This is a genomic window from Actinomycetospora chlora (genome assembly GCF_039542135.1).
Lineage (GTDB): Bacteria > Actinomycetota > Actinomycetes > Mycobacteriales > Pseudonocardiaceae > Actinomycetospora > Actinomycetospora chlora.
This window is the reverse complement of record NZ_BAABHO010000041.1, coordinates 1-55,488: the sequence shown is the minus strand read 5'-3', so window position 1 is coordinate 55,488 and position 55,488 is coordinate 1. Positions and strand designations below refer to the sequence as shown.

At 74.3% G+C, this 55,488-nt stretch carries 56 protein-coding genes, 2 tRNA genes and 1 other RNA gene (1 of these 59 only partly in view); 26 read left to right on the top strand and 33 right to left on the bottom strand.

All coding sequences use genetic code 11. The features are described 5' to 3' along the window. Positions 1–464: the 5' portion of an alcohol dehydrogenase gene (locus ABD994_RS22280; protein ID WP_345420329.1), read on the bottom strand. It extends 550 nt beyond the left edge of the window; the window shows 464 of its 1,014 coding nt (coding positions 1–464); the start codon lies at positions 462–464; the stop codon falls past the left edge of the window. Positions 465–602: 138 nt separating this feature from the next. Here ABD994_RS22280 and ABD994_RS22275 point away from each other — a divergent pair, with 138 nt between their 5' ends. After that, positions 603–2,993, top strand: coding sequence for a glycerol-3-phosphate 1-O-acyltransferase (locus ABD994_RS22275; RefSeq protein ID WP_345420303.1), 2,391 nt, complete (start codon positions 603–605; stop codon positions 2,991–2,993). Next, complete coding sequence (locus ABD994_RS22270) at positions 2,980–4,431, top strand: HAD-IB family hydrolase (protein WP_345420300.1); 1,452 nt, start codon at positions 2,980–2,982, stop codon at positions 4,429–4,431. Before ABD994_RS22275 ends, ABD994_RS22270 begins: the two co-directional genes overlap by 14 nt. A 48-nt stretch (positions 4,432–4,479) precedes the next feature. Here the strand turns inward: ABD994_RS22270 and ABD994_RS22265 are convergent, their stop codons facing one another. Beyond that, on the bottom strand, positions 4,480–5,133 hold the full coding sequence (locus ABD994_RS22265; protein WP_345420297.1) for a cysteine hydrolase family protein: 654 nt from the start codon (positions 5,131–5,133) through the stop codon (positions 4,480–4,482). A gap of 197 nt (positions 5,134–5,330) precedes the next feature. On the opposite strand from ABD994_RS22265, the gene ABD994_RS22260 reads away from it, so the two are divergent. Next, a complete protein-coding gene (locus tag ABD994_RS22260) occupies positions 5,331–6,026 on the top strand; it encodes a helix-turn-helix transcriptional regulator (RefSeq protein ID WP_345420294.1) in 696 nt (231 codons plus the stop codon). Here ABD994_RS22260 and ABD994_RS22255 read toward each other — a convergent pair. Genes ABD994_RS22255 through ABD994_RS22245 form a run of 3 tightly spaced genes read right to left on the bottom strand, consistent with a single transcriptional unit; the run spans position 6,021 to position 8,825 of the window. Beyond that, positions 6,021–7,262 carry a glycosyltransferase 87 family protein gene (locus tag ABD994_RS22255; RefSeq protein ID WP_345420291.1) on the bottom strand — a complete coding sequence of 414 codons (1,242 nt, stop codon included), beginning with the start codon at positions 7,260–7,262 and terminating at the stop codon, positions 6,021–6,023. The two genes, ABD994_RS22260 and ABD994_RS22255, sit on opposite strands and share 6 nt — an antisense overlap. 23 nt (positions 7,263–7,285) lie before the next feature. Beyond that, entirely contained in the window at positions 7,286–8,017 is a 732-nt protein-coding gene (locus ABD994_RS22250) for an enoyl-CoA hydratase (RefSeq protein WP_345420288.1), read from the bottom strand. Positions 8,018–8,024: 7 nt separating this feature from the next. Further along, complete coding sequence (locus tag ABD994_RS22245) at positions 8,025–8,825, bottom strand: SAM-dependent methyltransferase (RefSeq protein ID WP_345420285.1); 801 nt, start codon at positions 8,823–8,825, stop codon at positions 8,025–8,027. Positions 8,826–8,906: 81 nt separating this feature from the next. Between ABD994_RS22245 and ABD994_RS22240 the strand changes: the two genes are divergently transcribed. Further along, entirely contained in the window at positions 8,907–10,766 is a 1,860-nt protein-coding gene (locus ABD994_RS22240) for a S9 family peptidase (RefSeq protein ID WP_345420282.1), read from the top strand. Positions 10,767–10,877: 111 nt separating this feature from the next. Here ABD994_RS22240 and ABD994_RS22235 read toward each other — a convergent pair whose 3' ends face one another. The 6 genes from ABD994_RS22235 to ABD994_RS22210 form a co-directional block, all read right to left on the bottom strand. Next, positions 10,878–11,354 (bottom strand): Dps family protein, encoded by a 477-nt coding sequence (locus ABD994_RS22235; protein WP_345420279.1) that lies wholly within the window; start codon positions 11,352–11,354, stop codon positions 10,878–10,880. 120 nt (positions 11,355–11,474) lie between these two features. Beyond that, the gene (locus ABD994_RS22230) at positions 11,475–12,956 is read right to left on the bottom strand and encodes a catalase (protein ID WP_345420276.1); all 1,482 of its coding nucleotides are present in this window, start codon (positions 12,954–12,956) and stop codon (positions 11,475–11,477) included. 3 nt (positions 12,957–12,959) lie between these two features. Further along, a complete protein-coding gene (locus tag ABD994_RS22225; RefSeq protein ID WP_345420327.1) occupies positions 12,960–13,451 on the bottom strand; it encodes a Fur family transcriptional regulator in 492 nt (163 codons plus the stop codon). A gap of 124 nt (positions 13,452–13,575) precedes the next feature. Next, on the bottom strand, positions 13,576–14,628 hold the full coding sequence (locus ABD994_RS22220; RefSeq protein WP_345420273.1) for an aspartate-semialdehyde dehydrogenase: 1,053 nt from the start codon (positions 14,626–14,628) through the stop codon (positions 13,576–13,578). A 1-nt stretch (position 14,629) separates the two neighbouring features. Beyond that, positions 14,630–15,895: an aspartate kinase gene (locus tag ABD994_RS22215; RefSeq protein ID WP_345420270.1), complete on the bottom strand. Its 1,266-nt coding sequence runs from the start codon at positions 15,893–15,895 to the stop codon at positions 14,630–14,632. 91 nt (positions 15,896–15,986) lie between these two features. Beyond that, on the bottom strand, positions 15,987–16,346 hold the full coding sequence (locus ABD994_RS22210) for a hypothetical protein (protein WP_345420267.1): 360 nt from the start codon (positions 16,344–16,346) through the stop codon (positions 15,987–15,989). A gap of 313 nt (positions 16,347–16,659) precedes the next feature. On the opposite strand from ABD994_RS22210, the gene leuA reads away from it, so the two are divergent. Next, positions 16,660–18,471: a 2-isopropylmalate synthase gene (leuA, locus tag ABD994_RS22205; RefSeq protein WP_345420264.1), complete on the top strand. Its 1,812-nt coding sequence runs from the start codon at positions 16,660–16,662 to the stop codon at positions 18,469–18,471. A 302-nt stretch (positions 18,472–18,773) separates the two neighbouring features. Here leuA and ABD994_RS22200 read toward each other — a convergent pair whose 3' ends face one another. The 3 genes from ABD994_RS22200 to ABD994_RS22190 all read right to left on the bottom strand — a co-directional run bounded on the left by ABD994_RS22200 (position 18,774) and on the right by ABD994_RS22190 (position 20,295). Next, complete coding sequence (locus tag ABD994_RS22200) at positions 18,774–18,974, bottom strand: DUF397 domain-containing protein (RefSeq protein ID WP_345420261.1); 201 nt, start codon at positions 18,972–18,974, stop codon at positions 18,774–18,776. A 56-nt stretch (positions 18,975–19,030) separates the two neighbouring features. Further along, on the bottom strand, positions 19,031–19,216 hold the full coding sequence (locus ABD994_RS22195) for a DUF397 domain-containing protein (protein ID WP_345420324.1): 186 nt from the start codon (positions 19,214–19,216) through the stop codon (positions 19,031–19,033). A gap of 116 nt (positions 19,217–19,332) precedes the next feature. Continuing rightward, positions 19,333–20,295 carry a helix-turn-helix domain-containing protein gene (locus ABD994_RS22190; RefSeq protein ID WP_345420258.1) on the bottom strand — a complete coding sequence of 321 codons (963 nt, stop codon included), beginning with the start codon at positions 20,293–20,295 and terminating at the stop codon, positions 19,333–19,335. 179 nt (positions 20,296–20,474) lie between these two features. On the opposite strand from ABD994_RS22190, the gene ABD994_RS22185 reads away from it, so the two are divergent. Next, positions 20,475–20,669 (top strand): hypothetical protein, encoded by a 195-nt coding sequence (locus ABD994_RS22185; protein WP_345420255.1) that lies wholly within the window; start codon positions 20,475–20,477, stop codon positions 20,667–20,669. Here the strand turns inward: ABD994_RS22185 and recR are convergent. Together recR and ABD994_RS22175 are read right to left on the bottom strand one after the other, a co-directional pair. Next, positions 20,666–21,274, bottom strand: coding sequence for a recombination mediator RecR (gene recR / locus ABD994_RS22180; protein ID WP_345420252.1), 609 nt, complete (start codon positions 21,272–21,274; stop codon positions 20,666–20,668). The two genes, ABD994_RS22185 and recR, sit on opposite strands and share 4 nt — an antisense overlap. Before the next feature lie 6 nt (positions 21,275–21,280). Beyond that, on the bottom strand, positions 21,281–21,634 hold the full coding sequence (locus tag ABD994_RS22175; protein WP_345420249.1) for a YbaB/EbfC family nucleoid-associated protein: 354 nt from the start codon (positions 21,632–21,634) through the stop codon (positions 21,281–21,283). A 52-nt stretch (positions 21,635–21,686) separates the two neighbouring features. On the opposite strand from ABD994_RS22175, the gene ABD994_RS22170 reads away from it, so the two are divergent. Beyond that, on the top strand, positions 21,687–23,495 hold the full coding sequence (locus tag ABD994_RS22170) for an alpha/beta fold hydrolase (RefSeq protein WP_345420246.1): 1,809 nt from the start codon (positions 21,687–21,689) through the stop codon (positions 23,493–23,495). Positions 23,496–23,501: 6 nt separating this feature from the next. On the opposite strand, the gene ABD994_RS22165 is transcribed toward ABD994_RS22170, so the two are convergent. Continuing rightward, on the bottom strand, positions 23,502–25,559 hold the full coding sequence (locus ABD994_RS22165) for a DNA polymerase III subunit gamma and tau (RefSeq protein WP_345420243.1): 2,058 nt from the start codon (positions 25,557–25,559) through the stop codon (positions 23,502–23,504). A gap of 78 nt (positions 25,560–25,637) precedes the next feature. Next, positions 25,638–25,732, bottom strand: an RNA gene (ffs, locus tag ABD994_RS22160) — signal recognition particle sRNA small type. A gap of 74 nt (positions 25,733–25,806) precedes the next feature. Between ffs and ABD994_RS22155 the strand changes: the two genes are divergently transcribed. Next, positions 25,807–25,891: transfer RNA gene (locus ABD994_RS22155), tRNA-Ser, on the top strand. A gap of 82 nt (positions 25,892–25,973) precedes the next feature. On the opposite strand, the gene ABD994_RS22150 is transcribed toward ABD994_RS22155, so the two are convergent. Continuing rightward, positions 25,974–26,630, bottom strand: a complete 657-nt coding sequence (locus ABD994_RS22150; RefSeq protein WP_345420240.1) for a hypothetical protein — start codon at positions 26,628–26,630, stop codon at positions 25,974–25,976. Between the two features lie 237 nt (positions 26,631–26,867). On the opposite strand from ABD994_RS22150, the gene ABD994_RS22145 reads away from it, so the two are divergent. From ABD994_RS22145 to ABD994_RS22135, 3 genes are read left to right on the top strand one after another with little or no spacing between them, the layout of a single operon-like run. Continuing rightward, positions 26,868–27,680: an LmeA family phospholipid-binding protein gene (locus ABD994_RS22145; protein WP_345420237.1), complete on the top strand. Its 813-nt coding sequence runs from the start codon at positions 26,868–26,870 to the stop codon at positions 27,678–27,680. A 25-nt stretch (positions 27,681–27,705) separates the two neighbouring features. Further along, positions 27,706–28,719 carry a Gfo/Idh/MocA family protein gene (locus tag ABD994_RS22140; protein WP_345420235.1) on the top strand — a complete coding sequence of 338 codons (1,014 nt, stop codon included), beginning with the start codon at positions 27,706–27,708 and terminating at the stop codon, positions 28,717–28,719. 40 nt (positions 28,720–28,759) lie between these two features. Next, positions 28,760–29,881 carry an ROK family transcriptional regulator gene (locus ABD994_RS22135; protein WP_345420232.1) on the top strand — a complete coding sequence of 374 codons (1,122 nt, stop codon included), beginning with the start codon at positions 28,760–28,762 and terminating at the stop codon, positions 29,879–29,881. Here the strand turns inward: ABD994_RS22135 and ABD994_RS22130 are convergent. Further along, positions 29,878–30,744, bottom strand: coding sequence for a TIGR03619 family F420-dependent LLM class oxidoreductase (locus tag ABD994_RS22130; protein ID WP_345420229.1), 867 nt, complete (start codon positions 30,742–30,744; stop codon positions 29,878–29,880). The two genes, ABD994_RS22135 and ABD994_RS22130, sit on opposite strands and share 4 nt — an antisense overlap. Then, positions 30,741–32,009, bottom strand: coding sequence for a Gfo/Idh/MocA family protein (locus ABD994_RS22125; protein WP_345420226.1), 1,269 nt, complete (start codon positions 32,007–32,009; stop codon positions 30,741–30,743). The genes ABD994_RS22130 and ABD994_RS22125 overlap by 4 nt, the downstream gene beginning before the upstream one ends. A gap of 226 nt (positions 32,010–32,235) precedes the next feature. Here ABD994_RS22125 and ABD994_RS22120 point away from each other — a divergent pair, with 226 nt between their 5' ends. The 5 genes from ABD994_RS22120 to tatB are packed head-to-tail and all read left to right on the top strand — an operon-like array spanning position 32,236 to position 36,677. Then, positions 32,236–34,719: a molybdopterin cofactor-binding domain-containing protein gene (locus ABD994_RS22120; RefSeq protein ID WP_345420223.1), complete on the top strand. Its 2,484-nt coding sequence runs from the start codon at positions 32,236–32,238 to the stop codon at positions 34,717–34,719. Positions 34,720–34,727: 8 nt separating this feature from the next. Continuing rightward, positions 34,728–35,204: a (2Fe-2S)-binding protein gene (locus ABD994_RS22115; protein ID WP_345420220.1), complete on the top strand. Its 477-nt coding sequence runs from the start codon at positions 34,728–34,730 to the stop codon at positions 35,202–35,204. 41 nt (positions 35,205–35,245) lie between these two features. Continuing rightward, positions 35,246–35,491, top strand: a complete 246-nt coding sequence (tatA, locus tag ABD994_RS22110; RefSeq protein ID WP_345420217.1) for a Sec-independent protein translocase subunit TatA — start codon at positions 35,246–35,248, stop codon at positions 35,489–35,491. Continuing rightward, a complete protein-coding gene (gene tatC / locus ABD994_RS22105; RefSeq protein WP_345420214.1) occupies positions 35,484–36,389 on the top strand; it encodes a twin-arginine translocase subunit TatC in 906 nt (301 codons plus the stop codon). Before tatA ends, tatC begins: the two co-directional genes overlap by 8 nt. Before the next feature lie 3 nt (positions 36,390–36,392). Beyond that, positions 36,393–36,677 carry a Sec-independent protein translocase protein TatB gene (gene tatB / locus ABD994_RS22100; RefSeq protein WP_345420211.1) on the top strand — a complete coding sequence of 95 codons (285 nt, stop codon included), beginning with the start codon at positions 36,393–36,395 and terminating at the stop codon, positions 36,675–36,677. A 4-nt stretch (positions 36,678–36,681) separates the two neighbouring features. Here the strand turns inward: tatB and ABD994_RS22095 are convergent, their stop codons facing one another. After that, a complete protein-coding gene (locus tag ABD994_RS22095; protein WP_345420208.1) occupies positions 36,682–37,461 on the bottom strand; it encodes a hypothetical protein in 780 nt (259 codons plus the stop codon). Positions 37,462–37,681: 220 nt separating this feature from the next. Here ABD994_RS22095 and ABD994_RS22090 point away from each other — a divergent pair, with 220 nt between their 5' ends. Beyond that, a complete protein-coding gene (locus ABD994_RS22090; protein WP_345420205.1) occupies positions 37,682–37,993 on the top strand; it encodes a hypothetical protein in 312 nt (103 codons plus the stop codon). A 37-nt stretch (positions 37,994–38,030) separates the two neighbouring features. Here ABD994_RS22090 and ABD994_RS22085 read toward each other — a convergent pair whose 3' ends face one another. The 4 genes from ABD994_RS22085 to ABD994_RS22070 form a co-directional block, all read right to left on the bottom strand. Next, positions 38,031–39,809 carry an ATP-dependent DNA ligase gene (locus ABD994_RS22085; protein WP_345420202.1) on the bottom strand — a complete coding sequence of 593 codons (1,779 nt, stop codon included), beginning with the start codon at positions 39,807–39,809 and terminating at the stop codon, positions 38,031–38,033. Positions 39,810–40,003: 194 nt separating this feature from the next. Continuing rightward, positions 40,004–40,837 carry an anti-sigma factor domain-containing protein gene (locus ABD994_RS22080; RefSeq protein ID WP_345420199.1) on the bottom strand — a complete coding sequence of 278 codons (834 nt, stop codon included), beginning with the start codon at positions 40,835–40,837 and terminating at the stop codon, positions 40,004–40,006. Then, positions 40,834–41,511 (bottom strand): RNA polymerase sigma factor, encoded by a 678-nt coding sequence (locus tag ABD994_RS22075; protein ID WP_345420321.1) that lies wholly within the window; start codon positions 41,509–41,511, stop codon positions 40,834–40,836. The genes ABD994_RS22080 and ABD994_RS22075 overlap by 4 nt, the downstream gene beginning before the upstream one ends. An 88-nt stretch (positions 41,512–41,599) precedes the next feature. Continuing rightward, complete coding sequence (locus ABD994_RS22070) at positions 41,600–41,839, bottom strand: hypothetical protein (RefSeq protein ID WP_345420196.1); 240 nt, start codon at positions 41,837–41,839, stop codon at positions 41,600–41,602. Between the two features lie 128 nt (positions 41,840–41,967). Here ABD994_RS22070 and ABD994_RS22065 point away from each other — a divergent pair, with 128 nt between their 5' ends. The 3 genes from ABD994_RS22065 (at position 41,968) to ABD994_RS22055 (ending at position 45,521) form a co-directional block, all read left to right on the top strand. Then, positions 41,968–43,038, top strand: a complete 1,071-nt coding sequence (locus tag ABD994_RS22065; RefSeq protein ID WP_345420193.1) for a LacI family DNA-binding transcriptional regulator — start codon at positions 41,968–41,970, stop codon at positions 43,036–43,038. Positions 43,039–43,151: 113 nt separating this feature from the next. Beyond that, entirely contained in the window at positions 43,152–44,324 is a 1,173-nt protein-coding gene (mftD, locus tag ABD994_RS22060) for a pre-mycofactocin synthase MftD (RefSeq protein ID WP_345420190.1), read from the top strand. Between the two features lie 93 nt (positions 44,325–44,417). Beyond that, the gene (locus ABD994_RS22055; RefSeq protein ID WP_345420187.1) at positions 44,418–45,521 is read left to right on the top strand and encodes a class II histone deacetylase; all 1,104 of its coding nucleotides are present in this window, start codon (positions 44,418–44,420) and stop codon (positions 45,519–45,521) included. Positions 45,522–45,596: 75 nt separating this feature from the next. Here the strand turns inward: ABD994_RS22055 and ABD994_RS22050 are convergent. From ABD994_RS22050 to ABD994_RS22040, 3 genes are all read right to left on the bottom strand, one after another. Next, positions 45,597–45,682: transfer RNA gene (locus ABD994_RS22050), tRNA-Ser, on the bottom strand. A 10-nt stretch (positions 45,683–45,692) separates the two neighbouring features. Continuing rightward, entirely contained in the window at positions 45,693–46,139 is a 447-nt protein-coding gene (locus ABD994_RS22045; protein WP_425550101.1) for a nucleoside deaminase, read from the bottom strand. 7 nt (positions 46,140–46,146) lie between these two features. Continuing rightward, a complete protein-coding gene (locus ABD994_RS22040) occupies positions 46,147–46,686 on the bottom strand; it encodes a tRNA adenosine deaminase-associated protein (RefSeq protein WP_345420184.1) in 540 nt (179 codons plus the stop codon). 165 nt (positions 46,687–46,851) lie between these two features. Between ABD994_RS22040 and ABD994_RS22035 the strand changes: the two genes are divergently transcribed. Both ABD994_RS22035 and ABD994_RS22030 read left to right on the top strand, forming a co-directional pair. Beyond that, positions 46,852–48,105: a M20 metallopeptidase family protein gene (locus ABD994_RS22035; RefSeq protein WP_425550100.1), complete on the top strand. Its 1,254-nt coding sequence runs from the start codon at positions 46,852–46,854 to the stop codon at positions 48,103–48,105. Positions 48,106–48,172: 67 nt separating this feature from the next. Then, the gene (locus ABD994_RS22030) at positions 48,173–49,198 is read left to right on the top strand and encodes a prephenate dehydrogenase (protein ID WP_345420181.1); all 1,026 of its coding nucleotides are present in this window, start codon (positions 48,173–48,175) and stop codon (positions 49,196–49,198) included. A gap of 26 nt (positions 49,199–49,224) precedes the next feature. Here ABD994_RS22030 and ABD994_RS22025 read toward each other — a convergent pair whose 3' ends face one another. After that, complete coding sequence (locus ABD994_RS22025) at positions 49,225–49,491, bottom strand: helix-turn-helix domain-containing protein (RefSeq protein ID WP_345420177.1); 267 nt, start codon at positions 49,489–49,491, stop codon at positions 49,225–49,227. A 50-nt stretch (positions 49,492–49,541) separates the two neighbouring features. Between ABD994_RS22025 and map the strand changes: the two genes are divergently transcribed. Beyond that, positions 49,542–50,342, top strand: a complete 801-nt coding sequence (gene map, locus ABD994_RS22020; RefSeq protein ID WP_345420172.1) for a type I methionyl aminopeptidase — start codon at positions 49,542–49,544, stop codon at positions 50,340–50,342. Between the two features lie 8 nt (positions 50,343–50,350). Here map and ABD994_RS22015 read toward each other — a convergent pair whose 3' ends face one another. Continuing rightward, positions 50,351–51,043, bottom strand: coding sequence for an ATP-dependent DNA ligase (locus ABD994_RS22015; RefSeq protein WP_345420312.1), 693 nt, complete (start codon positions 51,041–51,043; stop codon positions 50,351–50,353). Positions 51,044–51,196: 153 nt separating this feature from the next. On the opposite strand from ABD994_RS22015, the gene ku reads away from it, so the two are divergent. Beyond that, positions 51,197–52,198, top strand: a complete 1,002-nt coding sequence (ku, locus tag ABD994_RS22010) for a non-homologous end joining protein Ku (RefSeq protein ID WP_345420169.1) — start codon at positions 51,197–51,199, stop codon at positions 52,196–52,198. Here ku and ABD994_RS22005 read toward each other — a convergent pair. Next, a complete protein-coding gene (locus tag ABD994_RS22005; protein WP_345420166.1) occupies positions 52,195–52,416 on the bottom strand; it encodes a copper ion binding protein in 222 nt (73 codons plus the stop codon). The genes ku and ABD994_RS22005 overlap by 4 nt on opposite strands. A gap of 125 nt (positions 52,417–52,541) precedes the next feature. On the opposite strand from ABD994_RS22005, the gene ABD994_RS22000 reads away from it, so the two are divergent. Both ABD994_RS22000 and ABD994_RS21995 read left to right on the top strand, forming a co-directional pair. Next, positions 52,542–53,129 carry a type 1 glutamine amidotransferase domain-containing protein gene (locus ABD994_RS22000; protein ID WP_345420163.1) on the top strand — a complete coding sequence of 196 codons (588 nt, stop codon included), beginning with the start codon at positions 52,542–52,544 and terminating at the stop codon, positions 53,127–53,129. A gap of 83 nt (positions 53,130–53,212) precedes the next feature. Next, positions 53,213–54,331 (top strand): YncE family protein, encoded by a 1,119-nt coding sequence (locus ABD994_RS21995; RefSeq protein WP_345420161.1) that lies wholly within the window; start codon positions 53,213–53,215, stop codon positions 54,329–54,331. Position 54,332: 1 nt separating this feature from the next. Here ABD994_RS21995 and ABD994_RS21990 read toward each other — a convergent pair. After that, a partial coding sequence (locus ABD994_RS21990; protein WP_345420158.1) for an LCP family protein occupies positions 54,333–55,488 on the bottom strand: 1,156 nt, incomplete at its 5' end.

The window sequence follows — 55,488 nt, the reverse complement described above, 5'->3', positions numbered from 1 at the left end:
TGGTAGGTCGTGACGCCGGCGCACATCAGGGGCGCCGCCTCCTCGGCCGACAGCTCGTCGGGCACGTGGGCCAGCGCGTCGGCGGGCACGACGACGGCGTCGGCGTAGCCGCCGTCGAACGTCACGCCGGGGATGCGCCCGTTCTCGCACGTGATGAAGTCCCCGCGGCGGCAGGGGCCGCAGTGGTGGCAGGCGCCGCCGAACCAGCCGACGCCGACACGATCGCCGGTGTCCCAGCCGCCCAGTACGTCGGGGCCGACCTCGTCGACCAGCCCGACGATCTCGTGGCCCGGGACGATGGGGAACGGCGTCGCCGGCATGACGCCTTCCTTGGCGAACATGTCGCTGTGGCAGACCCCGCAGGCCTGGACCCGGACGCGGACCTCGCCGCGGCCGGGGGTCGGCAGGTCGCGGTCGACCAGTTCGAAGTCGCCCCCGGCCCGGGGGACCTGGACGGCGCGCATGGTGGGCACGGTGCGTGCTCCTCGATCTTTCGACGATCAACTGTCGTCGGGTGCGTACCCCGTTCACCGGCGATCGTCGTGCCACACCACCGGGTAGTGTCCGGGGCCACGCGGTCGGGACGGGCGGGGAGGTGCGGCGTGACCACGCAGGCCGACACTCCGAGCCTCCCCGACGCCGGTGACCGACCGCTGGTCGTGCTCGTCGACGCGCCCTCGAACGTCGAGCGCCGGCTGGTCGACCGCTGGCTCGCCGCCGCCCGCAACGGCGCCTCGACGGGCGGGCGGGGCCTGGAGGTGCTCCCCGCCGAGGGGCAGCAGCTCGCGGGCCGCCTGACCCGCGGCGACAACCCGCTGCTCGTGCCCGTGCGGGTCGTCTGGTCCGCCGACCCGGAGCCCGACCGCACGCTCGCCCGCCTCGCGGACGTCCTCACCCGCGGGTGGGCCCTGCGGGCGCGCGCCCGGGCGGCCCGCCGCACGCCGCCGCAGCACCGCGTGGTCGTCGGGCGCCCGGCGACGGTCCGCGAGCTGATGCGCCGCCACCGCCAGGAGCGCGAGTGGTCGGGCAACGCCGACTTCGTGCGCTTCGTCGCGCGCCAGGCCAAGCTCGCCCTCGACCGCGCCGAGCGCACCCTGACCGGCAACCGCTTCAAGGTGCCGCGCGAGGTCGCCGGGCAGATCGTGGGCTCGGCGCACTTCGGCCGGGAGCTCCGGCGGCTGGCCGCCGAGACCGGCCGCCCCGAGGACGAGGTGGCCGACGAGGCCGCCGCCGACCTCGAGAGCATCGTCGCGTCGCTGGACCCCAGCGCGGTCGACCTGTTCTCCGGCGTGCTGCGCCCGATGCACGACAAGGCGTGGACGGTGCACGCCGACACCGCCGGTCTCGCCCCGCTGCGCGAGCTCAACGCCGAGCACGCCCTGGTCTTCCTGCCCTCGCACCGCAGCTACACCGACCCGTTCGTGCTCGCCGACGTGCTGCGCAGCAACGACTTCCCGCGCAACCACGTGCTGGGCGGCGACAACCTGCGCATCCTCGGCCTGGAGGCCCTCGCCCGGCGCAGCGGCATCATCTTCATCCGCCGCAGCTTCGGCGGGGACCCGGTCTACAAGTCGGTGGTGCGCGAGTACTTCTCGTGGCTCGTCGCGAAGCGCTTCAACCTCGAGTGGTACATGGAGGGCGGTCGCACCCGCACCGGCAAGCTGCGTCCGCCGAAGTACGGGCTGCTCGCCGACGTGGCCAGCGCCGTGGAGACGCGTCGCACCGAGGACGTCTACCTCGTCCCGGTGTCGATCATCCACGACCAGCTGCAGGAGGTGCACCAGATGGCGGCCGAGCAGACCGGGGCCGCCAAGACGCCGGAGGGCCTGCGCTGGCTGATGGGCTACGCCCGGGCGCAGCGCCGGCCGGTCGGCGGGGTGCACGTGAGCTTCGGCGAGCCCCTGTCGCTGCGGGGCGCTCTCTCGGCCGCCAACGACCCCGCCCTCGACGTCCGGCCCGAGTCGCGCAGCGACGACGAGGACATCGCCGTCGAGGACTCCGCGGCCCGGCGCCTGGCGCTGCAGAAGACGGCGTTCGAGGTCTTCGTGCGGATCAACCGCGTGACGCCGGTGACGCCGATCGCGCTCGCCGCGCTGGCCCTGCTCGGCGTGCGCGACCGCGCGCTGACGCTCTCGCAGGTCCGGCGCGTGGTCGAGCCGGTGCTCGACTACGTCGACGCCCGCGGCCTGCCGCACACCGGCATCGCTGCGCTGCGCACCAACGGCGGCGTCGCCGACGCGCTGCTCTCGCTGCGGCGGGAGAAGGTGGTCAGCGCCTACACCGAGGGCTCCGAGCCGGTGTTCTCGATCGAGCCCGGCCACCACATCGTCGCGGCGTTCTACCGCAACTCCGCGATCCACCACTTCGTCACCCGCGCGATCGTCGAGCTCGCGATCCTCGAGGTCGGTGACGCCACCGGCCGCGCGGCGCTGGCCACGGGCTTCCAGGCGGCGCTCGACCTGCGCGACCTGCTGAAGTACGAGTTCTTCTTCCCCGACAAGGAGACGTTCCGCGACGAGCTGATCTCCGAGCTCACCCTCATCGACCCGGACTGGCGCTCCGCCGACGGCGACACGGCCCGCACCCGCAAGATGCTGCGCCAGAGCCGGTTCCTCTGCGCGCACCGCGTGCTGCGCTCGTTCGTCGACGCGCAGTGGGTGGTGGCCGAGCGCCTCGCGCAGCACGACCCCGCGACGCCGGTCGACGAGGACGAGCTGCTGGAGCGCTGCGCGGCCGTCGGGCAGCAGCTGCTGCTGCAGGGCAAGCTGCACGGGCCCGAGTCGCTGTCGCGCGAGCTCTTCGCGTCGGCGCTGCGCCTCGCCTCCAACCGCGGTCTGCTCGCCCCCGACTCCGCCGCCCGGGAGGGTGAGCCCGACCTCGCGACGCGGCGGCGTGCGTTCGCCGCGGAGGTCCGCGGGGTAGTGGAACGGGTCGTGGCCATCGACGAGACCGACGCGACCAACCGACAGGAGTCCGCGGGTGTCCGACCTTGAGACGTTCGACGACCTCATGGAGGCCGTCGAGCACGCGCCGGACGGGCCCGAGGTCGGTGCGTTCTTCGACTTCGACGGCACGGTGATCGCCGGCTACTCCGTGACGGCCTTCATGCGCCACCACGTCAAGAACCTCGACCTGCACCCGCGCACCACCCTGGAGACGCTCGCGAGCGGCTGGCAGGGGCTGAACGGCGAGGAGGACTTCCGGAAGTTCCTCGGGATCACGCTGCGCACCTGGGCCGGGCGCACGCCCGAGGAGCTCGAGAAGATCGGCAACCGGCTCTTCCGCGACGAGATCGGGCCGAGTGTCTACCCGGAGGCGTGGCGGCTGGTCCACGCCCACCTGGAGAAGGGCCACACCGTCGTGCTGGCCAGCTCGGCCACCCGGTTCCAGGTGGAGCCGGCGGCCAAGGCCCTCGGCGTCGAGCACACGATCTACACCGCGGTGGAGGTCGGCGAGGACGGGACGCTCACCGGCCGGCCCGACGGGCGCTCACCGTACGGCGAGGGCAAGGCGGCGGCGGTCAAGGAGTTCGCCGCGGCCCACGACGTCGACCTCGACGCGAGCTTCGCCTACTCCAACGGCGGCGAGGACGTGCCGTTCCTCGCGACCGTCGCCCACCCGCGCGCGGTGAACCCGTCCGCGGGGCTGCGCCGCGCCGCCGCCGAGCGCGGCTGGCCGGCGCTCGACTTCACCGGCCGCCCCTGGACGACGCCGGTGGAGATCGCCCGCACCGCGGCGACGTTCGTCGGGATGATGGGCGGCTTCGCCACCGGGCTCGGGCTGGGCCTGCTCGGCGGGTCCCGGCGTGCCGGGCTCAACCTGGGCATCGGCCTGGGCGGCGACCTCTCGCTGATGGCGTCGGGCGTCGCGCTGGACGTGCACGGCGCCCGGCACATCTGGGAGGCCCAGCCGGCGGTCTTCCTGTTCAACCACCAGAGCCAGCTCGACGTGCTGGTGCTCGGCGGCCTGCTGCGCGGCAACTTCGCGCCGGTGGCGAAGAAGGAGCTGGCCAACGACCCGCTGTTCGGCGGGCTGATGCGCCTGCTCGAGACGGCGTTCATCGACCGCGCCGACAACGCCCAGGCCCGCAAGGCCCTCGAGCCGGCGGTCGAGCGCCTCCGCGCGGGCACGTCGATCGTCATCGCGCCCGAGGGCACCCGCTCCCCCACCCCGACGCCCGGGACGTTCAAGAAGGGCGCCTTCCACCTCGCCATGCAGGCCGGGGTGCCGATCGTCCCGCTGGTGTTCCGCAACACCGGCGAGCTGATGAGTCGCAACGCGATGATCATCCACCCGGGCACGGTCCAGGTCGCGGTGCTGCCGCCGATCGACGTGTCCGACTGGACGCGCGAGGACCTCGACGAGCGTGTCGAGGAGGTCCGCCAGCTCTACATCCGGACGCTGGCGCACTGGCCCGGCGAGGACGGATGACCTCGGCCCGCGCCCACGGGCCTCGGGCACCGTGGGCGCGGGCGTGTGTCACACGAGTGCCGGTTCGGCCGCGCGGGTCAGCCTGGCCATCACGTCCCGGGCCGTGACGACCTCCTCGACGTAGCCCTGCTTGAGGGTCTCCACCGTGATGCGGTGCATGACGTCCGCTGGCGTCCCGTCGATACCGGGGAAGGTGCAGTTGAGGTCGTCGACGAAGAGGACCCGGTAGTCCCGGTTGAAGGCGTCGCTCGACGTGCAGAAGCAGCAGAAGTTCGTGGCCATCCCGGTGACGATGATCGTGTTGCGACCGAGGAAGGGCGGGTTCCGCAGGTACGTGTCGAGGCGCGTGCCGTAGAACGGGCTGTACTTGCTCTTCGGGATGTAGATCTCGTGGTCGCTGTAGGCGGCTGGACGGAGCGCGTCGACCACGTCGACCGTCGGGCTGCCCTCCTGGCACGACACCCGCTCGCGGATCTGCCACCAGTGGTCCTCGTAGAGGGAATTGTTCATCCCCTGCGACGCCGAGTGCACGATCGGGATGCGCTGTTCACGCGCGAAGGTGAGCAACGAGGCGAGTCCCTCGTACATCGACCGTCCCTCGTCGATCACGAACTCCTCCCCGGGGTCCAGGAAGTCCTTGATCATGTCGACGACGAAGACGATGCTGTCGTCCACCAGTTCCTTGCCCTCGAGAGCCGCCACCATTCCTCCGATCCACAGGCCGTCCCGCGTCCACCGCCGCAGGCTCGACCCGACGGTAGGGAGGCCCCGCACCGGTCGGATATCGGTCTGCTGACCGATACTCGACCGCAGATCGGTCAGGTGACCGATGGCGCTGCCCTCCCCATGCCACCAGCGCCTCGCTAGCATCGCTGGTCAGGCGGCATCCGGAGGTGGGCGTGGACGAGCGCACCCAGAGCGGCCCGCGTGCGGTCCAGCGCCGCGTCGAGTCCTTCCTCGACACCCTGCACCGACAGGTCCCGTACTCCGCAGCGCTGGTCACGACGCACGATCCGGTGCGCGGACGGCAGGTCGAGGTCGCGAGTCGAGGTTACGGCCGCGAGGTCGTGACGTATGTCGTCGACGAATTCCTCCCCAGGGATCCGAGTTTCCGACTGGTCGCCTCGCGTCCGTCGGACATTCTCCACTGGGACACGCTCCCGGGATTCCGCCGCAGCCCCGTAGCGGCCGGATACCTGATCCCGTCAGGGTTCCGTCAGGGTTCGTCGATGGTGCTCGACGACGCTCGCGGACAGCCGTTCGGCAGCCTGCACGTGAGTCTGGACGAGGGCCTGGTCACGCCGGCCACGCTCGGGGCACTCGCCATGGCACGTCGCACCGTGATCCCCCTGGCGGCCGCCGACCGCCGTCGACGGGGGACGACCCTCTCCGCGAGGGAGCTGGAGGTCCTCCACCACCTGTGCGATGGGCTGAGCAACACCGAGATCGCGGCCGCGCTCTGGGTCAGCCGCCGGACGGTGGCCACCCATGTCGAGCACATCCTGCGCAAGCTGCGCACCACGAACCGCGTCCAGGCCGCGGTCCGAGCCGTCGCCCTCGGGCTGGTCGAGCCGGCAGGCGACGACGCATCATGAGTCGGGGAGCGCGCTGGGTCCCCGGACGACCGGCGCGCGCTGCTCCCCGCGGGCGCGCCGGGCGCCGGGCGACGACGACTGATCGCCCGCCATCTCGCCCGGGCGTGACGCGGCCTCGGTGAACGCGGCCCACGTCGCGAGGAGCACGAGCGGTCCGAGCAGCGTCGCGGTGATGTAGCCCGTCGACGCCCGGTCGGACCACAACGAGGGCAGCGAGTGCGGGACCAGCAGCAACGCGACGAGGAACGCCCCGAGCAGGCGGGTGCGCGCCGTCGCGAGCAGGACGATCACTCCCGGGTAGAGCACGACCAGGTAGCCGCGCCACGCCAGGGGTGACGCGAGCAGCGAGGCGGCGACGAGGGCCCACAGCCCGAGCTCGTGACGCCCGGCCCGCACCACCGTGACGGTCAGCAGCGCCACCACGACGACGCCGGCGATCCAGCCGAGCCCCGGCGCGTCGACCAGCGGCGGGATCTCCCGGCCGGGAGTGACCAGACGGATGCCGGTCGTTAGCAACGAGGCGTTGTCGACGTCGTGGGCGGGGTAGCCGCCGAGCGCCACACGCACGTAGCGCAGCGTCTGCGCCGGCCCGACGAGCGCCGCCCCGGCCAGCGTGGCCGCCGCGGTCGTCACGAGCGCGGCGACGAGCTCGCGCCGCCGGCCACGCACCAGCGGCCACAGCAGGACGGGCGCCAGCACCGGCTTGCAGGCCACGACGATGCCGAGCGCGATCCCGGCGCCCCGCTGGTGGTCGGCGCGGTCGAGCACCCACGCGGTGGCGAGGCCGGCGGCGAGCAGCGCGTAGACCTGGCCCTGCCCGAGCGTGGCGGCCAGGGCCGGTGTGGCCAGCAGCGCGACCACGCCGGCCACCGCCCCGCCGGTGCGGGAGTGCACCGCCACGGCCGTCCACACGAGGGCGGCGACCAGCACGACCAGGGAGACCGCGACGAACACCCGGTAGGCCACGACCGCGGGCGCCCCCGCGATCGGGGACAGGAGGACGACCGCGATCGGCGGCGAGAAGTTGGGCTGCCCCGGCGGGTAGATCGCCGTCCCCCGCCAGAAGGCGACGGCCGACCGGTAGAAGATGCCGAAGTCGTAGAGGGTGCCGTTGGCCCGCCCGATCGCGCCGACGTACTGGACGCCGCGGACCGCCGTCAGGAACGCCGTCAGGCCGAGCGCGCACGCGGCGACGGCGGCGAGCGCCACACGTCCGGCGGTGATCCTCGCGGCCACGGTCTCCTCCCCCCTCCTGCCTCTCAGCGTCCCCGGAACACCGGCGCCCGCTTCTCCTCCCGCGCTCGCCGACCCTCGGCGAGGTCCTCGCTCGCCCAGCAGGCGTCGAACGCCGCGGCGACCTCGGCGGGCACCGGGGCGTCCTCGAGGAGGCGGGCGACGGCGAGCTTGTTGTAGGCGAGCGTGAGCGGCGCGAGGGCCGCGATCTCGGTCGCCCAGGCCAGCGCCGTGTCCCGGTCGCCGACGCGGTCCACGAGGCCGGCGTCCCGGGCCGCGTCGTGGTCGAGGCGCTCGCAGGCCAGGAGCATCCGCCGCGCCGGCCCGCCGCCCGCCACCAGCGCCAGCCGCCGCACCGTCCAGGGGTCGACGGCCAGCCCGAGGGCGGCGGTCGGCAGGCCGAAGACGCCCTGGGTGTCGACGACGCGCAGGTCGGCGGCCAGGGCGAGCTGCGTGCCGGCGCCGATCGCGGGCCCGTGCACGGCGGCGACGACGGGCACCGGGATCTCGGTGAGCCGGTGGAGCATCCCGTACAGGGCGGCGAGGAAGTCCGGGTCGCCGACGGTGTCGAGGTCGGCTCCGGAGCAGAACGCGGTGCCCTCGCCGGACAGCAGCAGCACGCGCGCCCCGTCGGCGACGGCCCCGTCGACGGCCGCGTGCAGGTCACGGCAGTGGACCGTGTCGAGCGCGTTGCGCCGCTCCGTGCGGTCGATCCGGATCTCGTGCACGTGGGCGTCGTGGCGCCGGGTCCCGATCACGGGGCGATCATCCCCGCCCGCGGACGTCCCTCGCGACCACACCCCAGAGTCCGCTGCGGGTCTCGTCGGCACCCGGAACGGGTCCGGTCGGGGCCCAGGCGACCGCGCACGCCCAGCCCGGGCCGGTGAGCTCGCGTCCCTCGAGCCAGGACGCCATGTCCGCGGGATCGCGCAGGTGCGGCGCGTAGCTCCAGCCACCGTGGTTGAACGTCGCCCAGGTGTGGATGTCGGGGCGTCCCGTCCCGGTCAGGTGCGAGACGGCGAGCCGGCTGCCGGGGGCGAGGCCGTCGAGGTATGCGGGGACCGCCGCGGCCGCGCGGGCGTCCGACACGTAGTGCAGGACGCCCACGGCGAGCACCCCGACCGGCCGGTCGAGGTCGAGCACCGAGCGCACCTCCGGCGACGCCAGGACACGCGCCGGGTCGCCGGCGTCCGCGTGCAGCACCGCGACGCCGTCGTCGTCGGCGACGAGGCGCCGGGCGTGCGCGACCGTGACGGCGTCCCAGTCGACGTAGACGACCTGCGCGCCGGGCTGCACCCGCCGCGCCCGCACGTGGACGTGGTCCACCGTCGGGATGCCCGACCCCAGCTCCAGGAACTGGTCGACCCCGAGGGCGGACCAGTGGTCGACGACGCTCGCCGAGAAGCGCCGGTGTCCCCGGCACAGCGCGCCCATCGCGGGCAGGATCTCGTCGACCTCGGCGGCGAACTCGCGGTCGACCTCGGTGTTCTCCGTCCCTCCGAGGTAGTGGTCGAACACGCGCGCCACGTTCGGCGGCGTCTCCTCCGGATCGATCTCGTCGGTCACGCGGCATCCCCCCGCCGGTCATCCTCACCCACGGGCCGCCGCCCACGCGGCGGGACGCTCCGGTTCGGGCAGGATCCAGGCATGACCTCGACGACCCGCCGACCCGACCCGGTGCCGGACATCCCCGCCTCCCTGTTCGTCGACCCCGCCGTCGAGGCTCGCTGGCGTGGCCGCTTCACCGCCGCCCGTGTCTCGGTACCCGACTGGGCCCGGGACGCCCCGCACCACAGCGTCTACTCGTCCAACGCCACCGGGACCTGGGAGATCTACGCCTGGGACCGCGAGAGCGACTCCCACCGTCGCGTCACCGACCGCCCGCAGGGCACCCGCGGCGGGGCCGCGAGCACCGACGGCACGGCGATCTGGTGGTTCGACGACACCGACGGCGACGAGTTCGGCGTCTGGGTCCGGGAGCCCTTCGACGGCGACGCCGACGCCGAGGCGGTGCCTGCCGTCGAGGGTGCGGCGCCCGGCTACCCGGCGGGGCTCGCGCTGGGCCGGCGCACGGTCGCGGTCGGCTGGTCCACCGACGACGGCTCGACGCTCGCCGTCAGCGACGACGGCCGCCCGGCCCGCGTCGTCTACACCCACACCGAGGACGCGGGCATCGGTGCGCTCTCGCGCGACGAGACCCTGCTCGCGATCTCCCACGCCGAGCACGGCGACTCGCGCCACCCCGCGATCCGGGTGCTGCGCCTGGCGGACGCCGAGACGGTGGGCGAGCGCCACGACGGGGACGGCAAGGGCCTCGACCCGATCGAGTTCGCGCCCGTCGAGGGCGACCAGCGCCTGCTCGTCGGCCACGAGCGCCGCGGCCGCGACGAGCTGCTGATCTGGGACCTGGCCACCGACACCGAGACCGAGCTGCCCATCGACCTGCCCGGCGACCTCTCGGGCGGCTTCTACCCGGACGCGTCGGCGCTGCTCGTCGCGCACACGCGGGCCGGGCGCACGACGCTGCACCGCTACGACCTCGCGAGCGGGGAGCTCGAGGACCTGCCGACGGCGGCCGGCTCGGTCGGCGGCGCGGAGGTCCGCCCCGACGGCACCGTCGAGTACGGCTGGTCGTCGGCGGCGTACCCGTCGTCCGTGCGGGCGCTGCGCCCCGACGGCACCGACACCGAGCTGCTCGTCCCACCCGGCGACCGCCCCGAGCCGTCGGTGGCGCTCGAGGACGCCTGGGTGGACGGCCCGGGCGGCGCGGTGCACGCGCTGTGGACCCGCCCGGCGGGCACGACGGGCCCGGTCCCGACGGTCTTCATGATCCACGGCGGACCGCAGGCGGCGGACGAGGACCGCTGGTCGCCGGTGCGCGCGGTCTGGGTCGACGCCGGCTTCGCCGTGGTGCACGTCAACTACCGCGGCTCGTCGGGCTACGGCTCGGCCTGGCGCGACGCGATCGAGGGACGCCCCGGCACCACGGAGCTCGAGGACGTCGCGGCCGTGCACGAGTGGGCCGTGACGACCGGGCTCGCCGACCCGGAGGCGTGCGTGCTCGAGGGCTGGTCGTGGGGCGGCTACCTCACCCTGCTGGGCCTGGGCCTCCAGCCGGAGCGCTGGGCCGTCGGCTGTGCCGGCGTGCCCGTGGCCGACTACCTCGCGGCGTACGAGGACGAGATGGAGCCCCTGCGCGCCTTCGACCGCTCGCTGTTCGGCGGCTCGCCCGAGGAGGTGCCGGACCGCTACACCGGGGCGTCCCCGCTCACGTACGTCGACGCCGTCCGCGCGCCGGTGCTGGTGCTGGCCGGGGAGAACGATCCGCGCTGCCCCATCCGCCAGATCGACAACTACCTCGAGGCGCTGGCCGAGCGCGGCCGCGAGTACGCGATGGTGCGCTACGACGCCGGCCACGGCTCGCTCGTCGTCGCCGAGACGCTGCAGCACACCGTCGCGGAGATCGCCTTCGCTCGCCGCGCCCTCGGCCTGCCCGTCCCGGCCTGACCCCCACCCCTGGACGAACGAACGGCGCTTCCGCTGCGACGGAAGCAGCGAAAGCGCCGTTCGTGTTCTCGGGTCGGCGGCGTTCGGCCGCGCCCCTTGCCCCGGACGGGCTCAGGCCGTCTTGGCCTGCCACATCCAGTGGGCCTCCTCGAGCTTCGCGGTCTGCGCGATGAGCAGGTCCTGGGTCACCGGGTCGGGCTCCTCGGTGGCCGCGATGCGCTCGCGCATGCGGGCGATCAGCGTCTCAAGGGCCTGCACGACCGCCTGGTTGACGTCCTCGACCTTGCGCCACCCCTCGTCGGTGGTGGGGAGGCCGCTGCTCTTGGCGACCGTCTCGGCGCGCCCGTCGGGCGAGACGCCGAGAGTGGCCGCGCGCTCCGCGACCTCGTCGGCGTAGCCGCGCGCGAGGTCGACCAGCTCGTCGAGGTGCAGGTGCGCCTCGCGGAAGGTGCTGCCGACGACGTTCCAGTGCCACTGCTTGGCGGTCAGGGACAGGTCGACGTAGTCGGCCAGGCTGTCCTGGAGGACCGCCCCGACGGTCTGCTGGGCGTCGTCGGAGAGCGGGCTGGTGATCGGCGTGGTGGCCATGGTGCTCCTCCTTCGCTCCGTATCTGGAACGGTTCCATTCTACGGGTGCCCGCCACACCCGTCGGCAAACACGACGCGGCCCGCCCCACCTCGGTGGGACGGGCCGCGTCGCGGGAGGGATCAGCTTTGCGAGAGCACCTTCTGCTCCTTGCCGGTGAGCTCGCGCACGCGCGCCTCGACGCGCTCGCCCATCGTCTGGTCGATCGACTTCCAGTAGTCGAACGCGCGGGCCAGGACGTCGTCACCGACGCCCTTCGACAGGTGGCCCGAAACGTTCTCGACGAACCGGTCGCGGGCCGCGTCGTCCCACACCTCGAGCATCATCGTGCGGGCCTGGCCCTCGTCCGAGTCCTCGGCGTGCGGCACGTAGGCCGCGCGCTGGATCTGGCCGTCGGAGTACCAGGTCGGCGGCTGGACCGTCTCGGTCGTCTGCGGGGCGCCCTTGGTGTTGGGCGCGTACACCGGGTCCTTCGCGTTCACGGTGCGCATGGCGCCGGCGACCGTGTACGGGTGGGCCTCGGTGCCCTGCGGCGAGTTGACCGGGATCTGCTTGTAGTTCACCCCGAGGCGGGCGCGGTGGGCGTCCGCGTAGGAGAACCCGCGGGCCAGCAGCATCTTGTCCGGCGAGAGCCCCAGCCCGGGCGGCTGGTTGTTCGGCTCGAACGCGACCTGCTCGATCTCCGTGTGGTAGTCCTCCGGGTTCCGGTTCAGCGTCAGCTTCCCGACCTCCTGCAGGGGGTAGTCGCTGTGCGGCCACACCTTGGTCAGGTCGAACGGGTTGAACCGGTAGGTCTTGGCGTCCTCGAAGGGCATGATCTGCACCTTCAGGGTCCAGCTCGGGAACTCCCCGCGCTCGATGGCCTCGTAGAGGTCGCGCTGGTGGTAGTCGGAGTCCTCACCGGCGATCCGGGTGGCCTCGTCCTCGGTCAGGCACTCGACGCCCTGGTCCGAGATGAAGTGGTACTTGACCCAGAACTCCTCGCCGGCGGCGTTGATCCACATGTAGGTGTGGCTCGAGTAGCCGTTCATGTGGCGCCAGTCCTTCGGGATCCCGCGGTCGCCCATGAGCCACGTGACCTGGTGCTTCGACTCGGGCGACAGGGTCCAGAAGTCCCACTGCATGTCGTGGTCGCGCAGGCCGTTGCGGGCCAGCCGCTTCTGCGACCGGATGAAGTTCTGGAACTTCATGGGGTCGCGGATGAAGAAGACCGGCGTGTTGTTGCCGACCATGTCCCAGTTGCCCTCGCGGGTCCACAGCTTCAGCGAGAAGCCGCGCGGGTCGCGCCAGGTGTCGGGGCTCCCGCGCTCGCCGGCGACGGTGGAGAACCGGATGATGCCCTCGGTGACCTCGCCGGGCTGGAAGACCGCGGCCTTCGTGTACGCCGAGACGTCCTGCGTGACCTCGAACCTCCCGAACGCGCCGCTGCCCTTGGCGTGCGGCTGGCGCTCCGGGATGCGCTCGCGGTTGAAGTTCGCCATCTGCTCGATCAGGTAGTGGTCCTGGAGCACCAGGGGGCCGTCGGTCCCGACCGTCGCGGAGAACTCGTGGCTCGGCGCCGGGATCCCGGCGTCGTCGGTGGCGTGGGTGTGGTGGGAGGTCACGGACTACCTCTCTTCGTGGACGCTCTCGTGCATCACGGTGGCGGGCACGATCGAGTCCCGCCGATCCGGAGGGCTACCCGTTCTCACGGCCCGGCAGGCCGGACAGGTGCCCCAGAAGACGACCTCGGCCTCGTCGATGTCGAAGCCGCCGTCGGCGGAGGGGTGCAGGCACGGTGCCTCGCCGACGACGCAGTCGACATCGGCGGTCGCCCCGCAGGACCGGCAGACCACGTGGTGGTGGTTGTCGCCGGTGCGCGTCTCATAGCGCGCGGCCGAGCCCGCGGGCTCGATGCGGCGGACCAGACCGGCGTCCACGCACGCGGCGAGGACGTCGTACACGGCCTGGGTGGACACCGACCCGAGCCGGCCGCGCACCGCGGCGGCCACGGCCTCGGCCGTGGAGTGCGGGTGCTCGCCCAGCACGCCCAGGACGGCCTGCCGCGGCGCGGTGACGCGCAGCCCGGCGGCACGCAGCCGACCGCGCGGGTCGGCCACGTGGTGACGCGGATCGGGCACCGGGACGACGCCGGGCGTGACGACGTCGCCCTGGTCGCCGGTCGGTGAAGTCATGATGACCTCACGGTGCCACCGAGACTGGAACGAGTCAAGAAAACGGGCCTCAGGCCCGGACGAGCTCCTCGGCGATCTCGTAGGTGTTCAGCGCCGCGCCCTTGCGCAGGTTGTCGCCGCACACGAAGAAGTCGAGGGTGTTCGGGAAGTCCAGCGCCTGGCGCACGCGGCCGACGTAGGTCGGGTCCTCGCCGACGACGTCGATCGGCGTCGGGAAGCGCTTCGACTCCGGGTCGTCGACCAGCACGATCGACGGCTGCGCAGCGAACACCTGGTGGGCTCCTGCCACGTCGACGTCGTTCGCGAAGGTCGCGTGCACGGCGATCGAGTGCGTCGTGACCACCGGCACGCGGACGCACGTCGCCGACACCCGCAGGTCCGGCAGCCCCAGGATCTTCCGCGACTCGTTGCGGACCTTGAGCTCCTCGGAGGTCCAGCCCCCGTCGCGCAGCGATCCCGCGAACGGCACGACGTTCATCGCCAGGGGGGCGTTGAAGGGCGAGTCGACCGGCAGCCCGGCGGCCGCGATCGCCTCGGCGACGTCGCCGCGGCGGTGCCCGACGCCCTTGCCCGCGACGGCGGAGATCTCCGCCTGCAGGCGGTCGATCCCTTCCTGGCCCGCGCCGGACGCCGCCTGGTAGCTGGCGACGACCAGCTCACGCAGCCCGAAGGCGCGGTGCAGGGCACCGAGCGCCGCCATCATCGACAACGTCGTGCAGTTCGGGTTGGAGACGATGCCCTTGGGCCGGGTGTGCGCCTGCTCGGCGTTGACCTCTGGCACCACCAGCGGGACCTCGGGGTCCATGCGGAACGCGCCGGAGTTGTCGACGGCGATGGCGCCGCGCGACACCGCGACCGGCGCCCACTCGGCACTGACCGCGTCCGGGACGTCGAACATGGCGATGTCGACGCCGTCGAACGCCTCGGGCGACAGCGCGACGACCTCGATCTCCTCCCCGCGCACCCGCAGCCGGCGGCCGGCCGAGCGGGGCGACGCGATGAGCCGGATCTCGCTCCACGGCACGCTCTCGCGCGCGTCGATGATGTCGATCATGACGGAGCCGACCGCACCGGTCGCCCCGACGATGGCGAGCGTCGTCACGTCAGCGCCCCGTTCCCGCGTGCACCACGGCCACCTCGTCGCCCCCGAGATCGAAGGCGGCGTGCAGCGCGCGGACCGCGTCGTCGAGCTGGGCCTCGCGCATGAGCGCGGAGATGCGGATCTCCGAGGTGTTCATCATCTCGATGTTCACGCCGGCCTGCGCCAGCGACTCGCAGAACGTCGCCGTGACGCCCGGGTGGCTGCGCATGCCCGCCCCCACCAGCGTCACCTTGCCGACGTGCTCGTCGTAGATGACGTCCTCGTGGCCGACCTCGTCCTGCACCGCGCGCAGGGCGTCGACCGCCCGCGGGCCGTCCTTGACGGGCAGCGTGAAGGTGACGTCGGTCTTGCCCGTCTTCAGGTGCGAGACGTTCTGCAGCACCATGTCGATGTTGACCTCGACGTCGGCGACAGCGCGGAAGATGCGCGCCGCGAAGCCGGGCTGGTCGGGCACGCCGACCACGGTCACCTTCGCCTCGGACCGGTCGTGCGCCACGCCGGTGAGGACCGCCTGTTCCACGCTGAGCTCCTCGATGGACCCGACGATCGTCGTGCCGGGCTTGTCGTTGTACGACGAGCGCACCCGCAGGGGCACGTTCTCGCGGCGCGCGTACTCGACCGCGCGCAGGTGCAGCACCTTGGCCCCGCACGCGGCCATCTCGAGCATCTCCTCGTAGGTGATGGTCTCGAGCAGCTTCGCGTCGGGGACGATGCGCGGGTCGGCCGAGTACACGCCGTCGACGTCGGTGTAGATCTCGCAGACGTCGGCCTTCATCGCGGCCGCCATGGCCACCGCGGTCGTGTCCGACCCGCCGCGGCCGAGCGTCGTGATCTCCTTCGAGTCCGCGCTGACGCCCTGGAACCCCGCGACGAGCGCGATGTGGTCCTCGGCGAGGGCGGCGTGGATGCGCCCGGGCGTGACGTCGACGATCCGGGCGTCGCCGTGCTTGCCCGTGGTGATCATGCCGGCCTGCGAGCCGGTGAACGACCGCGCCCGCCCGCCCTGGGCGTTGATCGCCATCGCCAGCAGCGCGTTGGAGATCCGCTCGCCCGAGGTCAGGAGCATGTCGAGCTCGCGCGGCGGCGGACTCGGGTGCACGGCGAGCGCGAGGTCGGTCAGCTCGTCGGTGGTGTCGCCCATCGCGGACGCGACCACGACGACGTCGTTGCCGTCCTTGCCGGTGCGCAGGATCCGCTCGGCCACCCGGCGGATCCGCTCCGCGTCCTGGACGGACGAGCCGCCGTACTTCTGGACGACGAGTGCCACCGCGAGAGACCTCCACCTGCTGGCCGGATTGCGGGTCCGACCCTATCCGAGGCGGGCGGGGTCACGACGTGCGCTGGCGCACGCCCGCGTGCTACGGCGCGATGGCGTTGAGCAGCTTCGAGACGACGATCCCGATGACGATCCAGACCACGGCGGCGAGCCCGAAGTTCAAGATGATCTTGAGGGACTCGCTGGCCGGCAGGAAGAGGTCGCCGATGCCCAGCGTGAGGTTGTTGGCGAGGTCGCTGAAGAAGATCGTGATGCCGTTGGCCGGGTTCGCGCCCGCGACGGCGAGGATCACGTGGATCACCAGGATCGCCGCGAAGACGACCGTGAGGATGCGGATCACCGAGGCGGCAACGGTCAGGACCTTGCGGGTGAGCGCACGCAGGTCTTCTCCGGTGTGCGAACGCCGCTCTTCGGAGGTATCCGTGCTCGCATCCTGCGCCATGCGGGTCATCATGGCATGGCCGGTAACTCGTCGGTAGCCAGGCCTGCGACCTGGGTCACCGCCACCTCGTCGGCGCAGCTCACGGCCCTTGTCGAGCCCCTGGGGCGGGTCCTGACGGGGGTCCGGGGTACCGGGCGGGCGCCGGGCGGGTCTACCGTGGACGTCGATGTTCCACGCGCCCGCGGGCCTCCTCCACGGCCTGCTCCTTCGCCGCCGCGGCGGGGTCTGAACCGACCGGCCCCTCGCCGCGGGTGATGCGCGCTGCCGGTCGCCATCCCCGCAGTGCTGCACGGTCACCAGGAGCGCGACACCCATGAGCACCACCTCCGGCAGTTCGATCACCGATCAGCCGATCGCCGACATCCGCTCGACCGTCGTCCATCCCGACGGCGACATCCCGGCCGATCAGGCGGCGTGGAACACCCAGCGCCCCAGCCGCATGCCGGTCCACCGCTACAAGCCCTTCGCCGACGTCGTCGAGAAGATCTCGCTGCCCGACCGGACGTGGCCCGACAGGGTCATCGACAAGGCGCCGCTGTGGGGCGCGGTCGACCTGCGCGACGGCAACCAGGCGCTGATCGACCCGATGTCGCCGGCGCGCAAGCGCCGCATGTTCGACCTGCTCGTACGCATGGGCTACAAGGAGATCGAGGTCGGCTTCCCCGCCGCGTCGCAGACCGACTTCGACTTCGTCCGCGAGATCATCGAGCAGGACGCGATCCCGTCGGACGTCCGGATCCAGGTCCTGACCCAGGCGCGTCCCGAGCTGATCACGCGGACGTTCGAGTCCCTGGAGGGCGCGCACTCCGCCGTCGTCCACCTCTACAACTCGACGTCGATCCTGCAGCGTCGCGTCGTGTTCCGCTCCGACCGCGACGGCATCACGAAGATCGCGACGGACGGCGCGAAGCTGGTCCGCGAGGAGGCCGAGAAGCGCCCCGGCACCGACTGGCGCTTCCAGTACTCGCCGGAGTCCTACACCGGCACCGAGCTGTCCTACGCCAAGGAGATCGTCGACGCCGTCGGTGACGTCTGGGAGCCGACGCCCGATCGCCCGATGATCGTCAACCTGCCGGCGACGGTGGAGATGGCGACCCCGAACGTCTACGCGGACTCCATCGAGTGGATGCACCGCAACCTGGCCCGGCGCGACGCGATCATCCTGTCGCTGCACCCGCACAACGACCGGGGCACCGGCGTCGCCGCCGCCGAGCTGGGCGTCCAGGCCGGCGCCGACCGCGTCGAGGGCTGCCTGTTCGGCAACGGCGAGCGCACCGGCAACGTCTGTCTGGTGACGCTGGGCATGAACCTCTTCAGCCAGGGCATCGATCCGCAGATCGACTTCTCGGACATCGACGAGGTCCGCCGCACCGTCGAGTTCTGCAACCAGCTGCCCGTCGGCGAGCGCCACCCCTGGGGCGGCGACCTCGTGTTCACCGCCTTCTCCGGCTCGCACCAGGACGCGATCAACAAGGGCCTGCAGGCGATGGCGTCCGAGGCGTCCGAGGCCGGGCACGCGGTCGACGACCATCCGTGGGAGGTCCCGTACCTGCCCATCGACCCGAAGGACGTCGGCCGCACCTACGAGGCCGTCATCCGCGTGAACTCGCAGTCGGGCAAGGGCGGCGTCGCGTACCTGATGAAGGTCGAGCACGGGCTCGAGCTGCCCCGGCGCCTGCAGATCGAATTCTCCCGCCGCGTGCAGGAGCAGACCGACACCGAGGGTGGCGAGGTCTCCGCGAAGGAGATGAACGACATCTTCGTCGAGGAGTACCTGCAGCGCCGGGTGCCCCTCGAGCTCGTCAGCTCGCGGGTGTCGACCCACGACGACGGCAAGGCCGAGCTGTCGGCGACCCTGAAGGTCGAGGGCGACCTGCACGAGGTCACCGGCGTCGGCAACGGCCCGATCGCCGCGTTCGTCGACGCGCTCGCGACCGTCGGGTACGACGTCCGCGTCCTCGACTACGCCGAGCACGCCATGTCCGCCGGCGACGACGCCCGCGCGGCCGCCTACGTCGAGGCGGCCGTCGGTGACGTCGAGGTCTGGGGCGTCGGGATCGACGGCTCGATCCTCACGGCGTCGCTCAAGGCCGTCGTGTCGGCGGTCAATCGCGCGATGCGCTGACGACTTTGGTGGCGAACCCCGCGCTGAGCGCGGGGTTCGTCACCGGACAGGTCGGGTCGTGGAGCGCGGACCTCGCTGTCGGGATCGACGGGCTCCCTCGGCCGCACCGGCGAGTTGGGTGGCGAACCCCGCGCTGGGCGCGGGGTTCGTCACCGAGGCCCGGTGATCGCGAGTTCGGTGACGGAGTGCCGCACGCGCGCGGAATCCGTCACGGAAGGACGATGACGCCAGCAAGATCTCAGCCTGTGGAGCGTGCGTTCCGCTCAGCGGAGCGGATGCTCCAGCGTTCCGGATCTTGCTGCTCAGCCGCCGTCCGGCAGGTCGAACTCGCCCGCCTTGACACCGGCCACGAACGCCGCCCAAGCCTCGCGTCCGACCCGAAGTCGTCCGGCCGCTCCATCTGCGAGGTCGACCAGTTCGACGCCATCCGGTGTCGCGGCCATCCCGACGCAGTTTCCTCCCGCGCAGAAGCTGCTGACCAGGTAGTCATGATCGTCGCGCATCGATGCGGCTCCGTTCGGCGGTCCCGCCTACACCGCACCGAACGGGCGCGCGGATTTCAACCCTCGTGAGACACAGGCGACTGCGACGACAGGTCGAACTCCCCGGCCTTCACCCCGGCCACGAACGCGGACCACTCAGCTGGCGTGAAGCTGAGCGTGGGTCCGTCATCAGCCTTCGTGTCGACTACCTGAACGCAGTCGGGCCCGAACGCAACGCCCACACAGCTACCGGTGCTGCACATGCTGCTGGTGCGGACGATCACGAAGAACCCCTTCCCAACGGTGGGGCTCTCCCAACAGAGCCCCTGAGAGCACAAGAGTGTCGCGCACTGCCAGAAGGACGCAGCAGGCAACCCGTTCAGAGCATGTTCAAGCGCCGAACGGCCTCTTTCATCAGCGGAACGGAGGCCTGCTCAGATAGAGCTCCTGCCCGAAGCAGTTCAAGGTCGGCGCTGCGCTCCGCGAGCCCCACCGGGTCGTCGACAAGTTCGCCGACAGTGCCGGGAGACTCGATGTAGATCATGTCGTCGGCGAACCCGTCGTACTGGAGCTTGGCGAAGGAGTCGAGACCTGACGGCACCAGGCGAGCGGACAGGGGTCGAATCCGGACATCGACGTGCTCGGCTTCGGCTATCGCAATCAGACGCTCGACCTGTGCGCGCTGCACGCTGGGGGAGCCGACGACCCGGTGCAGCGTCGACTCGTCAAGGACGCACTCGAACGTCAGGCCATGGTCAGAGTGCAGCGCTCTCTGGCGTCGCATCCGAACGTCAACCAGGCGCTCGATCGCCTGGTCTGATGTGGCTGCGCTTAGGAAAACCTTGAGCACCTCACGTGCGTAGTCCTCTGTCTGCAGGAGTCCATGCACGACGTAGGGCTCGTACGCCGTGATCCTGTAGGCATCCCACTCTAGTTCGACGTATGTGGCCATCACTGGTGGCAGGACGTCGCTGTAGTCCTGCCACCACATGCGCGCCTGACCGGTCTTCGACCAGTCCAGGAGCAGGGTGCGCGTCGCGTCGTCGGACACCTCGTAGAGATCGAGGAGATCCCGGATGTCTCGCGTCCGCGGGATGCCCTTGCCGTTCTCGAGCCGGCTCACCTTTGACGGCGAGCACTCGAGGCTGCGAGCGACCTCCTCGAGCTTGTAACCACGACTCTCACGCAGCCGCTTGAGCTCACCGCCGAGCCGGCGGCGGGTGACGATCGGACCTGGGGTCCAGGTCATCGACGATCCTCCGATGCCTGCGGTTGCCATGCCGCCCCCCTCAGCCCTCCTCCGCGAGGAGGGTAGCTCCTCTGGAGCGATCCCGTCACGCATCTACACCGTGCAATTGCACAAGCCACTTGTGCGAGGACATGACGTAGCGCACTCTCATCGAGGGGGGACGGGCAATCCTCAGTCCTCCCGACCACAGCGACCGGGAGGAGGCACGACCCCATGACCGGATCGAGGAACGCGCGCCGAGGGCGCCGTCGCGGGACCGTCCGCGGGCCGACGTGACCGCGATGACGATCATCGTTGCGGTGGTCGTCTTCTGGGCGCTGTTCGTCCTCGGGATGCTCATCGGCATCTCGATCCACCGTGAAGCGACCCGCCGCCGCGTGCACCGGCTGGATCTCGAGGAGTACCGGCGCGGCCGTCGCAGGCTCGAAGAGGCCAGGCGGGGCAGCCGTGACCCGGACGAGGACTAGAAGGCGCGGCGACCTGCGAGGGCGCGGCCGAGCGTGAGCTCGTCGGCGAACTCCAGGTCGCCGCCCATCGGCAGGCCCGACGCCAGCTTGGTGACGGTCAGGCCCGGGAAGTCGCGCAGGAGTCGCACGAGGTAGGTGGCCGTCGCCTCGCCCTCGGTGTTCGGATCCATGGCCAGGATGACCTCGCTGATCTCCGGCTCGTCCGCCACGCCGCCGATGCGGGTGAGGAGCTCGCGGACCCGCAGCTGGTCCGGGCCGATCCCCGACAACGGGTCGAGCGCGCCGCCCAGCACGTGGTACCGCCCGCGGAACTCGCGGGTCCGCTCCACCGCGACGACGTCCTTGGGCTCCTCGACGACGCAGACGAGCGTCGCGTCGCGGCGGGCGTCGCTGCAGATGCGGCAGCGCGGCTGCTCGGAGACGTTGCCGCAGACGTCGCAGAACACGACGCCGACCTTGACCTTCTGCAAGGCCTCCTGCAGACGCGTCACGTCGGCCTCCTCGGTGCCGAGGAGGTGGAACGCGATCCGCTGGGCGCTCTTGGGCCCGATGCCGGGCAAGCGGCCCAGCTCGTCGATGAGGTCCTGGACCGGCCCCTCGAACATGCCGGCTTACTGACCGGGCAGGCCCAGCCCGCCGCCCATGTCCCCGAGACCGCCGGCGAGCGGGCCCATCTTCTCCGCCTGGAGCTCCGCGGCGGCGTGGGCGGCGTCGGCGATCGCGCCGACGACCAGGTCCTGCAGCGTCTCGACGTCGTCGGGGTCGACGACCTTGGGGTCGATCTTCACGGAGCGGATCTCACCGGTGGCCGTCTGCGTGACGGTGACCAGTCCGTTGCCCGCCTGCCCCGTCACCTCGGCCTCGGCCAGCTCGGCCTGGGCGGACATCAGCTGCTCCTGCATCGCCTGGGCCTGCTGCAGCAGCGCGCCCATGTCCATGCCTTCGTGGTTCCCGCCGGGTTGCATACCGCCAGCCTAACCGCGCCCCCGACGGGCCGACCGGGCACGCTGGGCCCCGATGGACCCGACCCACAGCACCCTGCTGCACCGCCTGCTCGACGCCACCACCTGGCGCGCCTTCGACGTGGACGCCGAGGGACGCATCCTCGCCGGGCACGACGCGTCCGGTTCGGTCCAGCTCGTCGAGCTGCGCCCCGACGGTGCGCGGGTGCCCCTGACGGCCCTGCCGGGCGCGGTCAGCGGGCGCTACGTCCCCGGCTCGAGGCGGGTGGTCGTCTCCCACGACGCCGGCGGCAACGAGCGCGCCCAGCTCTCCCTGCTCGACCCGGACGCCGTGACCGCGCCGCTCGGGGAGGACGAGCTGACCCCGCTCGTCCGCGACCCCGACCACATCCACGGCCTGGTCGAGGTGCTGCCGACCGGCGAGGTCGTCTACACGACCAACCGCCGCAACGGCGTCGACTTCGACCTCGTCGTCCACCGCCTCGCCGACGGCACCGAGACCGTCCTCTACGACGGCGGCGGGATGGTCGGCGGTGCCACGGTGAGTCACGAGGGCACCCGCGCGCTGATGACGCGGCCCGGCCGCCCGGCGCTGAGCTCGCAGGTGCTGCTGCTGGTCGGCGACACCACGACCGAGCTCACCGACGCCGGCGAGCACGCCCGCTACGGCGGCCTGGAGTGGCTGCCCGGCGGCGAGACGGCGATCGTCACCAGCGACTCCGGGCGCGACCACCTCGGCGTCGCCGCCCTCGACGTCGCCACCGGGCACCTGACCTGGCTCGTCACCGACGACGCGCACGACGTCACCGCCCGCCTGTCCCCCGACGGGCGCCGGCTGCTCGTCGTCACCGACGACGACGGCGCCAGCCGCCTCGCGATCCACGACGCCGACGGCACGTTCCTGCGGGACGTCGCCCTGCCCGCGGAGCTGCGCGCGGGCGTCGCGGACTTCCTCACGCTCCCGCGCTGGTCGCCCGACGGGACCGGGCTCGCGATCACCTGGACCGACCCCGCCACCCCCGCCGACGTCCTGCTCGTCGACGCCGAGCGCGGCCGCGCGGGCGTCGTCGCCTCCTCGCGCGAACCGCTCGCGGATCTGGACCTCGTCGACCCCACCAGCCACGGCGTCCCGACCCCGGACGGCGAGACCGTGCCCTGCTTCGTCTACGCGCCGCCAGAGCCGTCGGGCTCGAGCGTGGTGATCGTGCACGGCGGGCCCGAGGGGCAGTCGGTGCGCTCGTTCTCGGCGGTCGTGCAGGCGCTGGTCGGCGACGGGCACACCGTGCTGGTGCCGAACGTCCGCGGGTCGGTGGGCTACGGGAAGCGCTGGTACTCGCTCGACGACGTCGAGCGGCGCCTGGACTCGGTGGCGGACCTCGCCGCCCTGCACACCCACCTGCCCCGGCTGGGGCTCGACCCGGCGCGCTCGGCGCTGTGGGGCGGGTCCTACGGCGGCTACATGGTGCTCGCGGGCCTGGCGTTCCAGCCGCAGCTGTGGGCCGCGGGCGTCGACATCGTCGGCATCTCGTCGCTGGTGACGTTCCTCGAGAACACCTCGCCCTACCGGCGCGCGCACCGCGAGCGCGAGTACGGCTCGCTGGAGCGCGACCGCGAGTTCCTCGAGCGCGCCTCACCGCTGAACCGCATCGGCGACGTGCGGGCGCCGCTGTTCGTCATCCACGGCGCCAACGACCCGCGGGTGCCGCTCTCGGAGGCCGAGCAGGTCGCGGCCGCGGTGCGCGCCAACGGCGTCGAGGTCGAGATGGTGGTCTACGACGACGAGGGCCACGGGCTGGCCAAGCGCGCCAACCGGCTCGACGCCTACCCGCGCGCCGTCGCGTTCCTGGGCCGGGCCCTGGCCTGAACCACGTCAGCGGCCGTCGACCCGCCGCGCGCCGAGCTGCGAGGTCAGCAGCTCCATCGCCGCCTCCTCCGGGTCGACGCGCACCCCGCCGGCGGCGCCGCCCGGGTCGGCGGCGGCCTCGTTGTACATGTCCTCCTCCGTCACGTCGCCATCCTCGGGCGGCGGCTCGGGCGGGGGCGGGACGTCCGACGGCTCGGGGGCGGGGCGGCTCGGCCGCCGGATCTCGCGGGGCCCGGCGTCACGCCCCTGCTCCCGCGGCGGCTCGGGGGGCCGCTGCTGGGGCTCCTCGCGGCGGGGCCGCTCCGGGCGCCGCGGCGGCTCCGGGCGCTGGCGTGCCGGCTCCGGACGCGCCGGGGCCGCGGCCTCGCCGCCCGTGCCGTGCACCGCCTCCACCCGCCACTGCCCCGACAGCACGGCTCCCAGCGCCGCGGCGACGTGGTCGGCGCGGTTGGGCTGGGAGAGCTGGCGCGCCAGCGGCGGCGTCGGCATGCCGAGCGTGACCGTGGTGCCCTCGACGGCCGTGACCGTCGCGTTCTGCAGCAGCGCGTGGGTGGGCTTGTTGCGCTCGCGGACCTGGTTCATGACCTCCGGCCACACCCGCCGCAGTCCGGCCGCGTCCATGGCGCCGGCGGCCGGGCGTGCCGGCTCCGGCGCCGGCTGCGGCTGCGCCGGGGGCTCCGGCCGCGGGGTCGGCTCCGGACGGGCCGGCGGGACGTCGCGGGGTGGGTCGTCGCGCGCCTCGACCGTGGCCGTCGGGCGGTCGGTGGGCGGGGCGATGGTGGCGTCGAGGTCGCTCGCCCGCGGCGGGGCCGCGCTCTCGCCGTCGCCGGAGCGCTGCGAGGGTCGCGTGAAGCGGGACGCGTCGCCGTCGGCGGGCGCGGCCGCGGGCGCCCCCGACGCGCCCAGGGCCAGCCGCCGCTCGACGCCCTCGAGACGCTGCACCATGGCGGCGTCCTCCGACGACGCCGCGGGCAGCAGCATCCGCGCGCACACCAGCTCGAGCAGCAGCCGCGGCGCCGTGGCCCCGCGCATCTCGGTGAGCGCGGTGTGCACCAGCTCGGCGTAGCGGGCGAGCGCGGCCGGGCCCAGGCGGGCGGCCTGGTCGACCATGCGCTCCATCTCGTCGGCGGGAACGTCGACCAGCCCGCGGTCGGCGGCGTCCGGCACGGCCTGCACGAGGATGAGGTCGCGCAGGCGCTGCAGGAGGTCCGCGGCGAAGCGGCGCGGATCGTGCCCGGCCTCGACGAGACGGTCGACGGCGCCGAACACCGCCGGCCCGTCCTGGGCGCCGAGCGCGTCGACGACGTCGTCGAGGATCGCGACGTCGGTGACCCCGAGCAGGCCGACGGCGTGGGCGTAGGTGACGCCGGCGTCGTCGGCGCCGGCGAGCAGCTGGTCGAGCACCGAGAGCGAGTCGCGCGCCGAGCCCCCGCCTGCCCGGACCACCAGCGGGTAGACCGCCGGCTCGACCGTGACGCCCTCCTCGGTGCAGATGCGCTCGAGCAGGCCGCGCAGCGTGCTCGGCGGCAGCAGGCGGAACGGGTAGTGGTGCGTGCGCGAGCGGATGGTGGTGAGCACCTTGTCCGGCTCGGTGGTGGCGAAGATGAAGATCAGGTGGTCCGGCGGCTCCTCGACCACCTTGAGCAGCGCGTTGAACGCCGCCGTGGTGACCATGTGCGCCTCGTCGATGATGAAGACCCGGTAGCGCGAGCTCACCGGCGCGAAGTGCGCGCGGTCGCGCAGCTCGCGGGCGTCGTCGACGCCGTTGTGGCTGGCCGCGTCCATCTCGGTGACGTCGAGCGAGCCGGGACCGTTGGGCGCGAGCGCGATGCAGGACTCGCAGACCCCGCAGGGATCGGGCGTCGGGCCCTGCTCGCAGTTCAGCGAGCGCGCCAGGATGCGGGCGCTGGAGGTCTTGCCGCAGCCGCGGGGCCCGGAGAAGAGGTACGCGTGGTTGATCCGGCCCGCCGACAGCGCCGTGCGCAGGGGATCGGTGACGTGCTCCTGCCCGACGACCTCGGCGAACGTCGCCGGCCGGTACCTGCGGTAGAGCGCCAGACTCATCGGTCCAGCTCCGCTGCGCTTCGTGTCCCGGCCACGAGAGCGAGGCTACGCGGCGGGGCCGACACGCCGAGCAGGGGAGAAAGGGGACCCCGCGCACCCGCCAGAGCCCGCTGACCCTTGCTGCCTTCCGGCCCTGGGGGAGTTCACAGGATGGACGCCGCGCGGGGTCCGGGGCCCACTCTAACGGAGATGCCGCACGGCCCCCGGCCCCCGGGTCGGTGGCGCCCCGGGTTGTACGCTGTCCCGCGGAGGATTGGCCGAGCGGCCTAAGGCGCACGATTGGAAATCGTGTTGGGGGAGACTCCTCACGGGTTCGAATCCCGTATCCTCCGCCCGCTGATCAGCACCGGCGGTGTCGCCCCGACGATCGTCGAGGCGACACCGCCGATCAGCGCCATTGATCAGCGCTACTGATCAGCGTCCGACCTCCCGGCCGTTCGCGGACGCCCCGCTGCCCGCCCGCACCTTCCCCGGCCGGCCGGCGCCCGCTCGTCGCGTCCCGGCACGACGTCCGGGTCGGCCGTCCCTACGGTCCCCGTCCTCGTAGGGCTCGGGCGCCCCGGGCCCGGTGTCCGGCTCGGGGAGGTCGCCGGCGTCGAGCTCCGCGACGTCGGGCACGTCGGGCACCTCGGGCACGTCGGGCACCTCCGCGACGTCCTCGTCCTCCAGGTCATCGCGGTCCTCGTCGAGCTCCTCGTCGATGTCCTCGTCGATGTCCTCGACGGGCGCCGGCGGCGGGCCCGGGTCGGTGTCGGGCTCCGGCTCGTCCGCGTCGACCGGGTCGTCCCGGTCGTCACCGGGGAGCTCGAGCCCGGTGACGACGGGCGCGTCGCCCGGGCCGGGCGCGCGGCGACGGGCCAGCACGGTGACCGAGAGCCGCTCCGCCCGGCCGACGAGCCTCCCGCCCACCCGGCCGGGGCCGTCGAGGACCGGGGCGGCCGCGCGGGCCAGGGAGACCGCGAGGCGGCGCTCGCCGTCGACCGCGTCGCGGCAGATGCGGAACACGTCGTCGAGGAGGTGCGCCAGGGCCTCGGACAGGGTCGGGGCCGGGCGCTGAGCGTCGGCGATCATCGCGCTCCTCCGTTCTGCTGGGGAAGTGCGTGGACCGCGCCCGTCGGGTCGAGGGCGGTCGGGGACCGGGCCGTGGTGCCCGACGGGCATGGTCGACACGCGGGACGCGCGGGCATCGACGCGGAGTCACGCCGACCGGCCGACGGGCGTCCGCCACCCGCCGCGCAGCGCTGCGCCGCCGGCCGAGGGGCGGGCCGGGCGGACCCCCTCGCCGCGGCTGATGCGACGGTGGCCTCCGTGCGCGGACTCCTCATCGCCCTGCTCGTCATCGTCGCCGTGCTGGTCGGCGTCGACTTCGGGGCGCGCTGGATCGCCGAGGACCGCGTCGGGGCCGCGTTGCAGGACTCGCTGTCGCTGCCCCAGCAGCCCGACGTCGACGTCCGCGGCTTCCCGTTCCTCACCCAGGCCCTCGCCGGGCGCTACGACGACGTCGGGCTCTCCGCCCCCGGCATCTCCTACGGCCGGCTGCGCGACCTGACGCTGACCGCCGACATCGCCGGGGTGTCGCTGCCGCTGGAGAACCTGGTCAACGGGCAGGTGCGGCGCATCCCGGCCGATCGGGTCACCGCGTCCGCGCGGGTCAACCCCACCGACCTGGCCCGCCTGCTCGACGTCGGCGAGCTGACGATCGAGCCGCTGACCGCCGCCGACCTCGAGCAGCGCCGCAGCGAGGCCGCGGGCGACGACTCCGGCGCCTCGGGCAGCAGCCGCGCGCTCGCGTCGGTCGACCCGGCGTCGTCGGTGCTGCTGACCTCGACGACGACGATCGCCGGGCAGCAGGTGCAGGTCTCGGTGATCGCCTCGTTCCGCCTCTCCGGCGGCCGGATCACGCTGCAGGCCCGCGACATCCGCGCCGAGGGCGGCCAGGGCCAGGCCGGGCGGGCGGCCGCGCAGGCGCTGCGCTCGCGCCTCGCCGGCTTCTCGACGAGCGTCGACCCCGGCCAGCTGCCCTTCGCGATCACGGCGACCGACCTGCGTGCCGAGGACGGCGAGCTCGTCGTCTCCGGCACCGCCCAGGACGTGGACCTGCTGGCCCGCCCGGGGTCGTGAGCGGGGCAGTGACACAGTGAGCCCCATGCCAGAGAACGGGCCCGACATCCGCTGGGGCATCGCCGGTCCCGGACGCATCGCCGCGAACGTGGCGAAGGACCTCGCGCTCGTCGAGGGCTCCACGCTCGCCGCGGTCGGGTCCCGGTCGGAGGAGCGCGCGCGGGCGTTCGCCGACACCCACGGCGGGCCGGGCACGCGGGCGCACGGCTCGTACCGGGCGCTCGTCGACGACCCGGACGTCGACGTCGTCTACCTGGCCACGCCGCACCCCCAGCACGCCGAGCTCGCCGTCGCCTGCCTGCAGGCGGGCAAGGCGGTGCTCGTCGAGAAGAGCTTCACCGCGACGCTGGCCGGTGCGTGGCGGGTGGTGGACACCGCGCGCACCCACGGCGTGTTCGCCATGGAGGCGATGTGGACGCGCTTCCAGCCCGCCGTCGTGCGCCTGCGCGAGCTGATCGCGCAGGGCGAGATCGGCGAGCCCCGCTCGGTGCAGGCCGACCTCGGGACCGTGCGGGACGTCGACCCCACCGACCGGCTGTTCGCCCCGGAGCTCGGCGGCGGCGCGCTGCTCGACCTCGGCGTCTACCCGGTGTCGTTCGCACAGATGGTGCTGGGCACGCCGGACCGCGTCACGGCCGTCGGGTCCCGCGAGACCACCGGCGTCGACGCCGACGGCGCGATGCTGCTGGCCTTCCAGGACGGCCGGTACGCGACGCTGCAGACGTCGTTCCACTCCCCCACGCCCGGCCAGGCGCGCGTGTTCGGCACCACGGGGTGGATCGACGTGCTGCCCCGCTTCCACCACCCGAGCACGATCGTGCTGCACCACGACACCGACGACACCGGCGAGCGGATCGAGCTGCCCGCGACGGGCGCCGGCTACTACCACGAGCTGGTCGAGGTGGTGTCCTGCCTGCGCGCCGGGGAGACCGAGAGCGCCGTCATGCCCCTCGACGACACCCTCGCCGTCCAGGGCGTCCTCGCCGAGGCGTCCGATCAGCTCGGCCTCGTCTTCCGGGAGGACGACACGGCCGTGTGACGCCGGGCCCTACCCTGCTCTCCGACACGAGGAGGTGGGGATGGCCGAGGAGACCGAGCCGGGTGGCGGGCGTGCCACCTCGCCGCACAGCGGCCTGCGCCGGGCCACCACCGAGCGGGCGGTGCTCGACTGCCTCGCGGCCGAGGACGGTCCGCTGACCCGGGCCGAGCTCGCGCGGCGCACGGCCATCTCACCGCCGGCGATCAGCGAGGCGGTGCGGCGCCTGGAGGCCGACCAGGTGCTCGTGTCCGTCGGCCCGCGCTCGGGGGTCCCGGGGGCGGTCGCCACGCTCTACGACCTCGCCCCGGGCGCCGGGGTGGTGGTCGCCGTCGAGATCAACCGCTCGGTCGTGCGCACCGCGGTCGGCGACCTCGCCGGCCACGTCCTCGAGCGCGACGAGCACCGGCCTCCCGACGACGGCCTCGTGGCGCCCCGGCTCGACGAGGTGCTGACGACGCTGCGCACCCGCTGGGAGGGCGAGGGCCGGCCCCTGCGGGCGGTCGCGGTGTCCATCGCGAACCCCGTCGACCCCGCCACCGGCCGGGTCGTCGAGTTGCGGGAGTCCGCGTTCCCCGCCGGCGTCGTCGGCACCGACGACGTGCGCGGCGTCCCGCCCGACATGGTCGTGCTCGACAACGACGTCAACTTCGCGGCGCTCGCCGAGCGCGACCACGGCGCCGCGGTGGACACGCCGACGTTCGCGTACCTCTACGTCGGGGAGCGGCACAGCGTCGGGCTGGGCCTGGTCATCGACGGCGTGCTCGTCCGCGGGGCGCGGGGGCTCGCCGGCGAGATCGGCTACCTCCCGCTCGGCGAGGGCACGGGACGGTTCCGCTTCGGCGAGACGGTCGCCGGGTTCGGGCTCTCGGCGCCGGCGGCCGAGGAGACCGTCGCCGCGGACGTGCTCGAGCGCGCCGGCCGGACGCTCGGCGAGGCGGCCGTGGCCGTGTGCGCCTGCGTCGACCCGGGGCTGCTGGTGCTCGGCGGCCCGGTGGGTCTGCTGCCCGGCCTGCTCCCGCACGTCGAGGCCACCGTCGCCGAGCTCGCCCCCCGCCGCGTGCCGGTGGCCACCGGCGCGCTCGGCGAGACCGCGCCGCTGTGGGGTGCGCTGGCCGCGGCCCGGCGCCGGGCGTGGGACGCGCTGGTGTCCGGCCGCGGTTAGCCGACCCAGCGGGCCGCGTCGGTGAGCAGCGCGCGCTGCTGCTCGTGACCGCCGCCCCCGCGGGCCGTGTCGAGCAGGACGTGGGTGGCGCCGAGCCCGCGCAGGTCGTCGAGGTCGGCGCGGATCTGGTCGGGGTGCCCCTGGCCGGTCAGACGGTCGTCGTCGGGGAGGTGGTCGTCGCCGGGGTCCAGCGCGATCCGCGGCGCGAGCGCCGGCACGGGGCGTCCGGCGGCCGTCGCCGCCGCGCGCAGCGCGGGCAGGCCCTCGCGGCGCAGCCACCCGGCGGGCGGGTGCAGCGGGTGCCACGCCTGCCCGAATCGCACCGCCCGGCTCCGCGCCGGGGCCCCGTTGCCGCCCACCCACACCGGCGGGTGCGGGCGCCGGTGCGGCCGCGGCCGGGTGTCGACGACGTGCCCCGCGTGCGGGAGGACGTCGTCGGCCCAGTGGGCGAGCACCGTCTCCAGGTGCGCGTCGGTGAGCGCGCCGCGGCGGGCGGGGTCGAGCCCCAGCGCGGCGAACTCCTCGCGGGCCCAGCCGATGCCGACGCCGACGATCAGGCGCCCGTCGCTGAGCCGGTCGATCCCCGCGAGGCTGCGGGCGGTGAGCAGCGGGTCACGGTAGGGCACGACGAGCACGGTGGTCCCGAGCTCGACGCGGCGGGTGACACCCGCGAGGTAGCCCAGCAGCGTCAGCGGTTCCCAGAACGGGCCGGGGTAGGCGGCGGTGACATCCGCGGTGGCGGCGACGTGGTCGCCGACCATGAGGAAGTCGTAGCCCGCGTCCTCGGCGAGCGCGGCCCAGGCCCGCAGGGAGCCGACCGTGGCCTCCGGCCCGAAGTTCGGGACCGTGACCCCGATCCTCACGCCCCCACCCCGGCGGGCTCCCACGTCAGCCGCTCCGTCTCGCCGGAGCGGCGCGCCCGCTCGGCGGCCCAGACGATGCGGTGGCTCGTCAGCGTCTCGTCGAGGCTCGTCAGGTTGCCCGCCGGGTCGTCGTCGGCGACCACCCGCAGGAAGGCCCGGACCAGCTCCTCGTCGCCCTCCTGGTGCAGCGGCCGCCCGTCGCCCGGGGTCAGCGTCTCGACGGCCCGGTCGGGATGGCCGCGGAAGTCGTGGACGCGCAGCGTGTGGCCGTCGCCCTCGACGGCCCCGTGGGTGCCGAACACGCGGGTCTGGCGCGGCGCCGCGTCGGAGAACGCGGTCACGGTGTGGGTGGCGGTGACGCCGCTGTCGAAGTCGAAGGCGACCACCTGGTGGTCGACGACGTCGTTGTCGCAGAGGTAGACGCAGCGGCCGTAGGGGCCGGTGCGCAGGGCCTCGTCGAGGGCGTCGGGCGAGGGGTCGTCGGTGACCGCGCCGAGGAGCTGGTGCTCCCAGTCCGGGTCGCCGAGGCACGACCGGTAGAGCCGCGGCGCCGAGTACGGGCAGGTGGGCTCGACGCCGCAGTCCAGGCAGTTGGCGGCGGCGCCGTCGGGGTGCTTGTCGGCCCGGAAGTGGCTCAGGCGCCCGAACGAGGCGAGCCGGGACGGGCGGTCGCCGACGAGGTGGGTGAGCAGGTCGACGTCGTGGGAGCACTTGGCCAGCAGCAGCGACGACGCGAGGTCCTCGCGGCGCCAGGCCCCGCGCACGTACGAGTGCGCGAAGTGCCAGGCGCCGACCGGCTCGAGGTGCTGCACCGAGACGAGGTCGCCGATCCGTCCCGCGCGCAGGGCCGCGACGAGGGCGGGGGTGTACGGGGCGTAGCGCAGCGGGTGGCAGACGGAGAAGTGCACGCCGGCCCGGCGCACGGCGTCGGCGACGCGGCGCGCGGTCGGCTCGTCCGGGGCGATCGGCTTCTCGCACAGGACGTGCACGCCGCGCTCGACGAACGCGACGACCGGCTCCGCATGCTCGTGGTCCTGGGTCGCGACGACCACGACGTCGAGGTCCCCGGCGTGCTCGACGAGGTCGGTCCACGACGCGTACCGGGCCGGGACGTCGTGGGCGTCGGCGAGGCGCTCGCGCCGCGCGGGACGGGGCTCGGTCGCCACCAGCCGGCCGCCCGCCCGCTGCACGTGGCGGGCGTGCAGCGCCCCGCGACTCCCGGCACCGACGATCCCGACGCGCACCGGTCGTGACCCGAGCACCACGCGCGACCCTCCTCGCCGTCCTCCCCCCGGCCCACATCCTGCCCCCGCACGGACCGTGCTGTCGCCGGACGGCCGAAGCCGGGCTGGAGCAGGGGAAGCAACGTGATCCGACACACGGTTTAATCAGCCAGATAGCGACTTGTTACTGTCCCGTGACCGAAAGGTTGGTCTTCCTAGCGCTCCCCACTACGACGGACGGCCCAGTCCCCCTCGAAAGGACGTGGCCATGCCCGCTCATCGCACCGCGCCCGCGCCACCCCGTGCCCTCACCCCGCAGGGCATGAAGCGCCGCCGCTTCCTCGGCTACCTCATCGCCGCGCCGACCCTCGCGGTCGGCGCGAAGCTGGTGTCCGACCCCTTCCTCGAGGCCGAGGCGCTGCCCTCGCCCGTGCCCGAGGTCTCGGAGGTCTACGACCTCTCCGACCTGCTGCTCGACTCCACGCGGCCGACGGCGAACCTCATCACCGTCGTGCTCAACGAGGACGGCACCGTCTCGTTCACCCTCCCCCGCGCCGAGAGCGGCCAGGGCATCACGACCACCGCGGCGATGCTCATCGCCGAGGAGATGGGCGTCGACGTCTCCGACGTCCACGTGACCCTCGCCGACGCGCGCCCGGAGCTGCTGTTCAACCAGCAGACCCAGGGATCGGCGTCCGTCATCTCGATCTACACGCCGGTCCGGGTCGCGGCGGCGCTGGCCCGCGGGCGCCTCGTCGAGGCCGCGGCCACCGTGCTCGGCGACGAGGCCGAGAACCTGCGCACCACCGGCGGGCGCGTGCTGTCCACGACGGGCTCGAGCATCCCGTTCGCGGAGCTGGCGACCCGCGCCGCGAACTCGGTGACCCGGGAGGCGGTGACCGAGCTCAAGCCCGTCGACGAGTTCCGCGTCATCGGCACCGCGCAGCGCCGCGACGACGTCCTCGCCGCGGTCACCGGCCGCAAGAAGTACACGATGGACCTCGACGTCCCCGACGCGCTGCCGACGATGATCGCCCGCCCGCCGACGATCAAGGGCACCGTGCAGGCGATCAACAACCGCGCGCAGGTGCGGGCCATGCCGGGCGTGACCGACGTCGTCGAGATCTCGACCGACGCCGAGCCGGGCCGGGGCACCACCTCGTCCGCCGTGGCGGTCCGCGCCCGGACCTTCGGGCAGTGCATCGACGCGGTGAACGCCCTGGACATCTCCTGGGGCCGCGGCAACGTCGACGGCGAGTCGGACGCGTCGATCCTGCAGCAGCTGCGGGCCGCGCCGGCGCCCGCGAACCTGCCGTCCCCCACGCCGCTCGACGAGGTCGGCGGGCAGGTCCCGCTGGCGACCGAGGTCGTCACCCGGCCGCTGGACGCCGCCGGGGCGACCGAGTCGATCGACCACGAGTTCGTCTTCTACTGGCGCAGCAACGCCGCGATGGAGCCCAACGTCGCCATCGCCGACGTGCGCGACGGCGAGGCCGAGATCTGGACGCCCAGCCAGATCCCGATCAGCACCCAGACCCAGCTGTCCCAGGTGCTGGGCATCCCGCAGAGCCGTGTGACGGTCCACGTGCCGCGCGGCGGCGGGGCGTTCGGCCGGCGCCTGTTCAGCGACGCGGCCCTCGACGCGGCGCGGGTGTCGAAGGAGATCGGCAAGCCGGTGCGGCTCATGTGGCACCGGGCCGACGAGTGCCGGGCCGGGCGCGTCCACCCGATGTGCATCTCGCGGGTGCGGGCGACCTACACGGCCGACCAGGTCGTCGCCTTCGAGCAGCGTCACACCAGCGTCGCCACCGACTACACCGAGGCCTTCGGCGACATGATCACGTCGCAGGCCGCCAAGCTGCCGTTCGCCAACGAGCTGACGCTCTCGCAGACGGTCTTCCTACTCACCGCGAGCGTCCCGTACGACCTCGGCGCGGTCACCCTCGGCTACAACGAGATCTTCGACTTCGACCGGTTCGCCACCGGCAGCGTCCGCAACCTCAACAACCAGGACTTCCGCCCGGCGCAGGAGCTCGTCGTCGACCAGCTCGCCGAGCGCCTCGGCGAGGACCCCCTGGAGTTCCGGCTGGACCGCCTCGAGGACGAGCGCGCCCAGGGCGTGCTGGAGAAGGTCCGCGACGAGGGTGGGTGGGGCCGCGACCTGCCCGAGGGCGTCGCCCAGGGCGTCGTGGTGCACAACGAGTACAAGGGCTCGGTGGCGGTGCTCGCCGAGGTCGACACCCGCCCGGCGACGCGGAACCGCGAGATCCGGGGCGCCACCACCGGCCCGCGCGTCCGCAAGGTCACGGTGGCCGTCGACGTCGGCCTGCCCATCAACCCCCTCGGCCTCAAGGCGCAGATGGAGGGCGGGGTGATGACCGGCATCGCGCACGTGTTCACCGGCTCGCTGCACCTTCGCGACGGCAACTACCTCGAGGGCAGCTGGGACGACTACCGCTACACCCGGCACTGGAACGCGCCGACCGAGATCAACGTGATCGTCATGCCCCCGAGCGGCGACCGCCCCGGGGGCGCCGGCGAGCTCGCGGTCGGCGCGGCCACCGCGGCCGTGGCCTGCGCCTACGCCCGGGCCACCGGCGAGATGCCGACCAGCTTCCCGATCGGCCACACGAAGGACGTCCCGTTCCGGGTCAAGCCGTTCGAGCCGCCGCTGCCCCCGTCCCCCACCGACGGCCTCACCGCGTACCCGACGCCGTCGGCCGCCGGCCCCGCCTTCGACCCCGCGAGCTGAGGAGCCCCATGCCTCCCCACACCTTCAAGGTCAACGGCCGGCAGGTCACCGTGGACGTCGAGGACGACGTGCGGCTGCTCTGGGTGCTGCGCGACCTGCTCGACATCACCGGCCCGAAGTACGGCTGCGGCATCAACGTCTGCAAGGCGTGCACCAGCCACATCAACGGGCGCGCGTTCAACCCGTGCTCGGTGCCGGTGGGCGAGATCCGCCCCACCGACGAGATCACGACGATCGAGGGCCTGCCCGACACCGTCGGCGCCGACCTGCACCCGATGCAGCAGGCGTGGATCGACCGCGACGTGCCGCAGTGCGGCTACTGCCAGCCCGGCCAGATCATGGCCGCCGTCGACCTGGTGAAGAAGGCCGGCGCCGAGGGCCGCACGGTCACCGACGACGACATCGACGAGATCCGCAACATGTGCGCCTGCGGCACCTACGCCCGCATCCGCCGGGCCATCAAGCAGGGCGCCGCGAACATGTGAGCCCCGCTCCCCCTCAGCACACCCCACCGGAAGGAACCGTCGTGACCGGAGCACTGAGCCCGTCCCACTGGGTGATCATCCTCGTCGTCCTGCTGCTGCTGTTCGGCGCGAAGCGCCTGCCCGACGCCGCCCGCGGCATCGGCCGCTCGCTGCGCATCTTCAAGGCCGAGACCGCCGCCCTCTCCGAGGACGCCGCCCCGGCGGTCCCCGCGGCGACCCCCGCCGCCAACCCCGTCGACCCTCCGGCGAGGTCCACGAACGGGTCGACCGCCGCGCCCCGTGCGTGACCGGGTGCGCCGGCTGCGGTGGTGGCCCGGCCGTCGCCGTGACCCCGAGGCCACGATGTCGGCGCTCGACCACCTCCTGGAGCTGCGCCGCCGGCTCGCCTGGGCCCTGCTCGCCGTCGGGGCCGGGACGGTGGCGGCCTTCGTCTGGTACGAGCACGGCCTCCCCGGCGTGCCGAGCCTGGGGTCGCTGCTCCTCGAGCCGTACTGCTCGCTGCCCGCGTCCGCGCGGGCCGGGCTGAACGGCACCGACTGCCGCCTGCTCGCGACCGGCCCGTTCGACCAGTTCCTCCTGCGGGTGAAGGTGGCGCTGACCGCCGGGGTGGTCCTCTCCGCCCCGGGCTGGCTGGGCCAGCTCTGGCTCTTCGTCACCCCGGGCCTGCGGCGTCCCGAGCGCCGGGGCGCGGCCGCGTTCATCGGCACGGCGTCGGTGCTCTTCGCCGGCGGTGCCGTGGTGGCCTACCTCGTCGTCGCGCAGGCGCTGGGGTTCCTGCTCGCCGTCGGCAACTCGGTGCAGACCACCGCGCTGCGCGGCGACGAGTACTTCTCGCTGGTCCTGTCGCTGATGGTCGTCTTCGGCGTGGGCTTCCTGACGCCGCTGGTGGTGGTCGCGCTCAACCGCCTCGGCGTCGTCTCCTACCGGCGGCTCGCGCGCTGGCGCCGCGGCATCGTCTTCGGCGCGTTCCTGTTCGCCGGTGTCGCCACACCGGGCGGCGACCCGATCTCGATGGCGGTGCTCGGCGCCGCCCTCTGCGTGCTCCTCGAGGCGGCCATCCAGGTCTGCCGGCTCCACGACCGCCGCCGGGCGCGGCGGGACCCGGGCTGGGAGGACCTCGACGACGACGAGGCCTCGCCCGCCCCGGCCCCCGCCCCGGCCCCCACCGAGACGGGGAGGAGCTGAGCGGTGTTCGGACTGGGCATGGGTGAGGTGGTCCTGCTCGCCCTCGTCGGTTTCTTCGTGATCGGCCCCGAGCGCCTGCCCGGAGCCATCCGCTCCGCGGCCCGGGCGGTCACCCGGGCCAAGGAGCACGCGGCGTCGCTGCGCGAGCAGATGGACACCGCCGCGGACCTCGCCGAGGTCCGGGCGCAGCTCGCGGAGCTGCGCGAACCGCTGGCCGAGATCCGGTCGGCGGACGCGCGCCGCATGGTGCGCGACGCCCTGCGCGAGGGGCCGCGCCCGCGCGCCTGACCGGTCAGCGGGGCGGTCGCCAGAGGGCGCCCTCGATCGCCTCCGGGCGGTCCGGGGGCGCCTTCGGCAGGCCGCGGATCCCGTCGAGGTGCTCGGCGAGGGCCAGCGCGGAGAACGCCGCGTCGAAGCCGTCCTCGGTGGCGACGACGGCGTCGAGCACGGCCGGCGGGATGCGACGATCGCGCGACGCGACGGCGTGGCGCGCGCTCGCGGACCGCTTCACCACCGGGCCGGTGTGCACGCGCGGGTAGACCTCGAGCACGGTCGCCGCGCCCGCGCCGTCGAACGGCCAGACCGCGAGCCCGGCCCGGCGCAGCCGGGCGAGGTGGGGCATCCCGCGCAGCGAGCCGGTGCCGACCGCCCCCGCGCCCCCGATCTGGAACGTCGAGGACGGCGTCAGGCCGTCGGCGCGGGCGGCCTCCTCGGTGGCGCGGAAGCCGGGACGCGCCGGGTCGTGCGGCGGGCGCGGCCGGGGCCCACGACCCCAGAACGGCGGCCGGCACTCGCGCAGCCACCGCTCGCCCTCGCGGGCGACGAGGTCCCACAGCGCGTCGACGTCGGCGCACCCGTGCTCGCGGGCGAACCACGCCGGCAGGCCGAAGGAGAAGTCGAGCCCGGCGACGAGCGGGCCGGCCGCCGCGCGCTCGAGCAGGAGATCGGTGACGCCGTCGCGGTCGCGGCCGGCCTCGACCGCGAGCAGCCGGCCGGGCTCGGCACGGGCGACACGGATGCGCCGGTGGGCGGCCCGGGCGTCGCCGGACCAGTCCACCGCGAGCACCTCCACCGCGCCACCTCCCGTTCCCGCTCGACCCGCGGCGCCGACCGCTCGTCGCGCGATGCCCACCGCTCGCCCCGCTCAACCGACCGCCACGCTTTCCGGTGGCCCTTCGTCGCACCGATTGCCGGGCGTTCCGCCGCGGGGTTGAGTCCTCGCCGACCGTTGATCGCAACCAGCGCTGCGACGAACGGTCGCGCTCACTCACCCCATCGGCAGGAGTGCCTCCATGTTCCGTCGCGCCTCCGGGTCCCTCACCCCGTCCGCCGCCCTGTCGGCCGCCGCCCTCACCGCGATGGGGCTGCTCGCCGCGGCCCCGCTCGCGCAGGCCGCGCCGGCGCCGGCCGACCCCACCCCGACCGACGACCCGGCCGTCGGCGTCTCGCTGCTCGACGACCTCACCGTGCTGCCCGTCCAGGCGTGCGGCGTCGACGCCGGCGTCCCGATCCTGTCCGACATCCTCGACCCGACCGACGCGGCCCCGGACGCGACCTGCACCGTGGTCGACCACGGCGCCGGCGCGGGCGACACCGGCGGCTGAGCGGTCGCGCGGGCGGGACGTGCGCGTCCCGCCCGCCTCAGCCCACCAGCACCTGGCTCGGCGTCGACGCGGTGACCGCGGGGATGCGCAGGCGCACCGCCGTGCCGACGCCCGGGCGGGTGTCGACGTGGACGTCGCACTGCGACCCGAACGCCGCCTGCAACCGGCGGGACACCTCGGCGATGCCGCCGTGGCGCCGGTCGACCTGGGAGGCCGCGCGCGTCGCCTCGGGTCCCATCCCGGCGCCGTCGTCGGACACCGTGATCACGCAGTCGGACCCGGACCCCGCGGCGAAGACGCTCACCGCGCCGCCCCCCGGCACCGGCTCGATGCCGTGGCGCACGGCGTTCTCCACGAGCGGCGCCACGACGAACGGCGGCACCAGCACGCCCCGGACCTCCGGCGCCACCGCGACCTCGCAGCGCAGGCGCTGCCCGAAGCGGGCCTGCTCGAGGGTCAGGTAGCGCTCGGCGTTGAGGAGCTCGTCGCCGACCGTGGTGAGCTCGCCGCCCGAGCGGAACGAGTAGCGCGTGAAGTCGGCGAACTCGGTGAGCAGCTCGCGGGCGCGGCCGGGATCGGTGCGGACGTACGACGCGATGGCGGTGAGGGTGTTGTGCACGAAGTGCGCCGAGAACCGCGACCGCAGCGCCGACTCGACGTCCTCGGCCGACGGCGCCGCCACGACCTCGGCGACCTCGGCGACCGCGGCGACGTCGGCCGTCGGCCGGACCGCGGGCGTGGCCGGCCCGTCGGTGACCTCGAGGTCGTCCAGGTCGAGGTCGGCGTCGACCACCGGCGCCGACAGCACCGGGGCGGCCACGGTCGCGGGGTGGGCCGCGCGCAGGCCCTGCCACACGGGGCGCTCGAGCAGGCCCGTGGCCGTCCACCGGCGGTGCTCGACCTGGCCCACGAGGCGCGGCACCAGCCAGTGCGCCCCGCCGGCGTCCTCGGGCAGCGCCGCGGCGAAGGGGCTCGCGGGACGCTCGAGCGGCGCGAGCACGTCCTCGAGCTCGCGGCGTGCCGCGGTCGTCACCCCGGTGACCACGCGCCCCGAGTAGCGCAGCCCCGCCTCGCCGGGCACGCCGACGAGCAGCGCCCCTACCGTGTCCGGACGGCCGCGCGCCGGGACCCAGCCGCCGACGACGACCTCCTGCGTGCGGCGCACGGGCGTCTCGATCCAGCTCCGCGAGCGGCGGCCGACCTGGTAGGTGGACTCCAGCCGCTTGGCGACCACGCCGTCGAGCCCGTAGCGCCGCGCGGTGCCCACCACGGCGTCGGCGTCGACCCCGGAGAAGAACGGCGGGATGACCACGCGGCTGCCCGAGAAGTCGAGCTCGGCGAGCAGCTCGCGGCGCTGGCGGTAGGGCAGCCGCCGCGTCGAGGTGCCCGCGACCTCGAGGACGTCGAAGACGTAGTAGGACACCGGCACCTGCGCCTGGAGGACCTCCGAGGGGTGGGCCACGCGATGGCGCCGGCGCAGCTTGCCCGCGCTCGGGCGCCCCACGCCGTCGAGCGCGACGACGACGCCGTCGAGCACGAGGCCCGGCGCGGTGGTCCACGGCCGTGCGCCGAGCTCGGGGAAGTGCGACGTGACGTCCCGGCCGGTGTCGGTGACCAGGCGCAGGCCGTCCTCGTCGGCGTGGGCCAGGCAGCGCAGTCCGTCCCAGAGGAACTCGAAGGCCCAGCCGGCGCCGCGCGGCACGTCGCCGCTGCTGGCCAGCATGGGGCGGCCGGGCGCGGCCTCGCCCGTGGGACCGGCCGTGGCGGCGGCACGCGTGTATCCGGGCTCGCCGCGCAGGGACGCCACCCGCGTCATCGGCGACACCTCCCCGCCCGCTCCACCCCGTGCCCGGCGTGGTGATCGCCGGCAGGTGTCCACGGTATCCGCGGCCCCCGACGGTGGCAGCCGTCTCGCGAACGCGACGCGCGCGGAGTGCGACCGGGGACCAGTGTGCAGCGACGAACGGTGCAACGGCCCGTGGCGGGCGGGGGACGCCGCCGGGGCCGGGGTCAGGCCACCGTCAGCCCCACCGCGACGACCGTCGACGGGCGGGCCGGCGCCGGCCCGCTCGGCTCCACCGAGACGGCGTACCCGCGGGGTCCGGGCACGCCGGGGCCGGCGGGTGCCACGGACTCGAGCGGGCGGGTGAGGCCGTCGTCGGGGTCGACCACCGCGACGGCGACCGGCGCGTTGCCGGGCAGCCCGGTGGCCCACACCACGTAGTCGTTCGCGCCGCCCGCGGGCGGCAGGTCCAGCGCGACCAGCCGGATCGGGGCCGCGGCGTCGCTCGGGTCGAGCACGACCGCGGCCGGGTCCCCGGCCTGGTCGCGCAGGATCGCCGAGCGCAGGCCGGGGTCGCGCGAGCGGGCGTCGTCCACCACCTGGTCGGCGCGCTGCGCCAGGGCGACCGCCGGGGTGTCGGGCGGCGTCGCCTGCGTGGGCAGCACCCCCCGGGCGACGATCAGTCCGATCCCCAGCACCACGGCGGCGAGCAGCCCGCCCGCCGCCGCGACGAGACGGCGCCGCGGGGGCGTCGCCGGGTGCGCCGGGGCTGACGCCGCCGGGTCGTCGCGGGCCTCGGTGCCGGGCGACGCGAGCGCCAGGCGCACCGGCGTTCCGGGCTCGGCCTCGGCCGCGGCGAGCAGACGGTCGCGCAGTGCCGGCGGCGGGTCGACCTGCGGGACCGCGGCCCCGAGGTTCGCGACGACCGCGGTGGCGTCGGCGAGGGCGCGGCGGCAGGCGGCGCAGTGCGGCAGGTGCGCGGTGAACGCGCGGTCCTCGTCGGGCTCGAGGGCGGAGAACGCGTGGCCGACGGCGTCGCCACGCCGCGGACACCCGCTCACGCGAGGTCCCCGAGCACGTCCGCGGCGGAGGGGCCGAGCACCGGGCCGAGCAGGACGCGCAGGCGCGCGACCCCGGCGAACATCCGCGATTTGACGGTGCCGATCGGCACGCCGGTCAGGCTCGCGACCTCGCGCTGCGAGTAGCCGCCGTAGTACGCCAGCCCGAGGGCCGTGCGCTGCTCGGTGGGCAGCCGGCGCAGGGCGGAGCGCACCTGCTCGCCGAGCACGGCACCGAGCGCCTGCCGCGCCGCGGACGGGCCGGCGGCGGCCCAGCCGGCCAGGCCCTCGTCGGGCTCGCTCGTCGTCGGGTGGTGGCGCCGGCGGGTCGCCTCGCGCCGCACGGCGTCGACGGCCTTGTGGTGCACGAGCGTCATCAGCCAGCTCGCGACCGTGCCGCGCGCGGCGTCGAAGCGGGCGGGGTCGCGCCACAGCGCGAGGAAGACCTCCTGGACGACGTCCTCCGCGAGACCGTCGTCGGCGCAGATGCGGCGCGCGAGCGAGTACGCCGGGCGCCCGTAGCGCTGGTAGAGGGCATCGAGCGCCGCCGGCTCCCCGCGGCCCAACCGCTCCAGCAGCGCCGCGTCGGCCGCGGCGTCGCCGGCGAGGGGGGTCGTCACGGCCCGTCTCGCGGTGTCCGCGTGCGGGACGTCCACCGGCACGGACGCCATCGGCATGGCCACGCGGCCACCTCCTCGTCGGGTTCCCGGGCACCGTTCGCCCGGGGGTCGCCGACGGTTCGGCCGAAGAGCGGAACGACGTCCGTCAGGGTCGTCCGGTGGCCAGCAGCTCCGCCTCGAGGTCGTCGCGGGCCGCCTCGAGCGCACGCAGCCGCCGGCCGCGGGCGGGGACGCGGTCGTCGGCGAGCAGCGCGGCGATCTCCGCCTCGACCGCCCGCAACCGCTCCCGGGCCGCCGCGTGGGCGACCACCCGCTCGGCCTCCCGGGCGACCTCGCGGCCCGCCGGGCCGCCGAACGCGTCACGCCACCGCCGCCCGAGTCCCATGCCGTCTACTAGACCGGTTCAAAGACTCGCTCCGCAAGAGGCGTCGAGGCCCTGCCCGCGATCGTTTGAACCGGTTCACACCCCCACGCCCTCCCGGCCGCCCGCCACGTCGGGAGAGGATCGGGGGCGTGGAGACCGACGGGCGCCCGGCCGGGCGGGTCACGCTCGCGACGGTGGCGGGCGCGCTCGGCGTCTCGCGGGCGACGGTGTCCAACGCCTACAACCACCCCGAGCGGCTCAGCCCCCGGCTGCGCGACCAGGTGCTCGCCACCGCCCGCGAGCTGGGCTACGCCGGGCCGCACCCGCTCGCGGCGACGCTCTCGCGCGGCCGCGTGAACGCCCTCGGCCTGGTCTACGAGGACCCGATGTCGTTCGCGTTCTCCGACCCGGCGGCCGTGCTGTTCCTGCAGGGCGTCAGCGAGGTGTGCGAGCGCGAGGACCTGGCCCTGGTGCTCATCAGCGGCGGGCCCAACAGCGCCGTCGCGCGCGTCGCCCTGGTCGACGCGGTGATCTGCTACTGCGACGTGCCGATCGAGGGCAGCCTCGCGGCGATCGTCGACCGGGGCCTGCCGTTCGTGGTGGTCGACGGACCGCGGCTGCCGGGCGCGGGGCACGTCGGCATCGACGACCGCCGGGGCGCCGCCGCGGCCGCCCGTCACCTGCTCGACCTCGGCCACACCCACCTCGGGGTCCTGGCCATGCCGCTGGTCGACGACGCGTGGGAGGGCACCGCCGACCTCGACCGCCAGGACCGGGCCCGCTACCGGGCGAGCCGCGAGCGCCTGCTCGGTTACCGCGAGGCGGTGGAGGCCGCGGGGCTGCGGTGGTCGGCGGTGCCGGTCGAGGAGCGCTCGCCGTACGGCCGCGACGCGGGCCGGCGGGCCGCCGCGGCCCTGCTCGCCCGCCGTCCGCGCCCGACGGCGCTGCTCGCGATGAGCGACGAGCTCGCCCTCGGGGCGATGGCCGCAGCCACCGACGCTGGGCTCGCGGTGCCGGGCGACGTCTCGGTCGTCGGGTTCGACGACGTCCCGGCCGCCGCCGACGCGCACCCGGCCCTGACCACCGTGCGCCAGCCGCACCGGGAGAAGGGCCGTCGCGCGGCCGCGCTGCTGCTGCGTCCCGACCCCGGACGTGACGAGCACCGGCTGCCCGTCGAGCTCGTCGTGCGGGACTCGTCGGGCCCGCCACCCTGGCGCTGACGGCCGTCGGCACCCCTCCGATCGGGCAGCCCGGGACCGTCCGCGCGGACCCCGCGCGGCGGCCGACGCGCAGGTACGGTCCGGTGAACCGGGTCACGCGCGGAGAGGTGCTCATGGCTGGACAGTGGTTCGAGTCGGTCGCGGAGGCGCAGCGGCGTGCCCGCCGGGCGCTGCCGAAGTCGGTGTACGGCGCGCTGGTCGCCGGCAGCGAGGCGGGCGCGACGCTCGAGGACAACGTCAACGCCTTCCGCGAGCTGCAGTTCCTGCCGCACGTGTGCGACCTGCCCTTCGAGAAGGACCTCACCACGACGGTGATGGGCCAGGAGATCTCGATGCCGGTGATCGTCTCGCCCACGGGCGTCCAGGCGGTCAACCCGGAGGGCGAGGTCGCCGTGGCCCGCGCGGCGAAGAACGCCGGCACCGCGATGGGGCTCTCGTCGTTCGCGAGCCGGTCGATCGAGGACGTCGTCGAGGCCAACGACAAGACGTTCTTCCAGATGTACTGGGTGGGCGACCGCGACACCCTCGCCGCCCGCGCCGAGCGCGCGAAGAAGGCCGGCGCCAAGGGCCTGATCGTCACCCTGGACTGGTCGTTCTCCCACGGGCGCGACTGGGGCAGCCCGGCCATCCCGGAGAAGATGGACTGGAAGACGATCCTCAAGTACGTCCCCGAGGGCGCCTCCCGTCCGAAGTGGGGCCTCGCGTTCCTGCGCTCGGGCAAGATCCCCGACCTGACGGTGCCGAACATCCCGACCCAGGGCGAGGACGCGCCGACGTTCTTCGGCGCGTACGGCCAGTGGATGTTCACCCAGCCGCCGACGTGGGCGGACGTGGCGTGGCTGCGTGAGCAGTGGGACGGCCCGTTCTGCGTCAAGGGCATCACCCGCATCGACGACGCCAAGCGGGCGGTCGACGCGGGCGCCACGGCGATCCAGGTCTCCAACCACGGCGGCAACAACCTCGACTCCACCCCCGCCCCGATCCGGGTGCTGCCCGGCATCGTCGAGGCGGTCGGCCGCGAGGTCGAGGTGATCATGGACGGCGGCGTGCGCCGCGGCAGCGACGTCGTCAAGGCCCTCGCGCTCGGCGCCCGGGCCGTCGCCATCGGCCGCGCCTACCTGTGGGGCCTCGCCGCCGCGGGCCAGCCCGGCGTCGAGAACGTCTTCGAGATCCTGCGCAGCGGCATCGGCTCGGGGCTCATGGGGCTGGGGAAGACGTCGGTGCACGACCTCGTGCCCGAGGACCTCATCATCCCGCCGAACTTCACCCGCCAGGCCGTCCACTGACGCGCCGTCATCGGCCGAACTGCCGATGACACGACCCGGCGGCGACGGGTGCACTCGTCGGGAGACCGGGTCGGACGGCAGCGGAGGCGGACGATGGCGACAGGGGCTCTCTGGCACGAGAAGTACATGTGGTGGGACACCCGGCACGCGGGCGTCTTCATCCCGGCCGGCGGGTGGATCGAGCCCGACGAGCACGTGGAGAACCCGCGGACCAAGCGGCGGCTGAAGAACCTGCTCGACGCCTGCGGGCTCTCCGAGCAGCTGCACTGGCTCACGCCGCGCCCGGCGACGGTCGACGAGCTGTGCCGGGTGCACGACCGTGCCTACGTCGAGCGCATGAAGGCGCTCTCGGACGACGACGGCGGCGACGCCGGTGAGCTGACCCCGTTCGGACCGGGCGGCTTCGAGATCGCGGCGCTCGGCGCGGGCGGGGCGATCGTGGCCGCCGAGGCCGTGCGCGACCGGGTGGTCGACAACGCCTACGCGATCATCCGGCCGCCCGGGCACCACGCCGAGCGCGACCGCGGGCGCGGGTTCTGCATGTTCGGCAACGCGGCGATCGCCGCCCGACACCTGCGGGCCGGGGGCCTGTCCCGGATCGCGATCGTCGACTGGGACGTCCACCACGGCAACGGCACCCAGCAGGCGTTCTGGGATGACCCGTCGGTGCTGACCGTCTCGCTGCACCAGGACCGCTACTACCCGCACGAGACCGGCGCCGCCGAGGAGCGCGGCGAGGGCGCCGGGCACGGGAGCAACATCAACATCCCCCTCCCGCCCGGGGCGGGCACGGGCGCCTACGAGTACGCGTTCGACCGGGTCGTCGTGCCCGCGCTCGAGCGCTTCCGTCCCGAGTTCGTGGTCGTGACCTCGGGCTTCGACTCCAGCGCGCTCGACCCGCTGGGCCGCCAGATGCTGCACAGCGAGGGCTACCGGCGCCTGACCCGGCGGATGCTCGACGTCGCGGGCTCGGTCGCCGGCGGGCGGCTGCTCGGCCTGCACGAGGGCGGCTACTCGCCGGGCTACGTCCCGTTCTGCGGGCTCGCCGTGTACGAGGAGCTCAGCGGCATCCGCACCGAGGTGGAGGACCCGTTCCTCGACTTCCTCGCGGCCATGGGCGGGCAGGAGCTGGCCGAGCACCAGAAGACGCTGATCGACGGGCTGGCCGCGTTCGTCGACGACGTGCCCGCGGCCTGACCGGCCCGTCAGCGGCCCCTCGGCGGCCCCGGGGACGACGAACGCCCGAGCCCCCGCGGGGCTCGGGCGTTCGGGCGGTAGCGGTGGGATTCGAACCCACGGTGGGCAGAACCCACACGCGCTTTCGAGGCGCGCTCCTTTGGCCGCTCGGACACGCTACCGCCGACCAGGCTACGGGACGGTCCCCTCGCGACGGCGACCGGGCCAGGCGTCGAGCAGGAGCGCCGCGCACTCCTGCTCGCGCACCCCGCCGAGCACCTCGGGGCGGTGGTTGAGCCGCCGGTCGCGCACCACGTCCCACAGCGAGCCGACCGCTCCGGTGCGCGGCTCCCAGGCCCCGAACACGATCCGGTCGACCCGCGCGAGCACCGCCGCGCCGGCGCACATCGTGCACGGCTCGAGGGTCACGACGAGCGTGCAACCGCCCAACCGCCACCCGTCGCCGTGGTGCCGGGCGGCCTCGCGCAGGGCCAGGATCTCGGCGTGCGCGGTGGGGTCGCCGGTGGCCTCGCGCGCGTTCGCGGCGGCCGCGAGCTCCCGCCCGTCGGCGTCGACCACGACGGCCCCGACCGGGATGTCGTCGCCCGAGGTCCGGGCGACCTCGAGGGCCCGCCCGATCAGCTGGTCAGGCCCCAGCGGTCTCCACGACCTTCGCCAGCTCGTCGGCGAACCCGCAGCGGCGGGCGATCGCGGTGAGCTGCTCGTCCGGGTAGAGGTCGATCTCCTCGACGAGCACGGCCAGCTCGTCGGAGGGCACGCCGAGGTCGGCGAGCATCGACAGGTCGCCCTCGGGCCACGGGTCGTCGTCGGCCTCGTCCTCGTCGGGCACCTCGAGGCGCAGCAGGTCGAGCACGTCGGCGGCGACGTCGTAGTCGAGCGCGGCGACGGCGTCCGAGAGCAGCAGCGAGACCCCGCCGGGCGTCGGGCGCACGAGGACGAAGAACTCGTCGTCGACGTCCAGCAGGCCCAGCACGGCACCCGTCGAACGGAGCCCGCGCAGTGCGCTGATCGCCGCATCGAGATCGGCCAGGCTGTCGCGGTCCATCGCGACGGCGCGCCAGCGACCCTCCTCGCGGGTCACGGCCACCGCCCACCCGTCGAGGGGCGCGACGGTGCCCGCGCCGCCGCGTGTCGCGGTGGAGCCTCCGGGGCCCTGGCCTGCCATGGCACTACGGTAGGTGCGGGTGTGCCTGCGTGGAAGTCCGGCGAGGTCACGGGCGCCCGACGGTCGTCCTCGCACTGCCTCCGGGCGTCGCGCGGGCCGCCGGAGGGTGAACGCGGGGGTCCGCGCACGCCGCGGCCACACGACAGGGGTGCCAGGATCGGACGGGTGAGCGCTCCGGAGCGGCGAGCGGGCGGGCGCCGGGCGGCGCACCGCGCCCCCGAACGCGCACTCCTGGCCGAGGCCCGCGCCCTCCAGCCGCGCACGCTCGCGCTGCGCCGCGTGCTGCACCGCCACCCCGAGATCGGGCTCGACCTGCCCGTCACCCAGGCCGCGGTCCTCTCCGCGCTGCACGAGCTGCCGCTCGAGGTGAGCACCGGGCGCGGGTGCAGCTCGGTCGTCGCGGTCCTGCGCGGCGCCCGTCCGGGCCCGGCGGTGCTCGTCCGGGCGGACATGGACGCGCTGCCCCTGGCGGAGGAGTCGGGTCTGCCGTTCGCCTCCGAGGTGGCGGGCGCGATGCACGCCTGCGGGCACGACCTGCACACCGCGATGCTCGCCTCGTCGGCCCGGCTGCTCGCCGGCCGCCGCGACCGTCTGGCCGGCACGGTGGTGTTCATGTTCCAGCCCGGCGAGGAGGCCCACCACGGGGCCCGGGAGATGCTCGCCGAAGGGCTGCTGGACACCGACGGGCCGGGCGGCACGCCCGAGTCGGCGATGGCCCTGCACGTCACCTCGCGCCTGGGGGCGGGCACGCTGCAGACCCGGCCCGACTCGATCATGGCGTCGTCCGACGACCTCCACGTCACCGTCACCGGCCGCGGCGGGCACGCCTCGGCGCCCCACGACGCGCTCGACCCGGTACCGGCGGCCGCCGCGATGGTCGGCGCCCTGCACACGATGATCACCCGGCGGGTCAGCGCATTCGACCCCGCGGTGCTCACCGTGGCGCACATCAGCGCCGGGACGACCACCAACGTCATCCCCGAGACCGCCGTGCTCGAGGGCACGGTGCGCACGCTCTCGGAGGAGACGCGCGCGCTGCTGCTCACCGAGATCGAGCAGGTGTGCCGCGGCGTCGCGAGCGCCTACGGGTGCGAGTGCGAGGTCGCGATCGAGGCGGGCTACCCCGTGACGGTCAACGACCCCGAGGTGGCCGAGCGCGTCGCCGACGTCGGGCGCTCGGTGCTCGGCTCGCGCTTCGTCGAGCCGATGCCCGACCCGATCATGGGCTCGGAGGACTTCTCGTACGTCCTCGGGCGCGTGCCCGGCGCGCTGGCGTTCCTCGGCGCCTGCCCCGCCGACGTCGACCCGACGGAGGCGCCGCCCAACCACTCCAACCGCGTCGTGTTCGACGAGGACGCGATGGTCGCGGGCGTCGCCCTGTACTCGGGGTACGTCCTGGAGGCCCTGCGGTCGGGCTGAACGTCCGCCGACGTGCCCGTTCGGGCGAAGGGTCCTCACGCTTCCGGGTCGTCCTAGGGTCGGGCGCGTGGATTCCGCAGGTGCCGTCCTCGCTGCCGCGCAGCACCGCCCGGTGTGCGTCATCGGTCTCGGCCTCATCGGCGGCTCGCTGCTGCGCGCGGCCGCCGACGCCGGGCGCGACGCCTGGGGCGCCTCGGCCTCGACGACCACCGCCGAGAAGGCCGCGGCCGACGGCTACGACGTCGCGACATCCGTCGACGAGGCGCTCGCCCGGGCCGCCACCGAGGACGCCCTCGTGGTCCTGGCGGTGCCGCTGACCGCGCTGGAGGACGTCCTCGCGGCGGTCGCCCGCGAGGCGCCCGGGTGCCGGCTCACCGACGTCACGAGCGTCAAGGGCCCGGTCGCCGACGCCGTCGCCCGCCGCGCGCCCGCCACCCGCTTCGTCGGCGGCCACCCGATGACGGGCACCGAGCTCTCCGGCTGGGACGCGGGCTCGCTGCAGCTGTTCCACGAGAAGGTCTGGGTGGTCGCCACCGAGGACGACGCCGACCTCGAGGTCTGGGTGGACGTCGCCGCGCTCGCGCTGGCGGTGGGGGCCGTCGTCGTGCCGGCGGCCGTCGACGAGCACGACCTGGCCGTCGCCCGGATCTCCCACCTGCCGCACCTGTTCGCCGCGGTCCTGGCGTCCGTCGGCGCCGACGGCGGCGAGCTGGCCCTCGCCCTGGCCGCGGGCTCGTTCACCGACGGCACGCGCGTCGCCGCGACCCGCCCCGAGCTCACGGCCGCGATGACCGAGGGCAACCGCACGGCGCTGCTCTCCTCGCTCGACGACGCGCTGGGCCGCCTCGGCGCCGCCCGCGGCTCCCTGGCCTCCACCGGCGGCCTGCTGGCGACGCTCACCGCCGGCCACGAGGGCCGCACCGCCCTCGACGAGGCCCGCCGGGCCCGCCGCGAGGTGCGCATCGACCTCGAGGGCACGCCCGGTGAGTTCCTCGAGGGCATGCGCGAGCTCGGCCGCACCGGCGGGCGCGTGATCGGCTGGACCGCCGAGGCGCTCGACGCCGCCGACGAGGCGGTGGGCGTCGAGGCCTGATGGGGGTCGACCGTCGAGCCCGGGCCTCAGGCCGGGCGTGACCGGTCGAGCGGCGGCGCGCAGCCCTCGACCAGGGCGTCGAGCGGCAGGCCCAGCTCCCCGGCCAGCGCGGCGACGGTGAAGAACGCCGGCGTCGGCACCCGGCCGGACTCGATCTTGCGCAGGGTCTCGACCGGCATCCCCACCGCGGCCGCGACCGCGGTCATCGAGCGGTCCCCGCGCGCCTCGCGCAGCACCTCGCCGAGGCGGCGGCCCCGGTCGCGCTCCTCGGACGTCAGCGGCACGCGCACCATGCGCGTGATAGTAATACCGGGATAGTTATCCCGAACCATGGAGCGGTGCCGTGATCGAGATCAAGACCCCCGCCGAGATCGAGCTGATGCGCGAGGCCGGTCGGGTCACCGCCGCCGCGCTCGCCGCCGCCCGGGACGCGGCGCAGGTCGGGGTCCGCCTCGACGAGCTCGACGCCGTCGCCGCCGCGGTGATCGCCGACGCCGGCGCCGAGCCCCTGTTCCTGCACTACCGGCCGGGCGGCGCGCCCTACCCCTACCCGGGCGTGACCTGCATCAGCGTCGACGACGCCGTCGTGCACGGCATCCCCGGGCCGTACCGGCTCGGCCCCGGCGACCTCGTCTCGGTCGACTGCGGCGCCCGCGTCCGCGGCTGGAGCGGCGACGCGGCGATCACGTTCACCGTCGGCGAGCACCCCGAGCCCGCGGTCGCGCGCGCCGACCGGGCCCTCGTCGCCACCACCCGGGCCGCCCTCGACGCCGGCATCGCCGCCGCGACGCCCGGCGCCCGGCTCGGCGACGTCGCCCATGCCATCGGCCGGGTCGCCCGCGAGGCCGGCTACGGGCTGATGGCCGACCACGGCGGCCACGGCATCGGCCGCGAGATGCACGAGGCGCCGCACGTCCCGAACGAGGGCCGCCCCGGTCGGGGGATGCGCCTGCGGCCCGGGATCGTCCTGGCGCTGGAGCCCATGCTCATCACCGGCGGCACCGACGCCTACGTCACCGACCCCGACGGCTGGACGCTGCGCACCGCCGACGGCTCGCGGGCCGCCCACATCGAGCACACGGTCGCCGTCACCGAGCACGGCCCCGACGTGCTGACCCGCCTCGCCGTCGCCGCGCCGGCCTGAGGTTGGCCCTAGAACAGCGTGTCGTGCTGCGGCGTCCGCTCCCGGCGGGCGTGCCGGGGACGCCGCGGCGGGGCACCGGCGGCCGTCACCGCCGAGGACACCGGGGGCACCGGGGCCGCCGGGGGCGCGCCAGCCGACCGCCGCGCGTCGACACGGACCCAGTCGCCCCCGGACTCGCCCGCGCGGTACGGCGTGCCGCGGCGCTTGGCCACCACCCCGGACAGCCGCTGGGCGACGACGCCGGCGAGCAGGGCGGGCCCGTCGTCGTAGGCCGGGGAGACCTGGATGCGCGTGGAGCGCGAGAGGTCGAGCCGCGCGAGCGTCGCGCGGCGCTCCTCGAGGGGCCGCGGGTCGAGCGGGACCCCGTAGAGGCGCATGACGTCGTAGACCATGAACACCGCGGGCCGCTCGCGGGCCAGCGCCCGGGCCTTCCCGGCGTCGGACACCGCCAGCCGCTCGCCGAGGGCGTCGGCCGACGGGCTGCCGCCGTCGAGCATCACGGCCTCGCCGTCGAGCAGGCCGTCGGCGACGGCGTCGACCAGGCCCGCGAACTCGGGGAACCGCGCCGTGACGTCCTCGCCGTCGGCGGTCCAGAGCGTGAGCACCCCCTGGTCGACGTCGGCGAGCAGGCGCACGCCCGCCCAGTCGACCTCGTAGCTCCACGCACCCTCGACCGGCAGGTCGCCGGGGACGGGGAGCATCGGACGCACCGGCCCATCGTGCCCCCGCCCACCGACAGGGCCGGGGACCGGGGTTCGGCGCGTCGGCCGCCGTGGCGACTGGGACGACTGGGGCTCCTGCGGCATGCTGGTGTCGACGCAACGACCTGAAGGACGACCTGAGAGGGGCCGACGATGCGCGCGATCTGGACCGGCGCGGTGTCCTTCGGGCTCGTGAACGTGCCGGTGCGGCTCTACGCCGCCACGACGAACCACGACATCCGGTTCCACCAGGTGCACGAGCGCGACGGCGGGCGCATCCGCCAGAAGCGCACGTGCTCGGTCTGCGGTGAGGAGGTGCAGTACTCCGAGATCGCCAAGGGCTACGAGACCGACGACGGCCAGCTGATCATGCTGGACGACGACGACCTGTCGACGCTGCCGGTCGCCACGGGCCACGAGATCGACGTCGTGCAGTTCGTGCCGTCGGACCAGATCGACGCCCTGCTGCTCGACAAGAGCTACTACCTCGAGCCGGAGAACAAGGCGGCCAAGCCCTACGCGCTGCTGCGCGAGGCCCTGCGCGAGACCGACCGCATGGCCGTGGTCAAGGTGGCGCTGCGCCAGCGCGAGACGCTCGCCCTGCTGCGGGTGCGCGACGACGCGATCGTGCTGCAGACGATGCTGTGGCCCGACGAGGTGCGCGAGCCGGACTTCGAGATCCTGCGCACCGAGGTCGAGCTGCGCCCGCAGGAGATGCAGATGGCGTCGTCGCTGGTCGAGAGCCTCTCGGGCGACTTCGAGTCCGACCAGTTCGAGGACTCCTACCGCGAGGCCGTCGCGAACCTCATCGAGTACAAGCGCGAGCACGGCGGCGGGCGCCCGACGCCCGAGGCCGCGCCCGCCGACGAGGGCGACGACATGACCGACCTGCTCACCGCCCTGCGGCGCAGCGTCGAGGCCGCCGGCGGCACGGCCCCGGCCGAGGAGCCGGCCGCGGCGTCCGCCCCCGCGGAGGAGGCCGCGCCGGCGGCCGAGGAGAAGCCGAAGCCCCGCTCGCGCACGAAGAAGACGTCGGAGAAGGCCGAGGAGCAGGCCGCCGAGGAGAAGCCGAAGCGGTCGCGGTCGCGGAAGAAGACCGACGACGACGCCGAGGAGACCGCGCCGAGCAAGGGCCGGCGCAGCAAGAGCGCCTAGTCCAGCCCGGGCTGCTCGGGCACCTCGTAGCCCTGGTCCTCGATCGCGTCGACCAGGGAGCGCACGGTGACTGCGTCGTCGTGCTCCACGTGGACGCTGCGCGCGTCGACGTCGACCTCCACGGTCCGCACGCCGGTGAGCGGGCCGACCGCGCCCTCGATGGCCGACTTGCAGTGGCCGCAGTGGATCTCGGGCACGGACAGGGTGGTGCTGGTCATCGCCAGGCCTCCGTTTCGTCACGGCGGGGTCGGGGGAGCCCCCGGCGTCACCGACACCGTCCTCCACCGAGGGCGGTGCGATACCCCCCGAGGGTACCGTCGACGCGAGGGAGCGCTGCACCACGATGGCCGAGAACGGACAGCTCCAGGGCAGGACGGTCATGTTCCTGGCCGCCAAGGAAGGCACGGAGCAGGTCGAGCTGACCGAGCCGTGGAAGGCGGTCCAGGAGGCCGGCGGCACGCCGGTGCTGGTCTCCGAGACGCCGGGGTCGATCCAGGCGTTCAACCACCTCGACAAGGGCGACCGCTTCGACGTCGACGCCGTCATCACCCAGGTGAAGATCGAGAACTACGACGCCCTCGTGCTGCCGGGCGGCGTGGCCAACCCCGACCTCCTGCGCACGATCCCCGACGTCGTGCAGGTCGTCGGCCAGTTCTTCGCGAACCGCAAGCCGGTCGCCGCGATCTGCCACGCCCCGTGGACGCTCATCGAGGCCGACGTGGTCCGCGGCCGCCGGATGACGTCGTTCCCGAGCATCGCGACCGACCTGCGCAACGCCGGCGCCGAGTGGGTGGACGAGGAGGTCGTCGTCGACCAGGGGCTCGTCACCAGCCGCAACCCCGACGACCTGCCGGCGTTCTGCCGCACGCTGGTCGAGGAGTTCGCGAACGCCCCCACCCCGGCGCACGCGCTGTCCGCCGACGACGCGTGACCCACCGCCGACCGGACCACCGCACGTGGTCCGGTCGGCGTCGTCGCGCGGGCCACACGGACATGGCGACATACTCCCGGCCCATGCGACGACGCTCCGCCCACGCCGTGGCCGCCCTCGGACTCGCGGCGGGCCTCGCGCTCGCGGCGTGCAGCAACGAGCCCCCGGCCGCGCCCGCCGCCTCCCCGGCCCCGCCCGCGAGCCCGGTGCCCACCACCACCGGGCTGCTGGTCCCGGGGGTGCCGACCCAGGGCGTCCGCCCGCCGACCGAGGGGCTCCCGCTGGCCGCCGAGCCGGAGGGCGCGCCGGTCCCCACCACGACGCCGCCGGGCCGGCAGGTCGAGGTCGGGCCCGCGCCCGAGGGCGTCGTCGTCGACCCGGTGACGCGCACCGTCGCCGTCGCCAAGCGCAACCCCAACGAGCTCGTACTGCTCGACGCCGACACCGGCGCGGTCCGCTCCCGTACCCCGCTGCCCGGCTTCGTGCGCCACCTGCAGCTCGCGGGCCCGGGCGGGCCGGTGCTCGTGCCCGTCGAGAGCGCCGACGCGGTCGTCCGCGTCGACCTGCCCGGTGGCACCGCGCAGCCGCCGGTGTTCGTCGGCACCGTGCCGCACGACGCCACCCAGGCACCGAACGGCACGGTGATCGCCGCCGACGAGCTCGGCGGGACGGTGTCGGCGGTGCGGGGCGACCGCGTCGTCACCATGTTCACCGACGCCGTCCAGCCCGCCGGGGTCGCGCCGGTCGGGAACATCGTCGGCATGGTCGACGTCCGCAAGAACACGCTGACCACCTACGACGTGGAGGCGCTGCGGATCCTCGGCGAGGCCCCCGCCGGTGCCGGCCCGACGCACCTCGTCGCGGACCGCCACGGCCGCATGATCGCCACCGACACCCGCGGCAACCAGGTGCTCGTGTTCCAGCCGAACCCGTCGGGCCCGCCCGTGCAGGTCGGGGCGGTCCCGCAGCCCGGCGGGCCCTACGGCATCACGTACGACCCGAACCGTGACCGCCTCTGGGTGGCGTCGTCGGGCACCAACGAGGTCATCGGCTACGACATGACCACCCCGCAGCCGCGCGAGGTCGCCCGGATCGCCACCGTGCAGAACCCCTACACCGTGGGCGTCGACCCCACGACGGGCCGGCTGTTCGTCGCGGGCGTGTCCACCGGTGTCGTGCAGATCGTCGACCCGGAGGCCTGACCTACCCGCCCGTGATGAGGTTCTGCGGGATGTCCTCGTCGTTGCGGATCGCGTCGAAGAACTGTGCGGACTTCTGCTTGTTCCACACCACGCCGCCCGCGACGCTGGTGGACAGGTCGATCGGCACGGTGGTGGTGACCCCGCTGCCGCCCGAGAGCGAACGCATGGCGAAGCCGAGGCTCGCGAGGTTCCAGACGTGGGTGCTGTCGTCCACCGTCAGCGTGCCGATCGCCGAGTCCGCGAACGGGATGATCCGGAACGGGTTGAGCAGCACCGTCGGGCTCGACGCCTCGGAGATCAGCGCGGAGAGGAACTTGCGCTGGTTCTGGATGCGCTGCAGGTCGGCGTTGGGGAACGCGCGGGTGCGCACGAAGCCCAGGGCGTTCGGCCCGTCGAGCTCCTGGCAGCCAGCGGGCAGGTCGATGCCGGCCTTCGGGTCGTCGATCGGCTCGTCGAGGCACATGTTCACCCCGCCGATCGCGTCGACCATCCCCGCGAAGCCCTCGAAGCCGATCTCCGCGTAGTGGTCGATCTCGATGTCCGCGTTCTGCTCGACGGTCTGCACGAGCAGCTGGGGCCCGCCGATCCCGTACGCCGAGTTGAGACGGCCCCGGCCGTGGCCCGGGATGGTGAGGATCGAGTCGCGGGGCAGGCTCGTCAGCGACGTCTGACCGCCGAAGCCGCCGACGTGCACGAGCATCATCGTGTCGGTGCGGCTGCCGTCGACCTCGCCGGTGGAGAGCTGCTGGGCGGCCGCGTCGTCGATGCCGGCGCGGCTGTCCGAGCCGATGATCAGCCAGTTCGTCCCCGAGCTGGCCGAGCCCTCGTACTCGGGGAGCGCGTCGACCCGCGTCATGTGCAGGTCGAGGTAGATCCCGAAGCCGACGACGAACAGCAGCAGCACCGCGAGGACGGCGCCGATGCGCTTGGGCCAGCTCCACCGGCGGCCCCGGCCCGGGCCACGGCCGCCCGGGCCGCCGCGTGACCAGGCCGGGCGCTCGGGCAGGCGCTCGCGCCAGGACGGGCGCGGCGGGGCCTCCTCGCGGACCTCGCGGGCGACGTCGGGGTCGAAGCCGACCTGCGGGTCGCGGTTCCAGTCCGGGGCGCCGACGCGCGTGGGCTGCTGGCGCGGCGCGGCCGTCGCTCCCGGGCCGGCG

What these genes read in the sequence shown, in the direction of transcription:
- ABD994_RS22240 (WP_345420282.1), top strand. Translation starts at nt 8,907, where the DNA reads ATGACCTCGACGACCCGCCGACCCGACCCGGTGCCGGACATCCCCGCC.
- ABD994_RS22235 (WP_345420279.1), bottom strand. Translation starts at nt 11,354, where the DNA reads ATGGCCACCACGCCGATCACCAGCCCGCTCTCCGACGACGCCCAGCAG.
- ABD994_RS22210 (WP_345420267.1), bottom strand. Translation starts at nt 16,346, where the DNA reads ATGGCGCAGGATGCGAGCACGGATACCTCCGAAGAGCGGCGTTCGCAC.
- leuA (WP_345420264.1), top strand. Translation starts at nt 16,660, where the DNA reads ATGAGCACCACCTCCGGCAGTTCGATCACCGATCAGCCGATCGCCGAC.
- ABD994_RS22200 (WP_345420261.1), bottom strand. Translation starts at nt 18,974, where the DNA reads ATGCGCGACGATCATGACTACCTGGTCAGCAGCTTCTGCGCGGGAGGA.
- ABD994_RS22195 (WP_345420324.1), bottom strand. Translation starts at nt 19,216, where the DNA reads ATGTGCAGCACCGGTAGCTGTGTGGGCGTTGCGTTCGGGCCCGACTGC.
- ABD994_RS22190 (WP_345420258.1), bottom strand. Translation starts at nt 20,295, where the DNA reads ATGCGTGACGGGATCGCTCCAGAGGAGCTACCCTCCTCGCGGAGGAGG.
- recR (WP_345420252.1), bottom strand. Translation starts at nt 21,274, where the DNA reads ATGTTCGAGGGGCCGGTCCAGGACCTCATCGACGAGCTGGGCCGCTTG.
- ABD994_RS22175 (WP_345420249.1), bottom strand. Translation starts at nt 21,634, where the DNA reads ATGCAACCCGGCGGGAACCACGAAGGCATGGACATGGGCGCGCTGCTG.
- ABD994_RS22170 (WP_345420246.1), top strand. Translation starts at nt 21,687, where the DNA reads ATGGACCCGACCCACAGCACCCTGCTGCACCGCCTGCTCGACGCCACC.
- ABD994_RS22165 (WP_345420243.1), bottom strand. Translation starts at nt 25,559, where the DNA reads ATGAGTCTGGCGCTCTACCGCAGGTACCGGCCGGCGACGTTCGCCGAG.
- ABD994_RS22150 (WP_345420240.1), bottom strand. Translation starts at nt 26,630, where the DNA reads ATGATCGCCGACGCTCAGCGCCCGGCCCCGACCCTGTCCGAGGCCCTG.
- ABD994_RS22140 (WP_345420235.1), top strand. Translation starts at nt 27,706, where the DNA reads ATGCCAGAGAACGGGCCCGACATCCGCTGGGGCATCGCCGGTCCCGGA.
- ABD994_RS22135 (WP_345420232.1), top strand. Translation starts at nt 28,760, where the DNA reads ATGGCCGAGGAGACCGAGCCGGGTGGCGGGCGTGCCACCTCGCCGCAC.
- ABD994_RS22120 (WP_345420223.1), top strand. Translation starts at nt 32,236, where the DNA reads ATGCCCGCTCATCGCACCGCGCCCGCGCCACCCCGTGCCCTCACCCCG.
- ABD994_RS22115 (WP_345420220.1), top strand. Translation starts at nt 34,728, where the DNA reads ATGCCTCCCCACACCTTCAAGGTCAACGGCCGGCAGGTCACCGTGGAC.
- ABD994_RS22090 (WP_345420205.1), top strand. Translation starts at nt 37,682, where the DNA reads ATGTTCCGTCGCGCCTCCGGGTCCCTCACCCCGTCCGCCGCCCTGTCG.
- ABD994_RS22085 (WP_345420202.1), bottom strand. Translation starts at nt 39,809, where the DNA reads ATGACGCGGGTGGCGTCCCTGCGCGGCGAGCCCGGATACACGCGTGCC.
- ABD994_RS22075 (WP_345420321.1), bottom strand. Translation starts at nt 41,511, where the DNA reads ATGCCGATGGCGTCCGTGCCGGTGGACGTCCCGCACGCGGACACCGCG.
- ABD994_RS22070 (WP_345420196.1), bottom strand. Translation starts at nt 41,839, where the DNA reads ATGGGACTCGGGCGGCGGTGGCGTGACGCGTTCGGCGGCCCGGCGGGC.
- mftD (WP_345420190.1), top strand. Translation starts at nt 43,152, where the DNA reads ATGGCTGGACAGTGGTTCGAGTCGGTCGCGGAGGCGCAGCGGCGTGCC.
- ABD994_RS22055 (WP_345420187.1), top strand. Translation starts at nt 44,418, where the DNA reads ATGGCGACAGGGGCTCTCTGGCACGAGAAGTACATGTGGTGGGACACC.
- ABD994_RS22040 (WP_345420184.1), bottom strand. Translation starts at nt 46,686, where the DNA reads ATGGCAGGCCAGGGCCCCGGAGGCTCCACCGCGACACGCGGCGGCGCG.
- ABD994_RS22025 (WP_345420177.1), bottom strand. Translation starts at nt 49,491, where the DNA reads ATGGTGCGCGTGCCGCTGACGTCCGAGGAGCGCGACCGGGGCCGCCGC.
- ABD994_RS22015 (WP_345420312.1), bottom strand. Translation starts at nt 51,043, where the DNA reads ATGCTCCCCGTCCCCGGCGACCTGCCGGTCGAGGGTGCGTGGAGCTAC.
- ku (WP_345420169.1), top strand. Translation starts at nt 51,197, where the DNA reads ATGCGCGCGATCTGGACCGGCGCGGTGTCCTTCGGGCTCGTGAACGTG.
- ABD994_RS22005 (WP_345420166.1), bottom strand. Translation starts at nt 52,416, where the DNA reads ATGACCAGCACCACCCTGTCCGTGCCCGAGATCCACTGCGGCCACTGC.
- ABD994_RS22000 (WP_345420163.1), top strand. Translation starts at nt 52,542, where the DNA reads ATGGCCGAGAACGGACAGCTCCAGGGCAGGACGGTCATGTTCCTGGCC.
- ABD994_RS21995 (WP_345420161.1), top strand. Translation starts at nt 53,213, where the DNA reads ATGCGACGACGCTCCGCCCACGCCGTGGCCGCCCTCGGACTCGCGGCG.